Annotated in this window: 52 protein-coding genes and 4 pseudogenes (1 of these 56 only partly in view); 31 read left to right on the top strand and 25 right to left on the bottom strand. The window is 71.6% G+C overall.

The window, feature by feature from the left end:
* Positions 1 to 274: 274 nt before the first annotated feature.
* Positions 275 to 442, top strand: a complete 168-nt coding sequence (locus tag AB0873_RS09935; RefSeq protein ID WP_366599305.1) for a hypothetical protein — start codon at positions 275 to 277, stop codon at positions 440 to 442.
* Positions 429 to 1568 (top strand): helix-turn-helix transcriptional regulator, encoded by a 1140-nt coding sequence (locus tag AB0873_RS09930; RefSeq protein ID WP_366599304.1) that lies wholly within the window; start codon positions 429 to 431, stop codon positions 1566 to 1568. The genes AB0873_RS09935 and AB0873_RS09930 overlap by 14 nt, the downstream gene beginning before the upstream one ends.
* Before the next feature lie 222 nt (positions 1569 to 1790).
* Here AB0873_RS09930 and AB0873_RS09925 read toward each other — a convergent pair whose 3' ends face one another.
* Positions 1791 to 2672, bottom strand: a complete 882-nt coding sequence (locus tag AB0873_RS09925) for an NAD(P)-binding domain-containing protein (protein WP_366599303.1) — start codon at positions 2670 to 2672, stop codon at positions 1791 to 1793.
* 169 nt (positions 2673 to 2841) lie between these two features.
* Here AB0873_RS09925 and AB0873_RS09920 point away from each other — a divergent pair, with 169 nt between their 5' ends.
* A complete protein-coding gene (locus AB0873_RS09920; RefSeq protein ID WP_366599302.1) occupies positions 2842 to 3180 on the top strand; it encodes a helix-turn-helix domain-containing protein in 339 nt (112 codons plus the stop codon).
* Positions 3181 to 3267: 87 nt separating this feature from the next.
* On the opposite strand, the gene AB0873_RS09915 is transcribed toward AB0873_RS09920, so the two are convergent.
* A complete protein-coding gene (locus tag AB0873_RS09915; RefSeq protein ID WP_366599301.1) occupies positions 3268 to 4266 on the bottom strand; it encodes an NADP-dependent oxidoreductase in 999 nt (332 codons plus the stop codon).
* A gap of 87 nt (positions 4267 to 4353) precedes the next feature.
* On the opposite strand from AB0873_RS09915, the gene AB0873_RS09910 reads away from it, so the two are divergent.
* The 4 genes from AB0873_RS09910 (at position 4354) to AB0873_RS09895 (ending at position 6968) form a co-directional block, all read left to right on the top strand.
* Positions 4354 to 4776, top strand: coding sequence for a MarR family transcriptional regulator (locus AB0873_RS09910; protein WP_366599300.1), 423 nt, complete (start codon positions 4354 to 4356; stop codon positions 4774 to 4776).
* Between the two features lie 72 nt (positions 4777 to 4848).
* The gene (locus tag AB0873_RS09905) at positions 4849 to 5421 is read left to right on the top strand and encodes a dihydrofolate reductase family protein (RefSeq protein WP_366599299.1); all 573 of its coding nucleotides are present in this window, start codon (positions 4849 to 4851) and stop codon (positions 5419 to 5421) included.
* 210 nt (positions 5422 to 5631) lie between these two features.
* Entirely contained in the window at positions 5632 to 6546 is a 915-nt protein-coding gene (locus AB0873_RS09900) for an ArsR family transcriptional regulator (RefSeq protein ID WP_366599298.1), read from the top strand.
* Positions 6543 to 6968 (top strand): VOC family protein, encoded by a 426-nt coding sequence (locus tag AB0873_RS09895; RefSeq protein ID WP_155332385.1) that lies wholly within the window; start codon positions 6543 to 6545, stop codon positions 6966 to 6968. Before AB0873_RS09900 ends, AB0873_RS09895 begins: the two co-directional genes overlap by 4 nt.
* Before the next feature lie 36 nt (positions 6969 to 7004).
* Here the strand turns inward: AB0873_RS09895 and AB0873_RS09890 are convergent, their stop codons facing one another.
* A complete protein-coding gene (locus AB0873_RS09890; RefSeq protein WP_366599297.1) occupies positions 7005 to 7544 on the bottom strand; it encodes a GNAT family protein in 540 nt (179 codons plus the stop codon).
* Between the two features lie 256 nt (positions 7545 to 7800).
* On the opposite strand from AB0873_RS09890, the gene AB0873_RS09885 reads away from it, so the two are divergent.
* Together AB0873_RS09885 and AB0873_RS09880 are read left to right on the top strand one after the other, a co-directional pair.
* The gene (locus AB0873_RS09885) at positions 7801 to 8646 is read left to right on the top strand and encodes an RNA polymerase subunit sigma-70 (RefSeq protein ID WP_366599296.1); all 846 of its coding nucleotides are present in this window, start codon (positions 7801 to 7803) and stop codon (positions 8644 to 8646) included.
* Positions 8647 to 8713: 67 nt separating this feature from the next.
* Positions 8714 to 8971 carry a DUF6069 family protein gene (locus AB0873_RS09880; RefSeq protein WP_366599295.1) on the top strand — a complete coding sequence of 86 codons (258 nt, stop codon included), beginning with the start codon at positions 8714 to 8716 and terminating at the stop codon, positions 8969 to 8971.
* A 76-nt stretch (positions 8972 to 9047) separates the two neighbouring features.
* Here AB0873_RS09880 and AB0873_RS09875 read toward each other — a convergent pair whose 3' ends face one another.
* Together AB0873_RS09875 and AB0873_RS09870 are read right to left on the bottom strand one after the other, a co-directional pair.
* On the bottom strand, positions 9048 to 9479 hold the full coding sequence (locus tag AB0873_RS09875; protein ID WP_366599294.1) for a RidA family protein: 432 nt from the start codon (positions 9477 to 9479) through the stop codon (positions 9048 to 9050).
* A gap of 534 nt (positions 9480 to 10013) precedes the next feature.
* Complete coding sequence (locus AB0873_RS09870; protein ID WP_366599293.1) at positions 10014 to 10718, bottom strand: pentapeptide repeat-containing protein; 705 nt, start codon at positions 10716 to 10718, stop codon at positions 10014 to 10016.
* Between the two features lie 24 nt (positions 10719 to 10742).
* Between AB0873_RS09870 and AB0873_RS09865 the strand changes: the two genes are divergently transcribed.
* Positions 10743 to 11039, top strand: coding sequence for a DUF2716 domain-containing protein (locus AB0873_RS09865; protein WP_366599292.1), 297 nt, complete (start codon positions 10743 to 10745; stop codon positions 11037 to 11039).
* On the opposite strand, the gene AB0873_RS09860 is transcribed toward AB0873_RS09865, so the two are convergent.
* Positions 11021 to 11533, bottom strand: coding sequence for an STM3941 family protein (locus tag AB0873_RS09860; RefSeq protein ID WP_366599317.1), 513 nt, complete (start codon positions 11531 to 11533; stop codon positions 11021 to 11023). The two genes, AB0873_RS09865 and AB0873_RS09860, sit on opposite strands and share 19 nt — an antisense overlap.
* Before the next feature lie 42 nt (positions 11534 to 11575).
* Between AB0873_RS09860 and AB0873_RS09855 the strand changes: the two are divergent.
* Positions 11576 to 11799 (top strand): annotated as a pseudogene (locus AB0873_RS09855) (alpha/beta hydrolase); the annotation flags it as partial.
* Between the two features lie 67 nt (positions 11800 to 11866).
* The gene (locus tag AB0873_RS09850; RefSeq protein ID WP_366599291.1) at positions 11867 to 12400 is read left to right on the top strand and encodes a hypothetical protein; all 534 of its coding nucleotides are present in this window, start codon (positions 11867 to 11869) and stop codon (positions 12398 to 12400) included.
* Positions 12401 to 12549: 149 nt separating this feature from the next.
* Here AB0873_RS09850 and AB0873_RS09845 read toward each other — a convergent pair whose 3' ends face one another.
* From AB0873_RS09845 to AB0873_RS09830, 4 genes are all read right to left on the bottom strand, one after another.
* Positions 12550 to 12909, bottom strand: coding sequence for a hypothetical protein (locus AB0873_RS09845; protein WP_155332377.1), 360 nt, complete (start codon positions 12907 to 12909; stop codon positions 12550 to 12552).
* Between the two features lie 88 nt (positions 12910 to 12997).
* Positions 12998 to 13975 carry an NAD(P)-dependent alcohol dehydrogenase gene (locus tag AB0873_RS09840; RefSeq protein ID WP_366599289.1) on the bottom strand — a complete coding sequence of 326 codons (978 nt, stop codon included), beginning with the start codon at positions 13973 to 13975 and terminating at the stop codon, positions 12998 to 13000.
* Entirely contained in the window at positions 13972 to 14199 is a 228-nt protein-coding gene (locus AB0873_RS09835) for a helix-turn-helix transcriptional regulator (RefSeq protein WP_155332375.1), read from the bottom strand. The genes AB0873_RS09840 and AB0873_RS09835 overlap by 4 nt, the downstream gene beginning before the upstream one ends.
* Positions 14193 to 14435 (bottom strand): hypothetical protein, encoded by a 243-nt coding sequence (locus AB0873_RS09830; protein WP_366599287.1) that lies wholly within the window; start codon positions 14433 to 14435, stop codon positions 14193 to 14195. The genes AB0873_RS09835 and AB0873_RS09830 overlap by 7 nt, the downstream gene beginning before the upstream one ends.
* A 145-nt stretch (positions 14436 to 14580) precedes the next feature.
* Here AB0873_RS09830 and AB0873_RS09825 point away from each other — a divergent pair, with 145 nt between their 5' ends.
* Positions 14581 to 15285, top strand: a complete 705-nt coding sequence (locus tag AB0873_RS09825; RefSeq protein ID WP_366599285.1) for a VOC family protein — start codon at positions 14581 to 14583, stop codon at positions 15283 to 15285.
* Between the two features lie 204 nt (positions 15286 to 15489).
* Here AB0873_RS09825 and AB0873_RS09820 read toward each other — a convergent pair whose 3' ends face one another.
* The 3 genes from AB0873_RS09820 to AB0873_RS09810 form a co-directional block, all read right to left on the bottom strand.
* Positions 15490 to 15927 carry a hypothetical protein gene (locus AB0873_RS09820; protein WP_366599283.1) on the bottom strand — a complete coding sequence of 146 codons (438 nt, stop codon included), beginning with the start codon at positions 15925 to 15927 and terminating at the stop codon, positions 15490 to 15492.
* Between the two features lie 125 nt (positions 15928 to 16052).
* The gene (locus tag AB0873_RS09815; protein WP_366599281.1) at positions 16053 to 16583 is read right to left on the bottom strand and encodes an RNA polymerase sigma factor; all 531 of its coding nucleotides are present in this window, start codon (positions 16581 to 16583) and stop codon (positions 16053 to 16055) included.
* A gap of 138 nt (positions 16584 to 16721) precedes the next feature.
* Entirely contained in the window at positions 16722 to 17714 is a 993-nt protein-coding gene (locus AB0873_RS09810; RefSeq protein WP_366599279.1) for a DMT family transporter, read from the bottom strand.
* Positions 17715 to 17795: 81 nt separating this feature from the next.
* Between AB0873_RS09810 and AB0873_RS09805 the strand changes: the two genes are divergently transcribed.
* A complete protein-coding gene (locus AB0873_RS09805; protein ID WP_366599278.1) occupies positions 17796 to 18695 on the top strand; it encodes a LysR family transcriptional regulator in 900 nt (299 codons plus the stop codon).
* A gap of 54 nt (positions 18696 to 18749) precedes the next feature.
* Here the strand turns inward: AB0873_RS09805 and AB0873_RS09800 are convergent, their stop codons facing one another.
* Complete coding sequence (locus AB0873_RS09800; protein ID WP_366599276.1) at positions 18750 to 19631, bottom strand: transglutaminase domain-containing protein; 882 nt, start codon at positions 19629 to 19631, stop codon at positions 18750 to 18752.
* Positions 19632 to 20380: 749 nt separating this feature from the next.
* Between AB0873_RS09800 and AB0873_RS09795 the strand changes: the two genes are divergently transcribed.
* The 3 genes and pseudogenes from AB0873_RS09795 to AB0873_RS09785 form a co-directional block, all read left to right on the top strand.
* A complete protein-coding gene (locus AB0873_RS09795; protein WP_155332368.1) occupies positions 20381 to 21391 on the top strand; it encodes a serine protease in 1011 nt (336 codons plus the stop codon).
* 174 nt (positions 21392 to 21565) lie between these two features.
* Positions 21566 to 21976 (top strand): annotated as a pseudogene (locus tag AB0873_RS09790) (histidine kinase dimerization/phosphoacceptor domain-containing protein); the annotation flags it as partial.
* Positions 21977 to 22041: 65 nt separating this feature from the next.
* Positions 22042 to 22622 (top strand): annotated as a pseudogene (locus AB0873_RS09785) (response regulator transcription factor); the annotation flags it as partial.
* Between the two features lie 4 nt (positions 22623 to 22626).
* On the opposite strand, the gene AB0873_RS09780 reads toward AB0873_RS09785, so the two are convergent.
* From AB0873_RS09780 to AB0873_RS09765, 4 genes are all read right to left on the bottom strand, one after another.
* The gene (locus AB0873_RS09780; RefSeq protein WP_366599316.1) at positions 22627 to 22692 is read right to left on the bottom strand and encodes a hypothetical protein; all 66 of its coding nucleotides are present in this window, start codon (positions 22690 to 22692) and stop codon (positions 22627 to 22629) included.
* Positions 22680 to 22937, bottom strand: coding sequence for a hypothetical protein (locus AB0873_RS09775; RefSeq protein ID WP_366599319.1), 258 nt, complete (start codon positions 22935 to 22937; stop codon positions 22680 to 22682). The genes AB0873_RS09780 and AB0873_RS09775 overlap by 13 nt, the downstream gene beginning before the upstream one ends.
* Positions 22938 to 23109: 172 nt before the next feature.
* A complete protein-coding gene (locus AB0873_RS09770) occupies positions 23110 to 23925 on the bottom strand; it encodes a class F sortase (protein ID WP_366599274.1) in 816 nt (271 codons plus the stop codon).
* On the bottom strand, positions 23909 to 24592 hold the full coding sequence (locus AB0873_RS09765) for a hypothetical protein (protein WP_366599272.1): 684 nt from the start codon (positions 24590 to 24592) through the stop codon (positions 23909 to 23911). Before AB0873_RS09765 ends, AB0873_RS09770 begins: the two co-directional genes overlap by 17 nt.
* Before the next feature lie 207 nt (positions 24593 to 24799).
* Between AB0873_RS09765 and AB0873_RS09760 the strand changes: the two genes are divergently transcribed.
* Positions 24800 to 25618 carry a class I SAM-dependent methyltransferase gene (locus AB0873_RS09760; RefSeq protein ID WP_366599270.1) on the top strand — a complete coding sequence of 273 codons (819 nt, stop codon included), beginning with the start codon at positions 24800 to 24802 and terminating at the stop codon, positions 25616 to 25618.
* Here AB0873_RS09760 and AB0873_RS09755 read toward each other — a convergent pair.
* Positions 25581 to 26219 (bottom strand): GNAT family N-acetyltransferase, encoded by a 639-nt coding sequence (locus AB0873_RS09755; RefSeq protein WP_366599268.1) that lies wholly within the window; start codon positions 26217 to 26219, stop codon positions 25581 to 25583. The genes AB0873_RS09760 and AB0873_RS09755 overlap by 38 nt on opposite strands.
* Positions 26220 to 26358: 139 nt before the next feature.
* On the opposite strand from AB0873_RS09755, the gene AB0873_RS09750 reads away from it, so the two are divergent.
* From AB0873_RS09750 to AB0873_RS09740, 3 genes are read left to right on the top strand one after another with little or no spacing between them, the layout of a single operon-like run.
* The gene (locus AB0873_RS09750; RefSeq protein WP_366599266.1) at positions 26359 to 26814 is read left to right on the top strand and encodes an SRPBCC family protein; all 456 of its coding nucleotides are present in this window, start codon (positions 26359 to 26361) and stop codon (positions 26812 to 26814) included.
* A complete protein-coding gene (locus AB0873_RS09745) occupies positions 26811 to 27173 on the top strand; it encodes a metalloregulator ArsR/SmtB family transcription factor (protein WP_366599264.1) in 363 nt (120 codons plus the stop codon). The genes AB0873_RS09750 and AB0873_RS09745 overlap by 4 nt, the downstream gene beginning before the upstream one ends.
* 14 nt (positions 27174 to 27187) lie before the next feature.
* The gene (locus AB0873_RS09740; RefSeq protein ID WP_366599262.1) at positions 27188 to 27631 is read left to right on the top strand and encodes an SRPBCC domain-containing protein; all 444 of its coding nucleotides are present in this window, start codon (positions 27188 to 27190) and stop codon (positions 27629 to 27631) included.
* Between the two features lie 19 nt (positions 27632 to 27650).
* On the opposite strand, the gene AB0873_RS09735 is transcribed toward AB0873_RS09740, so the two are convergent.
* Positions 27651 to 28088: a VOC family protein gene (locus AB0873_RS09735; protein WP_366599260.1), complete on the bottom strand. Its 438-nt coding sequence runs from the start codon at positions 28086 to 28088 to the stop codon at positions 27651 to 27653.
* A gap of 126 nt (positions 28089 to 28214) precedes the next feature.
* On the opposite strand from AB0873_RS09735, the gene AB0873_RS09730 reads away from it, so the two are divergent.
* The 5 genes and pseudogenes from AB0873_RS09730 to AB0873_RS09710 all read left to right on the top strand — a co-directional run.
* Positions 28215 to 29174, top strand: coding sequence for a YafY family protein (locus AB0873_RS09730; protein WP_366599258.1), 960 nt, complete (start codon positions 28215 to 28217; stop codon positions 29172 to 29174).
* A 227-nt stretch (positions 29175 to 29401) separates the two neighbouring features.
* The gene (locus AB0873_RS09725; protein ID WP_366599256.1) at positions 29402 to 30124 is read left to right on the top strand and encodes a DUF1223 domain-containing protein; all 723 of its coding nucleotides are present in this window, start codon (positions 29402 to 29404) and stop codon (positions 30122 to 30124) included.
* Complete coding sequence (locus AB0873_RS09720) at positions 30121 to 31017, top strand: redoxin (RefSeq protein WP_366599254.1); 897 nt, start codon at positions 30121 to 30123, stop codon at positions 31015 to 31017. The genes AB0873_RS09725 and AB0873_RS09720 overlap by 4 nt, the downstream gene beginning before the upstream one ends.
* A gap of 42 nt (positions 31018 to 31059) precedes the next feature.
* The gene (gene msrA, locus AB0873_RS09715; protein ID WP_155332352.1) at positions 31060 to 31578 is read left to right on the top strand and encodes a peptide-methionine (S)-S-oxide reductase MsrA; all 519 of its coding nucleotides are present in this window, start codon (positions 31060 to 31062) and stop codon (positions 31576 to 31578) included.
* 48 nt (positions 31579 to 31626) lie between these two features.
* A pseudogene (locus tag AB0873_RS09710) lies at positions 31627 to 32041 on the top strand (epoxide hydrolase N-terminal domain-containing protein); the annotation flags it as partial.
* Positions 32042 to 32487: 446 nt separating this feature from the next.
* Here AB0873_RS09710 and AB0873_RS09705 read toward each other — a convergent pair.
* The gene (locus tag AB0873_RS09705) at positions 32488 to 33486 is read right to left on the bottom strand and encodes a hypothetical protein (RefSeq protein ID WP_155332350.1); all 999 of its coding nucleotides are present in this window, start codon (positions 33484 to 33486) and stop codon (positions 32488 to 32490) included.
* Between the two features lie 98 nt (positions 33487 to 33584).
* Positions 33585 to 35063, bottom strand: coding sequence for a glutamate--cysteine ligase (locus AB0873_RS09700; RefSeq protein WP_366599252.1), 1479 nt, complete (start codon positions 35061 to 35063; stop codon positions 33585 to 33587).
* A gap of 184 nt (positions 35064 to 35247) precedes the next feature.
* Between AB0873_RS09700 and AB0873_RS09695 the strand changes: the two genes are divergently transcribed.
* Complete coding sequence (locus tag AB0873_RS09695; protein WP_366599250.1) at positions 35248 to 35586, top strand: DUF3817 domain-containing protein; 339 nt, start codon at positions 35248 to 35250, stop codon at positions 35584 to 35586.
* 160 nt (positions 35587 to 35746) lie between these two features.
* Here the strand turns inward: AB0873_RS09695 and AB0873_RS09690 are convergent, their stop codons facing one another.
* Entirely contained in the window at positions 35747 to 36295 is a 549-nt protein-coding gene (locus AB0873_RS09690) for a hypothetical protein (protein WP_366599315.1), read from the bottom strand.
* Positions 36296 to 36439: 144 nt separating this feature from the next.
* Here AB0873_RS09690 and AB0873_RS09685 point away from each other — a divergent pair, with 144 nt between their 5' ends.
* The 4 genes from AB0873_RS09685 to AB0873_RS09670 all read left to right on the top strand — a co-directional run bounded on the left by AB0873_RS09685 (position 36440) and on the right by AB0873_RS09670 (position 42440).
* Positions 36440 to 37564: a Vms1/Ankzf1 family peptidyl-tRNA hydrolase gene (locus AB0873_RS09685; protein ID WP_366599248.1), complete on the top strand. Its 1125-nt coding sequence runs from the start codon at positions 36440 to 36442 to the stop codon at positions 37562 to 37564.
* Positions 37557 to 39311, top strand: a complete 1755-nt coding sequence (locus tag AB0873_RS09680; protein ID WP_366599246.1) for a thiamine pyrophosphate-binding protein — start codon at positions 37557 to 37559, stop codon at positions 39309 to 39311. The genes AB0873_RS09685 and AB0873_RS09680 overlap by 8 nt, the downstream gene beginning before the upstream one ends.
* A 355-nt stretch (positions 39312 to 39666) precedes the next feature.
* On the top strand, positions 39667 to 41079 hold the full coding sequence (locus AB0873_RS09675) for a hypothetical protein (RefSeq protein WP_366599244.1): 1413 nt from the start codon (positions 39667 to 39669) through the stop codon (positions 41077 to 41079).
* A gap of 224 nt (positions 41080 to 41303) precedes the next feature.
* A complete protein-coding gene (locus tag AB0873_RS09670) occupies positions 41304 to 42440 on the top strand; it encodes a SigB/SigF/SigG family RNA polymerase sigma factor (protein ID WP_366599242.1) in 1137 nt (378 codons plus the stop codon).
* 52 nt (positions 42441 to 42492) lie between these two features.
* Here the strand turns inward: AB0873_RS09670 and ctaD are convergent, their stop codons facing one another.
* On the bottom strand, positions 42493 to 44499 hold the full coding sequence (ctaD, locus tag AB0873_RS09665; RefSeq protein ID WP_366599240.1) for a cytochrome c oxidase subunit I: 2007 nt from the start codon (positions 44497 to 44499) through the stop codon (positions 42493 to 42495).
* 109 nt (positions 44500 to 44608) lie between these two features.
* On the bottom strand, positions 44609 to 44762 hold the end of the coding sequence (locus tag AB0873_RS09660) for an ATP-binding protein (RefSeq protein WP_155332343.1). The gene runs 575 nt beyond the window's last position; only the last 154 of its 729 coding nucleotides appear in the window; its start codon lies off the right edge, out of view; it ends in the stop codon at positions 44609 to 44611.

Here is a 44762-nt window from a genome sequence, read left to right as displayed (position 1 = left end):
GCACATCCTGCACTGGTCGATCTGGCGACGAACATCCCAAGCCCGCGCCCGCCGATCCCACTACCAGCGCAGACAGGCCAAATGACGTTGGAGTACTAAGTCAGCCCTTGACTACCCAACGGTACCTATGGGAGGTTGCCGAGGAGGCCGTTCCCCTCGGTTGGCGCTGTCGGGCCGTCCTCGCCGGCGTGGATGTCCGACGCAGCCCTCGCGATCGGGCATCCACGCCTCTGCTCCGCGAAGGAAAGAGGCAGACGGGCTCGATGGAGGTGGCATGCAGCGCCGGGACGACGAGTCGGTGAACCGAGGCGAGCAGGTCGAAAGGGCTGAACGCGAGGCTGCCAAGCAACGCTTATTGGAGCAGGCCGAGGCGGAGCGCGTACCCGTTGAGGACACCACCCGAGCGGTGCCGGACCGGCGGTGGCGCAGTGACCACCGATGACCTGCCGATCGGTCGTCGGGTGGCGCGCTGGCGGGTACGGCGGCGGATGACCCAGCAGATGCTCGCCGACCGACTCGGCCGGTCGAAGAGCTGGGTGGACAAGGTGGAGCGGGGTGTCCGCACGCTGGACCGGTACCCGCTGATCCAGGAGATCGCCGAGGTGCTGCGCGTCGACCCGATGGCGCTGCTCGGCCAGCACCGCCCGCCGGCACCGGCCACACCGCAGGCGCTGGACGGGGTGGACGGGATCCGGGCCGCGCTCGCCCGCTACGACCACACGCCACCGAAGCCGACGGACGAGGTCCGACGGCACGTCGAGCACGCCTGGTTGACCTACCAGCACGCGCACTACGCGCAGCTCGTGCGGGTGCTGCCGGGGCTGCTCGACGCCACCCGGAGCGCAGAGCCGGGGCTGCTCGTGCCGGCGTACCGGATCACCTCCTCGCTGCTGGTGAAGCTCGGCGAGGCCGACCTCGCCTGGCTGGCCGCCGACCGGGCGATTGCCGCGGCGGGCGGCGATCCGGTCCGGGTCGCGACGGCGGCCGTGTCGATCGGGGCGGCGCTGCGCGCGCTGGGCCGGCACCGGTTGGCCCGCGCCGCGACGCTCGCCGCCGCGAGCCGCCTCGCGCCGACGCAGGCGCAGGCCGTGCACGGGACGCTGCTGCTCCAGGCCGCCCTGGCCGCCGCCGGCTGCGGCGACGCCCGCCGGGCCGAGGAGCTGACCGCGCGCGCCGCCGGGATAGCCGCCCAGGTCCGGGCCGGTGACGATCCCCATCGGACCGGCTTCGGGCCGGCTGCCGTCGAGCTGGCGCGGGTGGTGGTGGCGGTCGAGCTGGGGGACGGCGGGGGAGCGGTGCAGCGGCACGCGACGGTTATGCAGCGGGAGGCGTGGCGGCGGCTGCCGGCCGAGCACCGGGCCGCGTACCTGGTGGACGTCGCACGGGCGTACCTCCAGATTGGTGACCTGCGCGGGGCGGCCCGTGCGCTGGTCGAGGCCGACGCCGTCGCGCCGGCCGAGGTCCGGTGCCGGCCGTCGGCGCGTACGGTGATCGCCGAGGTCGCCCGCGGCCACCCGGCGCCGGCCGGCGTGGCGCGCCTGGCGACGCTGGTCGGCCTGACCCGGTAGACATCGTCGCGGTCGCCCGATGCGGCTGGTTGACCGGTTGGGACGGCGGAACTCATCGCTGACCGGATAACGGCCGCCGCGTCGGACGGGCCGGCCTACTGGCCGAAAGTGGACCGCAGGTTCTCGTTGATCAGAAAGTTGAGGCGCTTGCGCAGGTGCCCGAGCAGCGACGGGTCGGGCAGCCGTTCGGCTACCAGGAGCGTCCAGCGTGACGTGGGATCACTAAGCCGGCTTCCGTAGCTGCTCGATGATTCGGGACCAGCCGTCGCCACCGTGGCCACTGTCGACGGCGGCGGCTGCCAGGTCGCGCATGACCCGCGGGAATCTGCCGTCCAGACCGAGGTCGTCACTCGTGTCGACGATGTGGCCGAGGGCTGCCAGCTCCATGGTGAGGTTGTCCTCGGTTCCCGGGTACGTCCCGGCGTCGACGTCTCGGGCCAGCCCGGCCAAGGACGCCGGCAGGATGTTGATCATGACCTCGGCGAACGGGAGAAAATCAGTAGCCTTGAGCCCTTGACCGGTGACCATGGCCGTCGCATGCAGGAATCCCGTCATGCCGGCGAAGAACACCTCGAGCATGCCGGTGTCGAGCAGCGAGGCCAGCCCGTGGTCGGTGCCGACGTGCCGTGCGTCGCCTCCGAGGACCGCCAGCACGTCGGCATGAGCGTCGAACAGCGCCCGTTCGCCGCTGTAGAGGAACAGCGCGTCCGGCGCTCCCACGAGCGGAGTGGGGACCATGATGGCGCCGCTCAGCCACGACGTCCTGCGCTCGGCCGCCCATTCGGCCATTCGGCGTGCCTCGCCCGGGGTTGACGTGGCGAAATTGACGATGGCGCGTCCCCTGAAGGCGTCTCCGGGGATCGGCTCGAGTACCGCTCGTGTCGCGTTGCCGTCTCTCAGCACGCCGATGACAAGGTCCGCGGCGCGGACGGCGGCCTCTGCGCTCGGCGCTATGCGGGCTCCAGCGGCTGCCTGTGCTTCGGCCCGTTGGCGCGTTCGGTTCCAGACGGTCGTCGGAACCTTCGCCTTGAGCAGGGCGTGCGTCAGTGCGGCTCCCATCGGGCCCTGGCCGAGCACGGCGACGGTCGGATTCGGCTCTGACATTCGTGTCCATCCTCTCCACAACGGTGGATGTTCGATCGGCATCAAGGCGCTGCCGCCTACGAGCGGGACTGCCTGTCGTGGGCGGGAGCGTCCCGTCCAGCCTCACGAACAGCGGTAGTGTCGACAAGTACCTACTTCGAAGTGCGGTACTCACCGAAAGGTAAGTGAGATGGCAGGACGCGGGCCGTACAGTTGCGGTCTGGACGCGGCAGTCGATGTGGTCGGCGGCAAGTGGAAGGCCCTGATCCTGTGGGAGCTGCACGCGGGGCCCCGACGCTTCGCCGAGCTGCGTCGGGGGCTGCCCGGAGTGAGCGAGAAGATGCTCATCCAGCAGCTGCGCGAGCTGCAGGCTGACGAGCTCGTACACCGCGAGGTTTACCGACAGGTGCCACCCAAGGTGGAATACTCGCTCACCGAATTCGGTGCCTCGCTCAACCGGGCACTCGTCCCCCTCGGCGACTGGGGCGAGCGGCACATGGCGCGCATCACCACCAACCGACCGCGTTAGTCGGCCGACGACGAGGCGCGCCACGCCTGGCGGGGCTGGTCGGCCTTACCCGGTGATCCGCCGGAGCTTCGGGCCGTTCGCCGCCTCCTATCCGACCTTGAGGGCGAGCTTCCCGACATAGTGATCATTCAGGGCGCGATGCGCATCCTTGACCCGCTCGAACGGGAAGGTCCGGGCGACGTGGACTTCGAAGGTGCTCGCCTCGATGATCGCGTTCAGCCGATCGGTGGCGGCGCGGCTTCGATCCCCGTCGTAAGAGGACACCGTCGCGCCCGGCGGCGTCACCGGCACCGGCAGGACGCCGTTCGGCCAGGCGATCCGCCCCGAGCTCTTGATCGCGCCAAGGGAACGTTCGGCGGTCTCGCCTCCCACGGTGACCAGCGCGGCGTCGAGCCCGTCCGGCGCGAACTCGGATGCCGCAGCCAACACATCGTCCCTGCGACCGTCGACGGCGTGGTCGGCGCCCAGCCGCCGGGCCAGGGCGACACCGTCGTCCCCGGAGGCCACGGCCAACACCCGGATGCCGCTGTGCCGCGCCAGCTGCACGGCCATGTGCCCGATACCCCCGCTGGCTCCGAAGACCATGAGTGTCTGGCCCGGCCGCAGGGCGAGCAGGTCGAGACCGCTCAGTGCGGTCAGGGCATCCCACGCCATCGGGCCGGCCTGTTCGGTTGGCATCCGGTCGGGCACGCGCGCCACGAACTCCGCCTCGACGACGCCGTACTCGGCGTAGAAGCCGCCACGCGGCAGCGGCATCGACGCCGCGTAGACACGGTCACCCACGTCGAACCGGGTGACGTCGCGCCCGACCGCGGCCACCGTGCCCGCCGCGTCCCAGCCGAGGACGTAGGGGAAGGTCGACGCGATGCCGAAGGCGCCGTCGTAGTGCCCCTCCCGCTCGACCGCGTCCCAGGACCCGACCCCGGCGAACTCCACCCGGATGAGGACGTCGTGGTCCCCGACCTCGGGGAGCGGCATCCGGCGCGACGAGAGTTCGTCGACGCCGCCGAACCGGTCAAGGACGATCGCGTTCATCTGCGGCTCCACGATCGTGCCGCTCGCGGTGCGCTCGGCTCTGCTGTCCATCCGCCCTCCTCAGTTACTTGAGTGAATCAAGGACCATTCGACCACGACTAGTTGAGCGAATCAAGTAACTGTTCTAGGCTGGGAGCCGTGGCACTGTCGAACCGACCCGCAACCACCTCGTCCGAGGCCGAGGCTGCCATGTTCGACCTGGTCGACGTCTACGACCGCGCCTACGAGGCGGCCGCGGCCGAGTTGTCGCTCAGCCCGGCGCAGGCATGTGTGCTGGGGCGACTCGACGAGCGACGCGGCATGGGCGCACTGGCCGAGGAACTCGGCTGCGATGCCTCCAACATCACCCAGATCGTCGCGCGTCTCGAAGCGCTCGGCCTCGTGGCCCGCGAACCGGATCCCCGGGACCGCCGCGCACGACTGGTCGCGCGAACCCCTCGGGGAAACGAGATCAACCAGCGGTTCGCGACGGCCTTCACCTTCGCCCGCACAGCGGTCGGACGACTCTCCCCCGACGAACAGGACCAGTTGACGGCGCTGCTGCGCAAAGCACTGGGCTGACCGCCGGTAGGAGCCGGCCACGCCGTAGCCGAGAGCAATGATGCGCTGCGCGCATCAGGGGAGAGCAACGAGATGAGACCACTTCGATACTCGATCAACGTCACCCTCGACGGCTGCTGCCATCACGAGGCAGGGCTCCCCCCGGACGAGGAGTCGATGCGCTACTGGACCGCTGAGATGGAGCGAGCCGACGCCCTGCTGTTCGGCCGGGTGACCTACGAGATGATGGAGTCGGCGTGGCGGCAGCCGGCCACGGGCACGTGGCCTGACTGGATGGATGAGTGGCAGATCCCGTTCGCCGAGACCATCGACCGGGCGAAGAAGTACGTCGTGTCGAGCACGCTGAGCGGGGTCGATTGGAATGCCGAGCTGGTGCGAGGCGACCTGGGGCAAGCGGTTCAGCGGCTCAAGCAGGAGCCAGGCGAAGGCCTGTTCGTGGGTGGCGTGACGCTGCCTCTGGCGTTGGCAGATCTGGGACTGATCGACGAGTACGCGTTCCTTGTGCAGCCGGTCCTTGCCGGACACGGGCCGACGTTGCTCGCCGGTCTGCGCGAGCGCATCCAGCTCGAGCTCGTGGATCGCCAAGCGTTCCGGTCGGGGGCGGTCGCCCTGCGATACCGGCCCGCGAGTAACGGCTTGACGTGATTAGTCCTGGCACTTGCCGAGGGCCACGCAGTCAGGGCGGGCGCCGATCCCCATCGGACCGGCTTCGAGCCGGCCGCCGTCGAGCTGGCTCGGGTGGTGGTGGCGGTCGAGCTGAGGGACGCCGGAGGAGCGGTGCACACCGGCATGTGAAGGTCACGCAGCGGGAGGCGGTGGCGGCGGCTGCCGGCCGAGTATCGGGCCGCGTACCTGGTGGATGTCGCGCGGGCGTACCTCCAGCTGGGTTACCTGCGCGGGGCGGCCCGCGCGCTGGTCGAAGCGGACGCCGTCGCGCCGGCCGAGGTCCGGTGCCGGCCTCTGGCGCGTACGGTGGTCGCCCAGGGCCACCCGGCGCCGGCCGGCGTGGCGCGACTGGCCGCCCATCCGCTGCGCTGGCGGCTGTTGACCGAGCTCGCGGCCAGCGATTACCGGGTCCGGGAGTTGGTGACGCTGGTGGGCGAGCCGCAGAACCTGGTCTCGTACCACCTGCGGCTGTTGCGCGACGCGGGGCTGGTCACGGCCGCCCGCAGCAGCTTCGACGGCCGCGACAGCTACTACCAACTGGACCTGGACCGCTGCGCGGACGCACTCGCCGCTACCGGGGTGGCCCTGCACCCTGCGCTGCGCCGGGAGCGCGTCGCGCCAGATGTGCCACCGGCGGATCTGTCTCGCTCGCCCCGCATCGGCGTGCTGTTCCTGTGCACCGGCAACAGCGCCCGCTCGCCGATCGCCGAATCCCTGCTACGTCACTACACCGACGGCCAGGTCGAGACGGCAAGCGCCGGTAGCCAGCCCAAGCCCCACCTGCACGCCGACGCCGTACGGGTGCTCCGCGAGGAGTTCGACATCGACATCACCGCCCAGAGCCCCCGGCACTGGGACACCCTGTCCGGTCGACGGTTCGACTACGTCATCAGTCTCTGCGACAAAGCCCGCGAGGCGTGCCCCGACTTCCCGGATCAGCCCCGGCGGGCGCACTGGAGCATTCCCGACCCCGCCGCCACCGGCGGGCACCGATCAGGCCGGCTACCTCGCCTTCCGGCGCACCGCGGCTGTCATCGCGACCCGCGTCCGGCACCTGCTGCCCGTCCTCAGCGCCATCCGATCCTGAAGGAGATCCAGCCGTGACAGCCTCCGAACGGTACGCCAGTGTCCGCTACATCGTCGACGACGTGCAGACGGCCGTCGACTTCTACACCACCCATCTCGGCTTCGTCCTGAACACCAGTGCCGCGCCGGCCTTCGCGGACGTGGTGCGCGGCCCGCTGCGGCTGCTGGTCTCCGGCCCAAAAAGTTCCGGCGCCCGCGCCACGCCCGACGACGCCACCACCGCCGGACGCAACCGCATCCACCTCACTGTCGACGACCTGGACGCCGAGATCGATCGACTACGAGGTGCCGGGTTGTCGTTCCGTAGCGACGTCCTGGCCGGCGTCCCCGGAGTCCTCGCGCTGCTGGCGCCGGTGGCGACCTGTTCCCCTCACTGTCCTTGCCGGGCGACAGAAAGTTGTCCTGCCACCGATATGACCGTCAGGAATATTTATGCCTGACAGTCATACCGCTCGGTCCGGCAGCGTTTGTCGTGGCTACGGCTTCCAGTCGCGCCGGAGCAGGCCGTAGAGCACGAAGTCGGCGAAGCCGTCGCCGTCGTACTCGCGCTCCCGCTGGGTGCCCTCGTGCGTGAAACCGCACGCCTCCGCCGTCCGCCGCATGGCCGTGTTACTGGCCAGCGTCTCCAGTTCCAGCCGGCGCAGGTTGCGGTTGCGGAAGCCGTACCGGCAGAGCAGCCGGATCACCTCGGTCCCGTACCCCTGGCCGCGCGCTTCGGGAACCAGGGCGATGCCGAGATGGGCGTGCCCGTTGAACGCGTTGATTCCCCACAGCACGCCGCGACCCAGGAAGGTGCCGTCGGCCACCGTCTCGGCCAGCAGCAGCATCGGCGACTGGCCGTCGGGCGGCTGGGTGACCTGCTTCTCCAGCCACGCCCGGAGCTGGCCGACGTGGCGCGGCAGGAACGGCTCGCCGTCGGTGATCAGGTGCAGCTCGGGATCGCTCTTCAGGCGGAACAGGTTCGGCGCGTCGTCGGGCGTGGGTGGGCGCAGCCGGACCCGTTCGGTGGCGAACACGGCACGACGCTAACAGCCGACCGGGACGACCATCGACCGGTTAATGCCGGGCAGGCGGTGATGAGTTGTCGGGCCCGTGGCCGTCATACGTAGGACGGGACACCACGAGGCGGAAGGATGACGGGATGGCTGCAGAGCTGCGGGAGCTGGGCGAGGTCGACGAGCGGGCGTTCTCGGGGCTGGCGGAGCGGCACCGGCGGGAGCTGCACGTGCACTGCTACCGGATGCTCGGGTCGTTCGAGGACGCCGAGACACCGTGCAGGAGACGTTCCTGCGCGCCTGGCGGCGGCGGGAGACCTTCGCGGGGCGGTCGACGTTCCGGGCCTGGCTGTACCGGATCGCCACCAACGCCTGCCTGGACCTGCTGGCCAAGGTCCGCCCGGAGCCGGCGACCGGCGGTGAGGTGCGGTGGTTGCAGCCCTACCCGGACCGGCTGCTCGACGAGTTGCCCGCGGGCGACGCGGACGAGCCGGAGGCCGTCGCCGTAGCGCGGGAGACGATCGAGCTGGCGTACCTCATCGCGGTGCAGCACCTCGCGCCGCGCCCGCGGGCCGTGCTGATCCTGCGGGACGTGCTCGGCTGGCCGGCGAAGGACGTCGCGGAACTCCTCGGCGACTCGGTCAACTCCGTGAACAGCGCGCTGCAGCGGGCCCGCGCCGGCATGCGGGAGCACCTGCCCGCCGAGCGGCAGGACTGGACCGGCGGCGAGGAGGACACCGGCACCCGCGAGCTGGTACGCCGCTACACCGAGGCCAGCGTGGCCACGGACGTGCCGACGCTCGCCGCGATGCTGCGCGACGACGTACGCAGCTCGATGCCGCCCACGCCGGGCGTGTACGTCGGCCGCGACGCGGTGGTGAACGACTGGGTCGAGGGCGGCTTCGAGGGCATGACGGGCCTGCGCGGCATTCCCACCTTCGTGAACCGGCAGCCCGCCGTCGCCTTCTACCATTGGCGGGAGCGGGAGGGCGCGTACCTGCCGCTGGCGATCGACGTCCTGCGCGTCACCGGCGGGAAGATCACCGAGATCGTCACGTTCCACGACGACCGGTTCCCGCGGCTCGGGCTGCCGGAGCGCCTGCCGGCGGACGGCACGGCATGAACAGCATGGATGACACCAGGCTGTCGGCGTCGGCTTCGCGGTCACCAACAGCAGCCAGACGATCCCGGTGCCCGGGATCGCCGTGGTGACCGGCTTCTTCTCGGTCGTGGGCATCGTCATCGCGGTCGCTCTTCGTCGGTGGAGCGCTCGCCCCGCCGAGCGGTTCGTGTGGGCGGCGGTGTCGCTGACGGCGATCTCGCTGGTCCCGCCCATCCTCTTCGGGGCTGACGCCGTCACCGTCACCGCCCTGATCGGGCTGCACCTCGTCGCTGCGGCGGTGATGATCCCCGCCCTGGCGCGGAGCCTCCGCGCCCGGACCGATTGACGGTTCCGCTACCGGACGACGCGCGCGCCGTCAGGCGTGCTGGAGTGACCTCCGACGTAGAGTCGGCGGCGGTTCCTCACCGCGGCACGACAGCGATGACGTCGATCTCCACCAGCATGCCGGGCAGCGCCAGCGCCGGCACCGGGATCAGGGTCCAGGCCGGCTTGCGGTCACCCCACACGCGACCGAACTCCTGTTTCACCACCCCGAACTTCTCCTCGTCGTGGTCGACGATGAGGAGATTGAACTTCGCCACGTCCGAGATGCTGGCGCCGGCGGCGGCGAGCACGGTCTCCGTGTTCGACAGCGCCTGCCGGACCTGCGTCCCGAAGTCCTCCGACAGGACGCCGTCCTCGGTCTCGCCGCCCTGCCCCGCCGGAAGGATCATCCGCCAGCCGGCCGGGAAGACCGCCAGATGCGAGTACGCGTTCGGCCGAGGATCGTAGAGCCCCTTCGGGTTGATGAACGTCAGCTCGTCGATCTCCCCCGCACGAATGTCACCGGCCATGTCGCTCTCGCCCCTCTGCATCTGCTGTGGCGTCCACTGTCAACGACCGACCTTAGTTGCCCACGGTGCTTGGAACATGACTAATCGTCATTGCGACGCTGACCCGCGAGGTGCTGCCGGGCTGGCCGGAGGATGCGTTCATCACGAACTGGCCGATGCCGGAGCACTCGGCCGAGGACGTTCCGAGGGGTTGGACGGGCGGTGCGAATTTGATGCAGGGCGGGATCGGCGTTCACACGGAGTGCTCCACGGTTTTGGGCAGCAGTCGACCGCGCTCTATGTTGGCTGGTGGGGGAGTTCGCGCGGGTCGCGGCGGCAAGGAGCAGCTGGATGCCTTTGCCTTGCAAGTGAAGCAGATTGGGCGCAGGTTGGCGAAGTGGTCACCGCGCCCGAAGTGCTCACCGAGTTTGGGCAGGGCAGAGGGCTCTGGCCTGCGGTGATGCAGTCGAGCGGTGTGGCGTGACCTCCCGGAGAAGACCGAAGTTGTCAAGTTGGACCCGCGAGTGAGCGGCCCCGGCACCTGCGGCCGACGGCCTATTCGCTGGCGGCGTCCTCGATGTGGATCCCGAGCGCGCCCGCCAGCGTGTAGGACAACGCCGCGAGGTCTTGGTGGGCGATGGCTGCTCCTGCCATGCTGGTCACTCCGCCGATCCCGGAGAGCAGGCAGTTGGCGAAGCGGGTGCCGTTCATCGTCGCTTGGGAGAACTGGGCGCCGGTCAGGTCGCAGTGGGTGAAGCGCACGCCGGTCAGGTCCGCGTTCTGGAAGTCCGCCCGGGTCAGGTTGCAGTCGTCAAAGGTGACGTCGGTGAAGTTGGTGAACCGGAACGACGACAGGTCCAGCCGGCACTCGGACACCGTCACGTCGCGCAACGCCCCGTTGATCCAGTGCACGCCCGTCATCCGAAGCGTCGATAGTCGACTCCGGATCATGGACGACTTCTCCGCCCGCAGGTTCGCCAGGTTCGTACTCTCGAACAGGCAGTCGGTGATGGTTGCCCCGTCGAGCTGGACACCGCTGAGGTCCGCGCCCTTGAATCGGCACTGCGCGAGTTCCACTCCGTCGGCCGCCTGCCCGGACAGGTCGAGATCGACGAATGCCAGCCGTCGGAACGTCGATTCGGGCTCAAACCTGTGCTCTTCGGCTGTAGCACGTTGCAGCGAGGCCGGCGGTCTCGGCTTCGCCGGCACCCGATAGCGGGCGACACCCGAACCACTACCACGAGACGTCCGCGCAGCCATCCGCGCACTCTAGCCGCGGGCGTCGTGTCCACCGCCTGGCACACGCCGCACCACCCGCGCTGCCGTATCCTGGAGCTTCTTGACCCGCCAGGGCGGCCAGGCTGGCCGTTGTCGCCGTATCCCGACGGGGACTATCACATCCACCTGTCGGAGGACTTCCGGTTCGGCTCCTTCGGACATCCGTGGGAGTCGTCGCTGTGCATCTTCGGTGCTGAGCTGCTCGACGCGATCGCCGCCGTTCGCCGATCGCTACCGGGCTCGTGGTGGGAGGTCTGTACGTTGCCTGCGTCGCGGTGGCGTGGTCAATGGGTGGACGCCTGAAGCTCGGGGTTATGCCGGCGCATCTCGTCGATGAGCGCCTCCAGCGAGTACGGCAGGGCGGACTCTGGCACGTTGACCGGCGGGAAGCCGGATGCATAGTTCATCCGCAGGAGGGCGCGGCGGACGAACCCGGCTCGGGCAATCACCGCATTCGGGTCATGCGGCAGGACCGCCAGCATTCGTTGCCTCCCGACGGAGTGGATCTTCACGAGGCCGATCTCGCGCCAACCGAGCCGGCCAGCCGAGGCCAATGACGCCCGGTCGGTGATGCCCTCCGCGTCGACCTGCAGGGTCGGTCGCCGATAGGCCAGTTCGAGGAGGAAATAGACGCCGGCCAGGCCGAAGAACGCAATGCCGACCACCGCGACGACAATGCCGACGAATCCACCGAGCGAGGCATCAATGATCCACAGACTCGCTAACACGAAGGCGGCGGAGGCGAGCAACAGAAGCAGCAGCGTCGATCGGGAAGCGTAAACGCGGACCGTTTCCACGACGAGAGCGTACTGCCGTCCAACCATGACGCCGTCACGTGCGGACTTCGCGCCGCCCACGACGGCACGCCTCCCACGTCACCGTCCTCGGGCACAGTCACGGCTCGACCGTCCTGGTAGAGGCGGCCAGCACCGGTGACGGCCTCGCCGCAGACGACATGATCGCCGTCGGCAGCCCCGGCATGCGCGTCGACGACGCCAGCGAGACACAGGTGTGGGCCGGAGCCGCAGCCGACGACACCTTGGTCGCCCGGCCCGAGGAGCACGCCACCTGGCTCACCGGCCTGCCTATCGTTGGCCCGTTCTGGCCGTACTCGACCACGGGGAAACGCCATGACCCTCCACCACCGGGCGGCTTGGCGGCATGCTGCCGCCCTCACAGCCGTACTGATGATCCTCACCGCCTGCACCAGTGGCGGCATCTCGCGCGGAAAGGACGACCCCTTGCAGACCAGAGCCACCGCCGAGGTGAAAGGCCTGGCCGAGGCTCGTGCTCAGGCCGTCGCCACCACCGTCGGCATCCCGCTGAATGACTGGCGGACCAACACCTCGCCCTGCGTAGGCCAGCGAGGCGAGATCGCCGACGACGGCCGCTGGACGTTGAGCGGCTTCGCCGGGATACCCGTCGCCCCAGCCGACCAGATCACCACGCTGCACCGGATCCGAGACATGTGGCGGCGGCAAGGCTACGAAGTGACCGAAGACCGCATCTTCGCCGACGGCACCCGAGGCGCAGTCTCCATGCGGGACCCCGGAACAGGGATCACGGTCAGCCTCACCACCACGAGGAGCCGAGACAGCATCGCCTTGATCCTGGCCAGCGACTGCTACCTGCCCGCAGCCGGAGAGGACCCTGCCAACGCCTGAGCCAGCCGCCACTCAGCGAGAACCATCACCCGTCGGGGAGCTGACCCCGGTGCGACCCCAACGGACCGCAACTGCGCCGGCGGGCGTGGCGCGCCTGGCGACGGTGGTCGGCCTGACCCGGTGGGCGTGCCGTGTCGGGGATGGTTGGCCTACTGGCCGAACGTGGAACGCAGGTTCTCGTTGATCAGGAAGTTGAGGCGCTTGCGCAGGTGACCGAGGAGCGACGGGTCCGGTAGCGGCTCGACGACCAGGAGCGTCCAGCGCAGCTGGGTTCCGTAGATTCCGTCGAACGCCAGGTGGAAATGCACCTCGGCGTCTGGCCGCCGTGGCCACAGCGACGACCAGACGACCAGGTGCGGGTGCTCGGCGCGTAGGACCCGGGGTGCCTGTTCGTCGTCGAGCAGCCGCAGCCAGGGACGCCGTGGATCGCGGTCGGGCGTGGTGAGTGCCTCGAAGACGGCGGCCGGTGGGGGCGGCTGGTTACGCATGCGGCTACCGGCCTCGAGCATGCCTCAGCGTAGCGGCGCGTCGGGCAGCGCTGATCAGCGCGGCGGTGTGGGGCTTCCGGGCCGCACCAGGCCGGCGACGACCAGCAGGTCAGATGGTGACGACGACCTTCCCGGCCGGGTGCCCCTCCCTGAGGTGCCGGATGGCGTGCGCTGCCTCGGCGAGGGGATAGGTGCGGTCGACCGCCGGGGTCAGTGCACCGGCTTCGATGAGCTCCCGCAGCGTGTCCAGGTCCTCGGTCCGCTCCATGGCGCTCACGCTGCGCAGCCGCTGGCCGACGAAGAGGGACAGCAGCGGCGCGCGGACCATCTGCCGGTCGTAGCCACTGAGCAGCGGGCCCTTGGTGTACGCGCCGCCGACCAGCGCCAGCGTCCCGCGCGGGGTGAGGGCACGGCGCAGGAGTGAGAATGGCCGGTCACCGCCGGTGTCGATGACCACGTCGTAGACCGGGCCGTCACGGTCGATCTCCTCGCGCGTGTAGTCGAGGACGTCGTCGGCGCCGAGGGAGCGTACGACGTCGGCCCTGGCCGGGGCGCAGACGCCGGTCACTGTCGCGCCGTACGCCTTGGCGATCTGCACGGCGTGGGACCCGACGCCGCCCGACGCGCCGATCACCAGCACCCGGTGCCCCGGGCGCACCTCGCCGCTGTCGCGGACCGCGCGCAGCGCCGTCATCCCGGAGACGGGCACCGCGGCGGCCTGCGCGAACGACAGGTTGGCCGGCTTGCGGGCCAGCCGCCGCTCCGGCGTGCTGGTGAACTCGGCGTACGAGCCGCGCAGGGAGGTGCCGTACACCTCGTCGCCCGGCCGGAACCGGGTCACCCGGGCGCCGACCGCGGTCACCACCCCGGCCAGGTCCCGGCCGCGCACCGGCACCCGGGGCCGGCGCAACCCGCTGGCCAGCCGCGCCAGGTAGGGGCGGCCGGTCATGAAGATCCACACCCCGGGGTCGACCCCGGCCGCGCGGACCTGGACGAGGACGTCCCCGTCGCCGATGGTCGGCCGGTCGACGTCGCGGAGTCGGAGCACGTCCGCCGGGCCGTAGGTGTCCTGGACGATGGCCTTCACGGTGCCGCCTCCTCGGGGTACTGGAACACGTCGTCGAGCCGCACGTCGAACACGTGGGCGATCCGGAACGCCATCTCCAGCGAGGGCGAGTAGCGGCCCTGCTCGATGGCGATGACGGTCTGCCGGGTCACGCCGATCCGCTCGGCGAGCTCGGCCTGGGTCATCTCGTCGTGCGCGAAGCGCAGTGCGCGGATGCTGTTCGTGACGCGGGTCGGCTTCACCACTGCGGGACGCGCACGTCCTTGGCGCGGGACGCCCGGGGGTTCACCACGCCCATCCCGATCTCGGCCACGATGTTCGCGACGATGGCGCCGCCGACCGTCCACAGCAGAACGCCGGCGTTGGGGGTGGCGGCGAGCGGCCCGCCGTCGACCCGGCTCAGGACGACGGCCACGTAGACGGCGTACCCGACTGCGCTGACGACCAGCATGGTCCAGGCGCGTTTCTCGTCGTGCGTCATGACCGACTCCCATGTAAAGCATCCTTGACATGGTCAGAGTAAAGCGTCTTTGACGCCGTGTCTAGAAACTTTTACATGCGCGGGGAGCCCCGGTGACCGGCGTTATTGGCTTGTTGCCCTGCTGGCCCGTGCCTACCGTGAGGCGATGACCTCGAGGCTGCTGTCGGTGACCTTCGATGCCCGCGACCCGGCTCGCCTGGCGGAGTTCTGGGCCGGCATGCTCGGCCGGGAGGTCGTCGAGGACGCCGATGGTGCGCTCCTGCCCGGCGACGACACCCAGCTCAGCCTCCGGTTCGCGTCGAGCCGCGCGGAGCTGGTGCGGCCGAACCGCATGCACCTGCACCTGACCAGCGACAGCCCCGCCGACCAGCAGCACCGGGTGGCGACGGCGCTGCGGCTCGGTGGCGGTCACCTCGACGTCGGGCAGCGCCCCGATGAGGGGCACGTCGTCCTGGCCGACCCCGAAGGCTACGAGTTCTGCGTGATCGCACCCGGCAACAACTTCCTCGCCGGGTGCGGCCCGCTCGGCGAACTCGCCTGCGACGGCACCCGGGAGGTCGGCCTCTTCTGGCGCGACGCGCTGGGCTGGCCGCTGGTGTGGGACCAGGACCAGGAGACCGCGATCCAGTCACCGCACGGTGGCACGAAGGTCGCCTGGGGTGGTCCGCCGGTGGCTCCGAAGAAGGGGAGGAACCGGCAGCGATTCGACCTCGCCGTGGCCGGTGGCGACCAGCGGGCGGAGGTCGAGCGGCTGGTCTCCCTCGGGGCCACTCGGCTGGAGGTCGATGAGGACGGCGCCGTCGTGCTGGCCGACCCCGACGGCAACGAGTTCTGCCTGAGAGACAACTGATCGCCCGGGTCAACCGGAACGCCTCAGTGGTCGACCACGTCGCTGAACATGACCGCCGCAGCTCCTATCGCATCCCAGAATCCCCGTGCCCACTCTACGTAGCGTTTGATTGCACTCATCAGGAAGCCCAACTGGCCCTGATCCGTGTGCGTGTAGATAAATGCGTGACGGGGGAGGAGATGCTGTCTCCCCCGTCACGCATTTTCACCGGCGCGCAGGTGCCACGAACATGCCGACCGAGCCGCACGTCTGCGCCGCGTCCTTGAACTGGTCTCCGTCAACCACGTAGACCACCGCACCCCACGCCGGGGTGGTCGAGGGCTCCGTCCCAGGCGTCGGGCCTGCCGTTGCCCGCTTCACACACCCGTACAGGTGCGTCGGCGCATCACCCCCGAACACCTTCTCCCACCCTCGTCGGCAGGCGTCGACGGGCGTTTCGCCCGCCCGAGCCGGCACCTCACCCATGCCGCGCAGGCCGGCGGTCGCGCAGAGGAAGGCGTCGGCGTTGGCGGGCAGTGCCTCCGACGGCGCTGTCGGTGCGCCATAGCCGCCGATCGCAGCCGTCGCCCCGCCGGCAAGAAGCGTGCCGAGCACCACCGCCGCGCCTACCGTCACCGCCCGCCGCTTGGATCGCTGCTCCACCGCAGGTCGGGGTGTCTCCAGGAGGCGAGCCAGCAATGCCGAACCAGGTGCGGTACGAACAAAGTCGGGCCGGACGTCAGGACGAGCTCCCGCGATGCGGGCACCGGTTGACTTGCGGTCCAGCTTCACACCTGCCCCCTCGCGTAGATGGTGAACGTCTTGTCCAGCGCTGGTTGCTGATCCTGTTGTTCGCCGGCCTCGTACACGCGCTCGAACCTGCGGCGGGCGCGGTGCAGACGCACCGCCAAGGTGGCGGTTGTGCAGCCGAGCACCTTGGCCGCTTCCTTGCTGTTCAGGTCGTACCAGTAACGCAACAGGAGCACCTCTCGGTCCGGCTCTGGCAGCTCCTGCAGCGCAGCGGCAACGCGGGTCCGTTCGTCGACGACGGCCTCCATGCCGGCGACGCGCGGCTCACCGATCCCCTCAAGCCTGGTCTGCAGGGCAGCGTGCGTGGCGCTGAGCCGGCGATGCTCAAGCATCAGACGACGCGCGACGCCGAACAGCCAGGGACGCTCCTCGCCGGGCCTGACCGCCGGCAGTCGACGCCAGGCTACGAGGAAGACGTCGGCGACAAGGTCGTGCGCGTCATCCGTGCCGAGGCGATCGCAGACGTAGGCGTAGATGTCGTTGCCATGACGGTGGAACAGCTCGGTCAAGCGTTGTCGTTCCGCCGCTGACCGCTCAGCATCTGGCACCGGTCCTCCAAGTGGTGATCTGACACTAGTACTTGTCGGCACGGGCGTGTTTGCTTACCGCTTCGCGCAAGATTCAGCGGCTTCTCTTCAGGCCTGGCGTCAGCGGCGCGTCGCGAGCACCACGCCGGTCAGGCAGAGCGCGCCGCCCAGCAGGGCGAGTGGCGCCGGCACCTCGTCCAGCAGCAGCCACGACAGCAGGACGGTCACCGGCGGTGCCAGGTAGGTGGCGGCGGTGGTGCGCCCCGCGGTCCAGCGGGACAGGACGTAGCCCCAGGCGAGGAAGCCGACCGCGGTCGGGAAGACGCCCAGGTAGAGCATGCCGAGGGTGGCCGCCGGCGGGGCGGTGGCGAGCTGTCCGAGGAACGTGGGGGCGAACGGCAGCAGCGCCGCGGTCCCGGCCAGCGCGCCGAGCCAGGTCATCGTCACGGCGTCCACCCGCGCCAGCAGGCGCTTCTGGAGCAGGACGCCGAAGGCGTACAGCAGGGCGGCGAGCACGGCGAGGGCGACGCCGACCTTGTCGGCGTGCCCGGTGAAGCCGCTGGCCGCGATCAGGGCGACGCCGGCGAAGGCGATCGCCACGCCGGCGCCGAGCCGGCCGGTGAGCCGCTCGCCCAGGACGAGGACCGCGGCCACCGCGACGAGGATCGGCGCGAACGCCACCAGCAGTGCCGCCGTCCCGGCGTCGACCAGCCGTTCGGCGGCGTTGAGCGCCACGTTGTACCCGCCGAACCAGGCCACGCCCCACAGCGCGATGAGCCCCAGGGTGCCGCCACGGGGCAGAGCGGCCCGGCGGGGCGCCGGGCCGTGCGGCTCCGGCGCGGCGTGCGGAGGACGGGCGCGTCGCAGCCCGGCGGTGAAGGCCACGAACGCGCTCAGCGCGACGGAGGCCGCCGCCATGCGGCCCAGCGCCAGGGCGCCGGGGGAGTAGTCGTGCCCGACGAAGCGGATTCCGACGAACGCCGACGCCCACAGGAACACCGTCGTCCCGGCGGCGACGAGGGTGGGCCAGGACCGGGGGTACGCCGCGCGGGCGCGGTCGCCCTCGGTGGCGTCCGGCCGGAGCGGGGCGGCGGTGAGCTGCGCAGGCGTCATGGGGCGATTCTCGTGCGCCCGAATGTTCAGCACCAGCGACTGTTTCTTCACAACTGTTTAGCAAGGCTTTATCGTCGTGCTGTGCTCGACGTCCACCGCCTCCGTGTCTTCCGCTCCGTCGTCGCGTCCGGCTCCGTCCAGGCGGCCGCCGCCAACCTGGGCTACACCCCGTCCGCCGTCAGCCAGCACCTCACCGCCCTCCAGCGCGAGACCGGCCTCACCCTCCTCGCCCGAGCGGGGCGGGGCCTGCGGCCCACCGCCGCCGGGCACGCCCTCGCCGCCGAGGCGGACCGGGTGCTCCTCCGCCTCGGGGCGGCCGAGTCGCTGATCGCGGACCTGCGCGCCGGCCGCACCGGCGCACTGTCCATCGCGTACTTCGCGTCGGTGGGCGCGGCGTGGATGCCGCTCGTGGTGCGGCGTGTCCTCACCGACCTTCCCGGTGTCCGGCTCGACCTGGAACTGCGCGAACACATTCCGGACAGCCGGGAGGAACGCGCCGACGTGCAGGTGGTCGTGGCGGCCGCCGGGTTCGACCCCGGGTCCGGCTTCACCGCCCACCACCTCCTCGACGACCCGTACGTGGCCGTGCTGCCCGCCGGGCACCGCCTCGCCGGGCAGGGGGAGGTGGACCTGGCCGACCTCGCCGACGAGCGCTGGGTCGACAACGACTTCGCCCGCGGCTGGTGCCGCGCCAACCTCATCGAGGCCTGCACCGCCGCCGGCTTCAACCCGGTTTTCCGGGTCGAGGCGCACGACTACCCGACGGCGCTCGCCTTCGTCGCGGCCGGCATCGGCCTCACGGTGCTCCCCGCGCTCGGCGCGGCTCACCTGCCCGACGGCGTGAGCTGCGTCCGGCTGGTCCGTCCGACGCCGATCCGGTCGATCCACGTGGTGGTCCACGACGCGGTCGAGCACAGACCGGCGGTGCGGACGGCGGTCGCCGCGCTGCGGGAGGCCGCCACCTCCGGGTACGCGACGTAGACCGCTCTCCCCGGATGAGCCGCCACGGGAGTGGGCCGGCGCCGGTCGGCCGATCTACCCTCGGCGCAGGTCCACTGTGGTGAAGACGCCGGTGACGGGGGAGACGCTGCGGATCTCGGGTTCGGGGCGTAGGCGGGCATCGGCCGCGTACCGGTCGGTGAGCGCCTTCTCCGCGGCCTCGTCGCCGTCGTCCGCGGCCAGCAGCAGCGCGGCGATCTCGTCGGCGAGCGCGAGATCAGCGGCCGCGATGTCGCCGGTCATCGCGCCGAAGTCGTCCCACAGCAGCAACTCGTCCTTCTGCCGGTGCGCGAGTTCGTGCAGGACGTAGTTGTAGATGAACCAGGCGCCGCGGAGCGTCGGCAGCCCTCTGTCCACGCCGTAGGCGTCGGGATCGATCGTCCCGGCCCGGTACGCCGACCACACCCGCGCCGCCGAGTCGAACAGCCCGGCCCCCGGGTCGATGTCGTAGCCGTTGAACTGCCACTCACCGGCCGGGTCGAGTTCCGGGTCGGCCCAGACCCAGCGCTCGCCGTCCCAGAACTCCAGAAGCACGTGGTCGTGATGCCAGCCGGGTGTGAAGTAGGAGGCGAAGCCGACCCGGCTGCGGGCGGGGATGCCGTGCTGGCGCAGCACGGCGATCGAGAAGAGCGTGTGGTCCCGGCAGCAGCCCGCGACGCGGTCGGCGGCCGGCCGCGCGGCGGTGAGCGGCAGTGGACAGCGGGACTGGTCGGTGTCGAGGATGCGGTCCACCCAGCGGCGGTTCACCTCGTCCATCCGATCTGCGGGCAGATCCACGCCACCGACACGGTAGTGGACGATCACGTTGCGGGCGGTCGCCGCGACGTCGGCGATGTCTGCGGGCACGGCGTCGAGGAGGCGATGGTGCTGCCGGGGGGCGCTGTAGGGGGAGTGCGTCCGGTAGTCGTCGATGTCCATGCGGTGAGCCTCCCCCATCACATCGTGTGAGAGTCAAGACGGCGGGCCGACCGTCATGGGGCGGCAGGGATTCGCGCAGCGGCAGGCCGACCACGGCGAAGGCGATCGTCGACAGGGCCGCCAGTGCCAGGGCGACGAAGGCCAGGATGCCGCGCGCCGGCGTCGACGGACGGGCACCGGTCGGGCGCGGGGGTCGGGGCTGATCGGATGCGGTCGTCGGGATCCTGACTCCCCAATTGCCCGCATTGTGACTGTGGCTGGCGAAATCCCTGTCCTGCTTGCCTCGGGCTACGAATGCCGGGGCCATTCAGTACGCGAGGAAGCGCGCCTTCGCGGTGCCTCTGTGCGTCGCGTCACGTGGCTGCGGAGTGGGCGGAAGATCGTCCACCGGGATTAGGGTCCGCAGTGACAATGGGATTGTCGCCGGTTGTTCATTCGGATTCGCATGCTGCCCTTGACTTCCGGGTTGCGATCACCGCCAAGCGCCCATATTGCCTGGCCACAACCCTCGCAACAGCGAGGGGACTTGCGTCGACATCAACCTGCCGGCATCGCAACTCCCACCCGCCGACAGTGAAGGACGTTCTCCGGCGGAGGCCGCGGAATTGCGGCGCTGGGATTTGCGCACCGTTTTCGATCGCCCGGTGACGGTGTCAATTATCTGCCATTGGATCACGTTGCGCCGAATGCAATTCAGTCGATACGTTGCGGTGGCCCAATCGGGGGCACGAGGAAAATAGGAGGGGCACTTGAAATCAACCCTGCGATGGTCCGCAACGGCCAGCCTGGCACTCGCGCTGGTCGTGACCGGACCGACGGCCGCCGAGGCCAAGCCGACCACGACCGACAAGAACGGCAACACCACCACGGTCGCCCGCACCAGCGACGGTCGCGCGATCACCAACGCGAAGATCGCCAAGGAGGTGACCGCGTTCTGGACGCCGGAGCGCATGGCCAACGCCGTCGACCTGGACATCGCGAAGCGCCCCGGCGCCACCGAGTCCTCCGACCGGGTGGCGAAGCCCGTCGGGCCGGCGGGCGCGGTCGCGCCGGTGAAGCCGAGCGTCGCCAGCACCGGCGACATCAGCATCCAGCTCAACGAGTCGGCGGTCGTCGGCAAGGTCTACTTCACCACCCCGTCCGGCGGTACCGCCTCCTGCTCGGCGAGCGCCGTCGCCAGCGGCAAGCGCCGACTCGTCATGACCGCGGGTCACTGCGTGCACCAGGGCCGCGGCGGGCAGTGGTACCGCAACTGGCAGTTCGTTCCGCGCTACCGCCACGGCGCGCGGCCGTTCGGCACGTTCGTGGCCTACCAGCTCACGACCCGCACCGCGTGGATCAACAACAACAGCTACGACGAGGACATGGGCATCGCCATCATGCACAACGGCGGTAACTGGGGCCTCAAGGTCGTCGACACGGTCGGCGGCCACGGTCTGCGCTGGAACTGGGGCTACAACATTCCCCTGATCACCGCCCTCGGCTACCCGTCGAACCTCGGCGGCGGCGAGGTCCAGTGGTACTGCCAGAGCGGCACCTGGCACGCGGGCGGCCAGCAGATCCGGATGTGGTGCAACATGACCTACGGCTCCAGCGGCGGACCCTGGCTGCAGGAGTACAACGACCAGAACGGCCTCGGGTACATCAACAGCGTCGTGAGCCACGGCGACAACCCGGGCAACGGGCAGTTCGACGGCCCGTACTTCGACAACGACATCAAGAGCCTCTACGACTTCGCGGAGGGTCTGTCCCCGGCGTGACCCACGTGCACACCGGAGCCCCGGCCCCACGGCCGGGGCTCCTCACGTGCGCGGAGGCGTCGTCGGCGCGGGTCCACAGTGGTGGAGACGCGGCCAGGTGCAGGCCACCGGGGGCCTGGCGGCCCGGCGGTTTCGGCGTTCTTCCCGGCGTCGCAGGACGTTGGGCTTCGGCGCATGGTGACGTGGCGCCGCGATGGCCGGGTGGCGAACACCGCGCTGGTGGTCGTGGTCGGCCTGGTCGCGTTCATCGGCCTGGTGGTGCAGTCGCGTGGCATCGACACCGCCACCGAATGGCTGGCGCTGCTGGCTGTGCTGGCCGTCGCCTTCGCCGTCGCGGACAGCTACACCAGGACCGCCGACAGCGCGACGCTGCTGCACGCCGGCTGGCTCGTCGCGGTCATCGTCGGCGTGACCCGCAACCGCCGGGCGTACCTCGCCGAGGTGCAGGCCCGGGTGCTCGCGGCGGAGCAGAGCAAGGAGGCGGAGGCCCGGCGCCGGGCGACCGACGAGCGGTTGCGCATCGCCCGCGAGCTGCACGACGTGCTCGGCCACCACCTCTCGCTGATCAACGTGCAGGCCAGTGCCGCGCTGCACCGCCCGGACCCCACCGTGGTGGTCCGCGCCCGGCCCGACCGCGACGACGTGTTGGTGAGGTGGTCGGCGAGGCCGCCGACGGTGCCGAGGCGGTGCGGCTCGCCCGACACCTGGGGCCGGACGTCGTCCTCATGGACATCCGCATGCCCGGACTGGACGGCCTGGCCGCCACCCGGGAGATCACCGCGACCTCCGAGGTCCGCGTGATCATCCTGACCACGTTCGACCTGGCGACTACGTCTACGGCGCGCTACGGGCGGGCGCGAGCGGCTTCCTGGTCAAGGACACCGAGCCGACGGAGCTGATCCACGGGGTGCGGGTGGTGGCGCGCGGTGACGCGCTGATCGCGCCGTCGATCACCCGCCGGCTGATCTCCGAGTTCACCGCCCGGGTCACGCATCCGGACCCGGGGCCGCGGCTGAGCGCGCTCACCGAGCGGGAGCGTGAGGTGATGGCGCTGGTCGCCGCCGGCCTGTCCAACGACGAGATAGCGGCGCGCCTGGTGCTCAGCCCGGCCACCGCGAAGACGCACGTCAGCCGGATCATGACCAAGACCCAGGTCCGCGGCCGGGCCCAGTTGGTGATTCTCGCGTACGAGTCCGGCCTGACCGTTCCCGGTTGGCTCGCCCGCTCCTGACAACTCAACCGGCGCGGCGGGAACGCACCAGGGCCAGCCCACCGAGGGCCATGCCGGTCAGCCCCGCCACCAGGGCCACGGTGGCTCCGAACCGCCCGGAGCCGGTGCCGATCCGACTGGCGGGTCCAGCCCTCCGATGACCAGGCCGGCCAGCCCCAGCACGGCGGCGACGCTGGCACCGAGCCGCCCGGCGCTCATGCTGTCGACGCTGGCGGCGAACGGTTGGGTGGAGACGTGCGCGGCCGCCGGTGCGGCGGACCCGAACCCCCCGAGCAGGGCGGCTGCGGCGGCGACAAGCAGGTGACGGACGTTCATCGGAGACCCCCTCGCTCGCGTGACGACTACCGGCGGCAGCGTATGGGCGGGTGTGCTCACCAGTCGTCATGCCGGAGTTGCCGATGGGCGTACCACCTGGGTTGCGCGCGCTCCGCGCGTCGTACCACCGGGGTTGTCCTCCTGCGGCCGTCGTCCGGCGCGAGTCAGCGCCTCAGGTGGCGCGGCCGGTGGTCAGGGTCGCGAACACCACGATGTTGTCCCGGTACGACTTCGTCGCCTTGTCGTAGGCGCCACCACAGGTGATCAACCGGAGCTGCGCCTTGCCGGTGTGGCCGTAGACCTGGCTCAGCGGGAGCTTGGCCTTCGGGTAGCGGGCCACCCCGTCGACGACGAAGGTGGCCTTCTTGCCGTCCTGGCGGAGCACCTCGATGGTGTCCTTCGGTTTCAGCGCGCCCAGGCGGAAGAAGACGGCTCGTCCGCTGACCCGGGAGTCGACGTGGCCCACCACCACGGCGGTCCCCACCTCGCCGGGAGTCGGCCCCAGCTTGTACCACCCGGTTGTCCTGGGTTGGTTCAGCGGCGGGACCGCGATCTGCTGGTTCCGGTCGAGCCCGAGCGGAACCGTCGGCGCGTCGACGCCGATGCGCGGGATCTTGATGCGGGTCGGCTGGGAGCGCACCATCCCGACCACCGTCGGCGCGGGAGACGGACGGGTCGCGGCGGACCCGCGGGCACGGCGCGGCGCGCCGGGCGTCGCCCCGGTGCTCGGCGACGCGCTGGTTCCGCTCGGCGTCGGTGCTGCTGCTGCCGTGGTGGGTTGGTCCGACGGCGGTGACAGCAGGAACTCCGGTGCGGCGGCGGGATCGGGCTGCGGCGGCGGCCCGACCGGATCGGGAGCCGTGGCGGCGAGCCCGACCAGTCCTGCTCCGGTGAGGATGACAAGGACGACCAGGGAGAAGCCAGCGGCACGCCACGGGAAACCGTGGCGGCCGCTGGCGCTCCTCGCCGCCTCAGGCGGCAGTGTCATTGGCGGACCGCCGACGCAGCAGGGCGATGCCACCGAGCACGCCAACGCCCATCATGCCGGCACCGGCCGCCGTGAGGGCACCGGTGTCGGTGTCGGAGAGTGCGCCACCGTCACCGGCCGCGACCCCGGCCGTCCTCGGCAGCACCCAGGCTCCTTCCGGACCCGCGTACGCGCCGCCGGGAGCGGCGGCGGTGGCGGCGCGCTGGCCCGCCGGCGAAGCGGCCTCGACCATCCGGAGGAGGTCGCCGAGGAGGTCGACCTCCACGTCCAGCTCGACGTCGAGGTCGCGGATGCAGACGACGATGATCTTTCCGGCCTGGTTGTTGTTCGCCGCCGCCTGCGTCGCGGACAGGTCGAAGGTGACGATGCTGTCCGTGATGGTGTTGTCCTTGATGATCTGGTTGACGTTCTGCTCGTTGATCTGCTTGGTGGTCGCGCAGATGACCCCGTTGCCCTGCTTGTCCTTCAGGTCGAACGTCTTCGGCTTGTCGTCCGACTTCCGGCCGGACTTCCCGTCCGACTTCCCGTCCCACTTCTGTCCCTGGTCCGACGTCTTGCGGTCCTTGGATCCGTCGTCGTACGCGGCGAGCGCGGTGGCGGGCGTGGCGAGTAGCAGGGCGGCGCTGCCCAGCACCACGCCGCCGGCGAGCTTGGTCAGAAAACTCATCGAACTGTTCCTCACTCTCTCGTGGTGGCTCTGGAGGACGAGCCACGTCGAACGTTAAGCGGATTCATCCGAAAGCAGAGGAACTTCCAGGTTTCGTAACATCTAAGGGGTGAGAGGCAATAAGTAGTTAATTCGTGTTGTTTGGGGGATACCCGCCCTCTCTGTCCCGTCTGGGCGGTGGCGCGCCGCCATCGGTAGGGTCCACCCATGACGGCGCCACGGGAGCAGCGGCGGGTGTTCGGCGAGGTCGCCGACGCCTACGACGACGTCCGGCCGGGCTACCCGGCGGAGATCCTGGACCTGATCACCGCGTACGCGGGCCGGGCGCCGAGGACCGTGGCGGAGTCGGGCGCGGGGACGGGCAAGGGCACTGCGCTGCTGCGTGGCCTCGGCGTACCGCTGACCTGCGTCGAACCCGACCCGGCGATGGCCGCGCTGCTGACCCGCCGCTTCGACGGCGACGACCTGGTGTCGGTGGTGGTCAGCCGGTTCGAGGACTGGACCCCGCCGCCGGGCGTAGTCGACCTGCTGGCCAGCGCGCAGGCCTGGCACTGGGTCGACCGAACCCGGCGCAGCCGCCTGGCCGCCGAGGCGCTGGCGCCGGGCGGGGTGCTCGCGGTCTTCGGGCACGACTTCGGCTTCGTCGACGCACGACTGCGGGCGGAGCTGGACGCGGTGTACCTGCAGCACGCGCCGGAGATCGCCGACCAGCCCGGACGGCCGGTCAACACCCGCCACCCGGGCGTGTTCCACCCGGACGAACTGCGTGGTTCGCCGTGGTTCACCGACGTCGAGGAGCAGCGGGTCGTGACGGTGGTGCCGTACGACACCGCCCGCTACCTCACCCTACTGTCCACCTTCTCCCCGCACCGGATGCTGCCCGAGCAGCAGCGGTCCCGCCTGCACCGCGCCCTGGCCGACCTCGTCGACGCGCGCGGCGGCGTCGTCGAGCAGAGGTTGACCACCGGGCTGTGCCTGGCGCGCCGGGTCAGCCGATGTCCGCCCGCTCGCGGTCTCCGGGGTTGAGGGCCTGCCACATCTCGCGGGTCATCTCGTACTCGACCTCACCCAGCTCGCTCCCCGGCAGCGGGTCGTCCCAGGACGGGAAGTACGTGCGCACGTACCGCATGCCGACGGCCTCCAGCACGCCCCGGGAGCCGGCGTTCACGGCCATGGTCTGCGCGATCACCCGGCGCTGCCCGACGGTGTCGAAGGCGTGCCGCAGGAGCGTGCGGGACGCCTCGCTGGCCAGGCCCCGCCGCCAGCAGCGGCGGAGGATGCGGTAACCCAGGTCGCTGACCGTGGGGTCGTCCGGCTGGTCGGGGCCGTGCGCCGGCGGGAGCATCATCAGCCCGACGAAGTCGCCCTCGTCCTCGCTGGCCGGCGGCGTCGAGCCGCGCGCCCCGCCGTCGGTGCCGAACGCCGTCCAGTAGCCCAGGCCGTCCACCGTGTCGGCGAGGGCCATCCGCTGCGCGTGTGACGCGACCACCTCGTCCCGGGACCGCGCCCGGCCGTAGAGGTAGCGCAGCACCTCCGGGTCGGAGTCGAGCTGGACCTCCAGCTCCAGGTGCCGGTCGGCGAGGGGGACGAGCAGCAGGCGGTCGGTGCGCAAGATCGGCTGAGGCACCCGGCAACGATCGCACGACGCGTCGGGTGCGGCGATCCGATTAGGCGGTGGCCGATGCTCACCGAGCAACCATCGGTTGCGTTAGGTCGGCGGATCGGCTAGCGTGATGCGCAACCAAACGTTGCGAAAGGTGGCCGGTATGGAGTACGGAACGATCGAGCGGGAGATCCACATCGACGCCTCACCCGAGGTCGTCTTCGACGTGGTGAGCAGTCCCGAGCACCTGCGCGAGTGGTGGCCGGACGAGGCCGAGTACCCGGCCGTGCCCGGCGGAGCGGGGCGGATCTGCTTCGGGGACCCCGCGCAGGGCGGCACCTGGGTGCAGTTCACCGTCGTCGACGCCGTGCCGCCGCGGCTCTTCTCCTTCCGGTGGACCCACGCGGAGGGGGAGACCGCCGCCCAGGGCAACTCGTTCCTGGTCGTCTTCGAGCTCGAACCCCACGGCGACGGGACGCTCCTGCGGATGACCGAGAGCGGCTTCCGCGAGCGCGGCTGGGACGAGGCCAAGGTCGCCGCCGAGTACGCCGACCACGTCAGCGGCTGGGACCACTTCCTGTCGCGGCTGCCGGCGTACGCCGCGAAGGTCGCGGCATGAGCGTGCTGGTGGACGACGACCTCTGGTCGGCGGTCGGCGACCCGACCCGCCGCCGGATGCTCGACCTGCTGCTGAGCGAGGGCAGCGGGACGGCGACCAGCCTGAGCGAGCACCTGCCGGTGACCCGGCAGGCGGTGGCGAAGCACCTCGCCGTCCTCGACCGCGTCGGCCTGGTGCGCGCCACAGCCGCCGGCCGCGAGAGGCAGTTCCGGGTCGACCAGGCCCAGCTCACCCGCGCCGTCGCCCAGCTCACCGACGTCGGCGCCGCCTGGGACCGCCGCCTGCGGCGCATCAAGCGCATCGCCGAGACGATCCAGCGTGACACGGAAAAGACCGACGAGACCGGGAAGAACGAGTAGACAGGATCACGGAGATGGCAGACATCCTTCACCGCATCGGCGTCGAACGCTCCTCACCGGAGCAGGTGTACGCCGCGCTCACCACCCTGGACGGCCTGTCCGGCTGGTGGACCGAGAAGACGTCGGGACAGCCGGACCTCGGCGGTGTGATCGAGTTCCGGTTCCGGCCGGGCGGGTTCGACATGAAGGTCGCCCAGCTCGATCCGGGCCGCCTCGTCCGCTGGAACGTCGTGGACGGCCCGGAGGAGTGGATCGGCACCAGCATCCAGTGGGACCTCCGCCAGGACGGCGAGTACACGATCGTGCTGTTCCGGCACGAGGGCTGGCGTGAGCCGGTCGAGTTCATGAACCACTGCAGCACCAAGTGGGGCACCTACCTGATGAGCCTCAAGCAGCTCCTCGAGACCGGGGAAGGCGCCCCCGACCCGCGCGACGTGCGGATCAGCGACTGGCACTGACCCGCCGCCGCGCGTCGGGTCAGTCGAGGCAGAACTCGTTGCCCTCGGGATCGGCCATCACGATGTGGCCGGTCCCGAGCGGGGGAGCGGGCTCGTGGCGCTCGAGCCGGGTGGCGCCGTGAGAGACCAGCCGCGCGGCCTCCGCCTCCAGGGCCGCCATCCGCGCGTCGCCCGCGAGCCCGGGCGCGGCCCGCACGTCGAGGTGTACGCGGTTCTTGGCCTGCTTGCCCTCCGGCACGCGCTGGAAGAACAGCCGTGGCCGGGCGCCCTCGGGGTCGACCAACGCCGAGGCGTCGTTGCGCCGCTCCGGCGGCACGCCCATCGCCTCCAGTGCCTGGTCCCACGACTCGAAGCCGTCGGGAGCGCGCTGCACCTGGTAGCCGAGGGCCTCGGCCCAGAACGCGGCCAAGCCGGCCGGGTCGGCGCAGTCGAAAGTGATCTGGACGTCGCGGGCCATCTCAGCTCGCCTCCTGTCAGGTCTGTCGGTCAGTGTGCAGGTAAAGGTCGCGGAGCAGGTACACCAGCCCCAGCCTGCCCGCCATAGCGGACAGGATCATTCCTAGATCGGTGCAACGATGGACCGGTGACCGTCGAGCGGACGACCGAGCGGGTGCTGCGACTGCTGGCGCTGCTGCAGCGGCGGCCGTCGTGGACCGCCTCCGCGCTCGCCGCACAGCTGGGGGTCACCGACCGCTCGGTGCGCCGCGACGTGGAGCGGCTGCGGGCGCTCGGCTACCCGGTGCACGCGACGGCGGGCGTCGGCGGCGGCTACCGGCTCGGCGCGGGCACCCGGCTGCCGCCGCTGCTCCTCGACGACGAGGAGGCAATCGCGACGGCGGTCTCCCTGCGGCTGGCGTCCGGAGGCACGGTCGCCGGGGCGGGCGAGGCGGCGCTGCGCGCGCTCGCGAAGCTCGACCAGGTGATGCCGTCCCGCCTGCGCGCCGAGGTGCGGGCGGTGCACGGGGCCACCGACACCCTGGTCGGCCCCGGGGTCGAGATCGACGCGGAGCTGCTGGTGACACTCGCGCGGGCCTGCCGCGACACCGTGCGGGTGCGGTTCCGGTACGCCGGACGCGACGGCGGGGAGCGCGAGCGCACCGTCGAACCGGTGCGGATGGTCACCACCGGCCGCCGCTGGTACCTGATGGCCCGGGACGTCGACCACGACGACTGGCGCACCTTCCGGCTGGACCGGATGCGCGAGGTGGCGGCGACGACCTGGCGCTTCCGGCCGCGGGAGCATCCGGACCCGGTCGCGTACGTGCACCGGTCCGTGACCGAGGCGCCGTACCGGTATCTCGGCCGGGTCCGGGTGCACGCCCCGCCTGACCGCGTACGGGAGTTCGTGCCGCCCCAGGTGGGGCGCGTCGAGGACGACCGCGACGGGTGGTGCGTGCTCGTCCTCGGTGGGGACGACCTGGACTGGCTCGCCGTGCACGTGGCCCGGCTGGGCTTCGACGCGGAGGTGCTGGAGCCGCCCGAACTGCGCGAGGCCGCCGGCCGGCTCGCCCGCCGCCTCTCGGCGATGGCCGAAACCGGCTGACGACCGTCGCCGGCGCCCCGAGCTGCGTGAGCAGCCGGGCGGCGAGCTCGTCGGTGACGGCGGCGGGGCGTAGGACTTCAGGTCCTGGTCGCACTCCTTCCACCTGGCCGCCTTCCGGCCGGAGCCGAACTGTGACAGCGACCGCGGTCCGCCGGCGCGGGCGCATGGTCCCGGGTGGAAGGGGAAGGCCAAGGTCGTCAGGAGGAGGGACCTGAGGAGGTTGCGCCATGACGGACACATCGCGCAGCGGGGCGGGTAGCGCCCAGGCCGGCTTCGCCGTGGTGGAGTTGTTCACCTCCCAGGGCTGCAACAGCTGTCCTCCGGCCGAGTCGGCGCTGTCCGAGATCGACCGCGACGCCCGGGAACGGGGGCGACCCGTGTACGCCCTCGGCTTCCACGTCGACTACTGGGACCACCTGGGCTGGCCCGACCCCTTCGGCGCCGCCGCGTACACCCGCCGGCAGGAGGACTACGCGCGGGCCTTCGGCTCGGGCGGGCTGTACACGCCGCAGATGATCGTCAACGGCACCACCGAGTTCGTCGGCTCCGACCGCCGGCAGGCCTCGGACGCCATCGCGTACGCCCTGAAGACGCCGGCCGTCACGCCGGTCACGCTGTCGGTGGCGGCCGCCGACGGGGGCGGCGGGCGCCGGGTGACGGTCGACTACCAGGTCGACCGGCCGCCGCAGCGAGGGATGGTGAACGTCGCCGTCGTCGAACGGGGCCTGGAGAACGACGTCCCCCGGGGTGAGAACGCCGGGCGGAGGCTGCGGCAGGACGCCGTGGTGCGCGCCTTCACGGCGGCGAGACTGGACACCGGGGGCGGACGGGTCGAACTCGACGTGCCGGCGGATCTCGACCCGGGACGCGCCATGGTGGTCGGCTACGTGCAGAACGACGGTGACCGGGCCATCGTCGGCGCAACGGCCGTCGACCTGGCAGCCGGATGAGGCAGATGGCCCTGCAACTTCCTCCCATCACCGTCGAGCGGTGGGTCAACTCGCCGCCGCTGACCCCCGACGACCTGCGCGGCCGGGTGGTCCTGGTCGACATCTGGGAGTACACCTGCGTCAACTGGATCCGCACCGCGCCCTACGTCAAGGCGTGGCACCGCGACTACGCGGACCTGGGCCTGACCGTCATCGGTGTGCACGCCCCCGAGTTCGAGTTCGGCCGGGACGCCGCGAACATCGACCGGGCGGTCCGGGACCACGGCCTCACCTATCCCGTCGCCCTCGACAACGACTTCACGTTCTGGCGGATCCTCCGCAACGACGCCTGGCCGGCGAAGTACCTCTTCGACGCCGAGGGACGGCTCGTCGACCGGTGGGTCGGCGAGGGGGCGTACGAGCGGGTGGAGTCGGAGATCCGGCGGCTGCTGGAGGTCCGGGCGCCGCGTACCGGGCTGCCGCCGGTCAGCCCGGAGGCGGCGGCCTTCGCCGAGGTGGGGGAGCCCTCCTACGTCGGGATCACGCCCGAGACGTACGTCGGCGCCGACCGGGGGGTGCCGGGCACCTTCACCGTGACCGGCGACTGGCTCAGCGGCGGCGAGTACGTCGAACTCGTCAGCGGCACCGGTGAACTCGCCCTGCCCTTCAACGCCGGCGAGGTGAACCTCGTCGTCGACCCGGGACCCACCGGCCGGGCGGAGGTCCGGGTGCTGCTCGACGGCGAGCCGATCGGCGGCGAGCGCGGCGCCGACGTCGACGCGGACGGCGTCGCGCACCTCGACCGGGCGGCCATGGTCCGGCTCGTCGACGGCGCGTCCCGGGACGACCACCTGCTGGGCCTCGTCACCGGCCAATCCGGCTTCCGCGCGTACGTCTTCACGTTCGGCCCGTAGGGCCGGTCCTGACGTGGTAAGCAACGGACGGGGAGGGGAGCGATGACCGACACGACGGAGAAGGCGATCCTGGCCGGTGGCTGCTTCTGGGGGATGCAGGATCTCATCCGGAAACGCCCCGGCGTGGTCGACACCAGGGTCGGCTACACCGGCGGGGACGTCCCGAACGCTACGTACTACAACCACGGTTCCCACGCCGAGGCGATCGAGATCGTCTACGACCCGGACAAGTTGACCTACCGGGACCTGCTCGAGTTCTTCTTCCAGGTGCACGACCCGACGACGAGGAACCGCCAGGGCAACGACGTGGGGGCGAGCTACCGGTCGGCCATCTTCTACACCGACGACCAGCAGCGGGAGATCGCCGAGGACACCATCGCCGACGTCGACGCCTCCGGCCTGTGGCCGGGCAAGGTGGTCACCGAGGTCGGCCCCGCCGGCCCCTTCTGGGAGGCCGAGCCGGAGCACCAGGACTACCTGGAGAAGCATCCCGGGGGCTACACCTGCCACTTCGTCCGGCCGGACTGGAAGCTGCCCCGGCGAGGCGAGAACCGCGGTTAGCGCCGAGCCAGGCCGTCCGCAATCAACTCGACCGAGAAGGAGAGCCACGTGGCCGTCAAGACCGAGACGCGGGCACGCGCCACCACCGACATCCGGCCGTTCACCGTAGAGGTCGCCGAGGCGGAGCCCGACGCGCTGCGCCGGCGCATCGCGGCGACGCGCTGGCCCGAGAAGCAGCCGGTCGACGACCAGTCGCAGGGGGTGCCACTGGAGACGGCCAGGCGCTCGCGCGCTACTGGGAGAAGGAGTACGACTGGCGCAAGGTCGAGGCCCGGCTGAACGCCCTGCCGAACTTCGTCACCGAGATCGACGGGCTGGACATCCATTTCATCCACGTCCGTTCGAAGCACGAGGACGCGATGCCGCTCATCGTCACGATGGGTGGCCCGGCTCGATCATCGAGCAGTTGAAGCTCGTCGGTCCGCTGACCGATCCCACGGCGCACGGCGCCGCCGCGTCGGAGGGATACCAGAGCAGCGGCAGCTCGAACATCACGCTGGGCGGTGGCGGTGGCGGTGGCGGCGGCGGTGGTGGCGGCGGTGGTGGCTGCACCGCGACGCTCTCCGCCGGCCAGCAGTGGAGCGACCGCTACAACCTCAACGTGTCGGTGTCCGGCTCCACCGCCTGGACCGTGACGATGAACGTCCCGTCGCCCGCCCGGATCATCGCGACGTGGAACATCAGCGCGAGCTATCCCAGCGCCCAGGTGCTGACCGCCCGGCCGAACGGCAACGGCAACAACTGGGGCGTGACCATCCACACAACGGCAACTGGACCTGGCCGACGGTCTCCTGCGGCACCGGCTGACCGCGCCGACCGGTGGCGCGGCGGCCGCAGCCGCCGCGCCACACCGGGGTGCGGTGGTCGGAAGCCGCCGCGCCACCCGTCGGAGGTCCCGCCCGTCGCCCGTCACGTCCAGGGTGCGGTCGGGTACCAGGGGATGATCTCGCGGCGGGCGAGCAGGCGGACGTCCCAGTACAGGAACGTGAAGGCGCCCGCGACGAGGAACGCGGCGCCGGTGATCGCCGCCAGCCGGGCCGGACGGGCCGCGAACCAGGCCTGGAGCCGGCTCCCGGCGAACCAGGCGAGCAGCAGGAACAGCACCGCCATGATGACGATGTTGCCGATCGACTGGAGGGTGAACGCCGCCGCGCCGTAGAGGGGGTTCCCGCTCTCCGCCGCGTCCCGGAACATCTGCCGGAACAGCGGGTACGGCCGTCCGATGAGGAACCCGGCGACCAGCGCGCCCATGAAGACCAGCGGGGCGTTGGGGCGGCGGCGGGAGATCCGTGCGAACGGGTCCGGCACCACCTTCAGGGCGGCCAGGCCGAGGTAGACCATGGTCAGCCCGATCAGGCCGAAGACCACCATGGACTGGATGCTGCGCGGCGACAGGGACCCGGGCGTGTTCTGCGCGGTGGAGAACTGCGGCATCGACGTCCCGACGAGACCGACGACCGCGCCGTACGCCGCGGACACGGCGACCATGCCGACGGCCAGCCAGCCCAGCGGGCGCAGCGGCGCCAGGAAGCGGCCCAGCCGGCCGCCGGGTGAGCCGGCCAGGGGAGCGATGGCGCCGAACGCGGCGATGTTGCACGCGGTGAAGGTGCCCGCGATGCCGGAGACGAACGCGAACAGCACCCCGGACACGATCCCGGTCAACGGCGTCTCGGTGGGATCGTGGCCCAGCAGCGTGTCGGCGACGTTGTGGCCGATGGTCTGATCGACGAACTCCGCCGACCAGACCACGGTCAGCAGGAAGCCGCCCAACACGCTGAGCAGGATGAGCAGCCCGCGCCGGCGCGGGACGTGGCCGTTGACGAACAGGGACGTGGCGTGGGGTGAGGCCGACAGCCGGATCGGATCGGTGGCGTCGCGGGGGCCGCTGAGCCGGTCGGTCTGGGTCACGGAAGGCTCCTCAGGCATCACGGACGGTGAGCCTTCATGATGGGGCGGGCCGGGCCGGCGATGGTCTTCCGGATTGCTTGACTGTGGGCGGGAAACGGTCAGGGCAGCGGCCACTCGTGGACGGGCCGGTTGCTGTGCATGAGGTCCACGTAGTGGCGGACCACCTCGCGCAGCGCCGCGGGCCGGTCCAGGTGGTCGGCGGACTCCAGCCGGTGCAGCGTCTCCACCTGCCAGCTCGCGCCGTTGCGGCCGGTGAGACAGCGCTTCTCGATGATGCCGAGCAGCCGGTCCCGCTCCTCCGGGGCCACACCCCAGCGGTCCAGTCCGTGGTGGGCGAGCGGCAGCAGCCGGCGCAGCACCAGCTCGGTGACCGGCAGGTACCCCAGGCCCGGCCAGAAGACCTGCGCGTCGATGCCGTACCGGGCGCAGGAGGTGAAGTTCTCCTCGGCGGCGCTGAACGACATCTGCGACCACAGCGGCCGGTCACTCTCGGCCAGGGCCCGGACCAGCCCGAAATAGAAGGCGCCGTTGGCGATCGTGTCGACGACCGTGGGCCCGGCCGGCAGCACCCGGTTCTCCACCCGCAGGTGCGGCCGGCCCTTCAGCACGTCGTACACCGGGCGGTTCCACCGGTAGATGGTGCCGTTGTGCAGCCGCAGTTCGGCGAGGGCCGGCACGCCGCCGGCCGCGAGCGTCCCGGCCGGGTCCTCCGGCTCGCAGATCGGCAGCAGCGCCGGGAAGTAGCGGACGTTCTCCTCGAACAGGTCGAAGACCGTCGTGATCCAGCGTTCGCCGAACCACACCCGGGGACGGACGCCCTGCGCCTTGATTTCCTCGGCGCGGGTGTCGGTGGCCTGCTCGAACAGCGGGACCCGGGTCTCCCGCCACAGTTCGCGGCCGAAGAGCAGCGGCGCGTTCGCGCCGAGCGCGACCTGGACACCGGCGATCGCCTGCGCCGAGTTCCAGTAGTCGGCGAACTGGGCGGGGCTGACCTGGAGGTGGAACTGGGTGCTGGTGCAGGCGGCCTCCGGAGTGATCGTGTCCGCCGTGACCGCCAGCCGCTCGACCCCGTTGATCGCGATCCGCAGGTCCTCGCCGCGGGCCGCGAAGATCTGCTCGTTGAGCAGCCGGTAGCGGGGGTTGGCCGACAGCGTCGCCGCGGTCAGGTGCTCCGGACGCAGCGTCGGCAGGATCCCGATCATGACCATGTGGGCGCCGACCGTCCGCGCCTTGGCCTCGGCGGCGTTGAGGCTGGCGCGTACCTGCTCCTCGAACTCGGCGGTGCCGGTCCCGGCGAGCCGCCGGGGCGCCACGTTGATCTCGACGTTGAACTGGCCCAGCTCGGTCTGGAAGTCCGGGTCGGCGACGGCGGCGAGGACGTCGGCGTTGCGCATGGCCGGCATCGACCTGTCGTCGACGAGGTTGAGCTCGATCTCCAGCCCGGTCATCGGCCGGTCGACGTCGAACCGCGACTCCCGCAGCATCTCGGCGAAGACGTCGAGGCAGCGGCGCACCTTGTCGCGGTACCGGGCCCGATCCTCACGGCTGAAGGTCTGCGCACCGACATCCTCGCCCATGGTCACCACCCTGTCACCGCTGGTTCCCCCTAAGTTCGCATGCCGGTACCGGTGGGGGAAGACCCATCGGTCCTCTTCTACCCACCCTGGGGCTCCGTGATCCCCGTCGCGCGCCGCCCCTTCGCGCCCGGCGGGCACAGTCGGCGCGGCTAGCATGGCCGGCGGAAGGGGTGGGATTGTGACGATGCGGGAACGGGTGACCCGGCTGTTCGTCGTGGCGGCGATCGCCGAGGCGATCTCCTGGGCGGGGCTGCTGGCCGGCATGGCGGTGAAGTACGGGCCGCCGGCCAACGAACTGGGCGTGCAGGTCTTCGGTCCGATCCACGGCGCGCTCTTCGTCGCGTACGGCGTTCTGGTGCTCGCGGTTGCCCGGCTGCGCCGGTGGCGCCTGCTCACGGCCGGGGTGGCACTGGTCTGCGCCGTGCCGCCCTTCGCCACCCTGGTCTTCGAGCGGTGGGCCCGCCGCCGGGGCCTGCTCGCCGACGCCCCCGCTCCGGCCCGGGACGCCGCCCCCGTCGGCTGACCCCCCGGCGCGGTCACCCCGCCAGGACCGCCGCCGGGGCCCCGTGGCGAGCTGCTCCGGCGCCTTCTCGGCCATGTGGTGCCCGGCCGGCGGGCCGAAACGCCCGCGGTTAGGAAGGGACCCTTATACAACGCCAGGCGTTAACAAGGGGCCCTTCCTTTCACGTCAGCGCGGAGCAGGCGGCGACGGCGGCGAGCAGGAGCGCGCCGAGTGCGGCCTGGAGCAGCAGCGGCGGCCCGAGATGCGACCAGAGCGTCGCCGTACGCGGGGTGAGCAGCTGCCCGGTGGTCAGGTTGACGATCCGCTCGATCTTCGGCGGCAGGTCGGGGTCGCGCTGGCGGCGCAGCGTGACCTGCACGTGGTCCGCCGGGTGCAGGGCGCTCTGCGGCAGGTGCCCGTGCAGCTCCACCTCGCAGAGCCGCCCCGCGGTGTCGCGCAGGCGGACCGGGGTGACCAGGTACTCCGGGCCCTTCTTCAGGTCCTTGAAGCGGCGGCGCGCGCCCCCGGAGCCGGCGGACAGGACGGTGCGGACGAGGGCCACCAGCAACCCCGCGACGCCGGCCGCGGCCAGCACCACCACCAGCACCGGCTGACCCACCCGCACCTCACGGGGGTAGCCCTCGAGCAGTCGGACGACCCGGCCGGTGACGATCCGCGCCGTCGGGTGGACGATCCGCGGGGTTTGCAGGTCGCTGTCCATCGCCACCACCCAGAGTCCGGTTCTGTTCACCGATCGTATCGGCCCGGCCAGTTGAACGACGTGAATGAACGCAGGTCACGCCCCACCGAGCGGTTCAGGTGACAAGCCGGACGGCATGGGTAAGCGCAGGGCCGAGCTGGAAAGGGGTCGAGCATGCAGCTGTCCTTCCTGCGCCCGCTCTACGACCGGCCGGGCCCGTGGTGCTCGGTCTACCTGGACGCGTCCGCCGACACCGAGGACGCCCACCCGGCGCTGGACCTGCGCTGGCGCGCCCTGCGGGACCGGCTTCAGCAGCAACGGGCCGACCTGGCGTCGATCGAGGCGATCGAACGGGTCGTACGGGGCCACGACCCGATGCCGGGCGACTACGGCATCGCGGTGTTCGCCAGTCACGGCCGGGTGGCGCTGTCGGAGTACCTGTCCGCCCCGCCGCTGCGCGACCTCGCCGCGTTCGCGCCGCTGCCGCACGTGATGCCGCTGCTCGCCCAGCGCGGCGAGCAGGTGGCCTGGGTGCGGGTCCTGGCCAACCGGGAGGGCGCCGACGCCATGGCGGTCAGCGCCGGCGGCGTTCCCCGGCGTGCCGCGGTCACCGGCCGCGAGGACTTCCAACTGCGGCGGGTCAACCCGGGAGGGTGGTCGCAGTCGCGGTACCAGCGAGCCGCGATGGAGGCGTGGCACCACAACGCCGGCGACGTCGCCGCCGCGACGGTGCAGCTCGCCGAGAAGGTGGGCGCCGACGTGGTCGTGGTGGCCGGCGACGTCCGGGCCACCGGCGTGATCGCCGCCCAGATGCCCGACCGCTGGCAGGACGTCCTCGTCCGCACCGACGCCGGCTCCCGGGCCAGGGGCGCCGACGACACCCTCCTGGACGACCTGACGGTGCAGACCATCGCCGAGGTCGCCGACCAGCGCATCAGCGCCACCCTGGACCGGTTCGGCATGCAGGAGGACGTGGGTGCCGGGCTGGACGCGGTGGTGTCGGCGTTGCAGCGCAACCAGGTGGAGAACATGCTCATCGTCGACGACCCGTCGGCGAACGGGGAGCTGTGGATCGGACCCGAGCCCACCGAGATCGCCACCGACCCGCAGCAGCTGGCCGCGATGTCGGTACGCGACCCGGCGAAGGTCCGCGCCGACGCCGCCCTGGTGCGGGCACTGGTCGGGACCGACGCCGAGCTGACCGTGCTCGGCCCGGACGAGGCGCCGGAGCTGACCGACGGGGTGGGCGCCGTGCTGCGCTACGTCGACGCCGGCACCCCCGGCCGGGGCGATGGTTGAGCGTACGGCGGCCGACCTGGTGGTCGAACGGCTCCGGGCCTGGCGGGTCCCGCGCGCGTTCGGCTACCCCGGGGCGGCCATCGCCCCGGTGGTCGAGGCGCTCGACGCCTCGGGCGGGGACCCCGCCTTCGTGCCCGCCCGCCACGAGGAGACCGCCTCGTTCATGGCCACCGGGCACGCCAAGTTCACCGGCGGAATCGGGGTCTGCCTCGCCACCCACGGTCCCAGCGCGGTCCAACTGCTCAACGGGCTCTACGACGCGAAGCTCGACAGCAAGCCGGTCGTGGCGATCGTCGGCGAGGACGTCCGGGGGCCCCTCGGGCGCGCGCACGAGCAGATCGGCCTGAGCCGGCTCTTCGGTGACGTGTGCAACCAGTTCGTCCGGTACGCGCGCGCCCCGGCGCAGGTGCCGGGCCTCCTCGACGAGGCGTTCCGCACCGCCGCGGCCACCCGGAGCCCGGTCTGCGTCGTGCTGCCCCGTGACGTCCAGGAGGCCGCGGTGCCGGACCTGCTGCCCGAGTCGGTCGTCGTCACCACGACGCCCGGCGAGCCGCTGGCCCGGGTGTTGCCCCGCGACCCGGACCTGGCGGCCGCGGCGCACCTGCTCGGCGGCTCCCGGCGCACCGCGATCCTGGTCGGGCAGGGCGGCCGGGGCGCCGCCGAGGAGATCGTGGCCCTCGCCGACCGGCTCGGCGCCGGCGTGGCCACCTCGCTGCTCGGCAAGCCGGTGCTCGACGAGCGGCTGCCCTTCCACACCGGGGTCCTGGGCGAGGTCGGCACACCGGCCGCGGCCGAGCTGATGGGTGGCTGCGACGCGCTGCTGATGATCGGCACGAACGACCCCTGGACCGACTACTTCCCGATGCCCGGGCAGGCCCGCACCGTCCAGATCGACATCGACGGCCGCCGAATCGGCTCCCGCTACCCGGTGGACGTGCCGCTGGTCGGCGACGCCGCCGAGACGCTGCGCGCGCTGCTCGCCCGGGTGCCCGACCGGCCGAACGCGACCTGGCGGGACACCGTCGAGGACTCCGTCGACCGGTGGCGAAACGAGGCCGCCGCGCGCGCCGCCGCGCCGGCCGAGCCGGTCAACCCGCAGCTGGTGCTGCACGAGTTGGCCGCCCGGGTGCCGCGTACCGGCGCGATCGCCGTGGACGTCGGGTCGGTCCTCCACTGGTACGCCCGACACGTGGAACTGCCCCCGGGCGTCGACGCGCAGCTGTGCGGCACCCTCGGGTCGATGGGCTGCGCCCTGCCGTACGCGGTCGCCGCCAAGCTCGCCGCCCCAGACCAGCCGGTGCTCGCCCTGATGGGCGACGGCGCCATGCAGCTCAACGGTCTCGCCGAGCTGGTCACGATCTCCCAGCACTGGCGGGAGTGGCCCGATCCGCGCCTGGTGGTGCTCGTCCTCAACAACCGCGACCACTCCGGCATGGGCGGCGGTTGGGGGCCGACGGCCGACCTGTCCCGGCGCCGCCCCGACGTGCCGTACGCGGGCTGGGCCCGCCTGCTCGGGCTGCACGGCGTCCGGGTGGACCGGCCCGATCTGGTCGGCGCGGCGTGGGAGGAGGCGTTCGCCGCCGACCGGCCGTGCGTGGTGGAGGCCGTCGTCGACCCGGCCGTGTCGCCCGCCCCGCCGGAGCCGGCGTTCGCCGACCTGCGCGCCGTGTTCGCCGGGGGGGACGCCGCCCGTCGGGTCCGTGACCGGGTGCTCGGCGCCGGGCTGGCCGTGGAGGACCTCGTCTGACCTCCGGGCACCATCGGCGGGCGGCGGGCACGGCTTCTCACCGGCACGGGTCGGGCTGGCCGGTCGAGCCACCCGATCTGTGCGACCAGCACCGGCCTGACCCGTCGGGCGGCTCGACGGCATCCGTGCCGCCCGTCCCGATGCGGTGTCGCCGTGTCGTCTGGCGGCATCGGCACGGAAGCGGCCCGGGTGGGAGAGCCGGCACCTGCCGGGTACGGCAGCCGGTAGCCGACCCGGACCGGCGATCCGCCGGAGATCGCGGGATTACGACCGAGCGGTCTGGGATGCCCCGTTTGAACCGCATCGGGACGGGAAGCCGGGCCGCGTGGTGAGCGAACGAGGCAAGGTAGGGCCGGTGCACAAGGTGCGCGCGGGGCTCACGGCTGAGGGCGCCGGCCTGGCCGGCGACCGCGTCGTGGCGGCCGGCAGCGCGGCCCGGATCCTGGTCGGGGCGACGGCCCGGGCGTTGCGCGGCGCCGACTGCGCGGACCTGGGCCACCCCGGCCCGCTGTCCCGCTTCACCGGCGCCCCCGAGGCGGTACGGCGGGCCGCGGTGACCCGGGCCGCCGGCCGGGTCGCGCTGACCGTGGGCCAGACGGCGGAGGTGGACGCCGACCGGGTCGCCCGCTGGTTCGTCGACCAGTACCCGTGCCGCCGGTACCCGGGGCTGCTGCTCGGCTCCCCGCACGGCGCAACGGCCCACCTCGCGGTGGCGCTCGGCGTGCCGTGGCTGCCCGCGAGCTTCGAGATGAGCGTGCACTGGGCGCAGGGCGCGGTGGACCGCCCGGAGGCCGCCCTCGACCATGGCGCCGCGCTCACCGCGCGGCTGCTGGCCGGCAACCCCGACCTGCACGTACGCCAGGTGCACTGCCCGGCCAGCCGGGGCGCCCTCGCCGGTGCCACGGTCTCGCTCGCCGCGCGGTGGCGGCGGCTGCCCGCCGCGTACGTCCGGTTCCTGGCCGACCGCCTGGAGCCCGGCGCGCCGGTGCTGCTGTTCCGCGACGCCCGCACCTGGCCGGTGCTCGACTCCGCACCCGGGCACAGCTTCCAGGTCGGCTGCCCCGGCAGCGGGCTGGACCCGGTGGACTTCCACCCGGACAGTCACGCGCTGCGCCAGGTGCTCCGCTCGGCCGGCGGCGACGGCACGCGCTGGACGCCGCCGGAGGTCGTCGAGCCGCCACGCCCCGCCGAGCACGGCGTGGAGTCCGGTTTCGACCAGGCCGTACGGGAGTGGGCCGACGCGCACCGGCACCCGCTGCACCGGGTGCTCGTCCCGGAACCGGCGGCGCTGAGCGCGGCGACCGCCGACCTGTACCGGCGCTGGCTGCGCGCCGCCGGCAAGACCGGCAACCGCCTGGTCGTCGAGTGCGGCCGGCTGCTCGACCCGTGGCAGGTGGTCCGCGCGGGAATGGTGCCCTACTGGTGCGAGAACGCCACCCGGCGCAGCGTGGAGGGGGTGGAGTGGTGGCTCGCCGGCAGCGAGCCGTTCAGTTCGGTGGACGTCCTGCCCGAGCCGCCGGGACTGCGGTCACCGGCCCTCGCGGGGCTGCCGCAGTGGCTGGCCGTGGCCGCCTTCGGCCGCCGCCGGCGCGCCCTGGACCGTACGGCGGCCCGGGGGTACCCGGTCACCTCGGTGCCCACCCGCCGGGCGACCGAGGTGCTGCGGGCGCAGCCGTACGACCTGCCCACACCGCCGGCGATGAGCGTCGGCGCGGCCCTGGAAGCGCTCCGCGACAGCGGCTCCCACCAGGGCCTTCTGGTCTGTTGAGACCGGCACACCGAAACATCCTCGCGAACCCGGGGTCCCGTGATTGAGTACCTACGGAGCGGGAACACCGCTGGCTGCGACGGCCTGATCACGCCGTGCAGTGCGGCGCCGTCGCCCGCTGGCGTCCCAGTCACGTAACCCACTTCCGGCCCGGTGCGTGGTGCCACCACGCGCACGACCGGTTTCCCAAATCCGGGCGGGGGACCTTCCTGAGGGAGGCGCGGATGTTCGGACAGACCACCACAAGTACGCCGCCACCTACCGACCGGGGCCTCGAAGACCTCGACGCGGCGGCTCTGGCGTACGCGGCACGGATCGAGGGACTGCCGCCCGAACGGCGGCAGGAGGCACGCGACGACCTGGTCCGCTTCGCGCTGCCGTTCGCCGGGCGACTGGCGCGCCGGTACCGGGGGCGTGGTGAACCGCTGGAGGACCTGGAGCAGGTGGCCCGGCTGGGGCTGGTCAACGCGGTGGACCGGTACGACCCGGAACGGGGTTCGTTCACCGCGTATGCGGCGATCACGATCGTCGGTGAGATCAAACGCCATTTCCGCGACCGCACGTGGGGCGTGCACGTCCCCCGGCGGCTGCGTGACCTGATCCTCGAGGTGGGACAGGCGACGGCGGCGCTGACCAGCGAGCTGTCCCGCGCCCCCACCGTGGCGGAACTGGCCGAGCGGCTGGAGACGCCCGAGGAGGAGATCCTCGCCGCGCTGGAGTCGGCGGCCGGGTACAGCCCGGCGTCGCTGAACGCCCCGGTGGGCGGGGAGAGCTCGGCCGAGTTCGGTGACCTGGTGGGGGAGTCCGACAACGCCCTGGAGTCGGTGGACGACCGGGTGACCGTCAGCGGCCTGCTGCACCGGCTGCCCTGGCGCGAGCGGCGGATCCTCGCCATGCGCTTCTACGGCAACCAGACCCAGGCCGAGATCGCGGCCCGGTTCGGCATCTCGCAGATGCACGTCTCCCGGCTGCTGTCCCGGGCGCTGACCTGGCTGCGGCAGGCGATGCTCGCCGACGCGCCGCCGCCGTGGCAGAACGGCGCCGGCGAGGCCGACCCGGTGAAGACGAGGATCTCGGTGAAGCAGAACGGCGACCGGGTGGTGGTCGAGGTCGGCGGGGACGTCGACCGTGAGAGCGCCGCCCAGTTGCGCCGGGCGATGCTGGAGGCGATGACCGGCCAACCCACCGAGGTGGTGGTCGACCTGGTCGGCGCGGCCGGCTTCGACGCCGGCGGGATCGCCGCGCTGATGGCCGGTCAGGAGGCCGCCGCCCGCACCGGCGTACCGCTGCGGCTGACCCGGGTGCAGCCCGCGGTCCGCCGCTCGCTCGCCGCCGCCGGCCTCCCCCCGACCCACGACTGACCGCACGAGGGGGCCGACGCGACAGCGCCGGCCCCCCTCCTCGTGCGGTCGGTTACTTCTCCGTGGTGTCGTCGGGGTGGCCGCCGGGGCGGCGCCACCGTTCGTTCTCCTGCGGTGCCCGCCGGGCGCCCAGGATGGGCTCCTCCGCCTCTTCGGTCTCCTCGAAGCTGGGCCGGCGGACCTCCTCCGGCTCGGGGACCTCGATCGGCCGGGCGCCGGACTGCGGGGCCGGGTGATGCGCCATCGCCTCGCGCGGACCAGCCACCGCACCGTCGGCGCTCGGCGATTCGGGCACGTGCCTCTCCATGTGCAACTCCTCACGGAACTCCTGGGGTGGCCGGGTGGCGCGCTGCGGCAGGTCGCGGCCGAGGTCGGCGACGAGCTGGCCGTACTTGGCGTCGAACGCGGGCCGCTCGGAGCGGATCCGGGGCATCCGGTCGAAGTTGCGCAGCGGCGGCGGGCAGGTGGTCGCCCATTCGAGGGAGTTGCCGAAGCCCCAGGGGTCGTCCACGTTGACCATCGCCCCGTATCGCCAGGACTTCCAGGCGTTCCAGATGAAGAACAGCGTGGACGCGCCAAGGACGAATGCGGAGATGCTGGAGATCGTGTTCTCCGTGGTGAACCCGTCGGTGGGCAGGTAGTCGGCGTACCGCCGGGGCATGCCCTCGTTGCCCAGCCAGTGGTGCACGAGGAAGGTGCCGTGGAAGCCGAGGAACATCGTCCAGAAGTGGGCCTTGCCGAGTCGCTCGTCGAGCAGCCGGCCGGTCATCTTCGGCCACCAGAAGTAGAACCCGCCGAACAGCGCGAACACCACCGTGCCGAAGACGACGTAGTGGAAGTGCGCGACGACGAAGTACGTGTCGGTGGTGTGGAAGTCGGCCGGCGGGCTGGCCAGCAGCACCCCGGTGAGGCCGCCGAGCAGGAAGGTGACGAGGAAGCCGATGGCGAACAGCATCGGTGTCTCGAAGGTGATCTGCCCCTTCCACATGGTGCCGATCCAGTTGAAGAACTTCACCCCGGTGGGGACGGCGATCAGGTAGCTCAGGATGCTGAAGAACGGCAGCAGCACCTGGCCCGTGCCGAACATGTGGTGTGCCCAGACCGTCATCGACAGCACGGTGATCGCGATGGTGGCGAGCACCAGACCGGTGTAGCCGAAGATCGGCTTCCGGGCGAAGACCGGGACGATCTCGGTGATGATGCCGAAGAACGGCAGCGCGATGATGTAGACCTCGGGATGGCCGAAGAACCAGAACAGGTGCTGCCACAGCATCGGCCCGCCGGTGGCCGGGTCGTACACGTGGGCGTTGAGCAGCCGGTCCGCCGACAGTGCCAGCAGCGCCGCGGCGAGCAGTGGGAAGACCAGGATCACCAGCACGCTGGTGAAGAGCATGTTCCAGGTGAAGATCGGCATCCGGAACATGGTCATGCCCGGGGCCCGCAGGGTCAGGATCGTGGCGATCAGGTTGACCGAGCCGAGGATGGTACCGAGCCCGGAGATGACGAGGCCCATGATCCACATGTTGCTGCCGACGCCGGGGGAGTGTTCCGCGCTGCTCAACGGTGTGTACGCGGTCCAGCCGAAGTCCGCGGAACCGTTGGCGGTGAAGAAGCCGCCGATGACCATCAGCCCGCCGAAGAGATAGAGCCAGTAGGCGAGGGCGTTCAGCCGTGGGAAGGAGACGTCGGCGGCGCCGACCTGGATCGGCACGATGTAGTTGGCGAATCCGAAGGCCGCCGGGGTCGCGAACAGCAGCAGCATCACCGCGCCGTGCGAGGTGAACAGCTGGTTGTACTGCTCGGAGGAGAGGAACTGCAGGCCGGGCCGGGCCAGTTCGGCCCGCATCAGCATCGCCTGTAGCCCGGCGACGACGAAGAACCCGAACGAGGTCAGGAGGTAGAGCAGGCCGATCTGCTTGTGGTCGGTGGTGCGCAGCCACCGGGTCAACTTGCTGCCGGGCAGCGCCGGCCGCAGCTGGCCCGGGTAGCCGCCGAAGCGCGCCGGCGCCAGGATCGCCGGACCCCGGTCGCGTGGTTCCGTGGTGACCCGCTTGGGCATTGGAAGCATCACCCCGCCGTGACGACAGTTGGACCGGGCGCGCCTACCCGCGCCTCTGCCCATGAAACCAGGCGAGAGCGACCATTAAGGCTATAGCGGTAATTTGGGGTTAATTGGCGGCCACGGTCGCCCAGACGGCCTTACCCGCACCGGCCGGCACGCAGCCCCAGCGCTCGGCCAGCTCCCGGACCAGCAGCAGGCCCCGCCCGCCCTCGGCCCGGAGGTCCGGCCGCCCGGCACGGGCCGGGCTACGGCTGCCGTCC

Source organism: Micromonospora sp. NPDC047707 (assembly GCF_040704235.1).
Classification (GTDB): domain Bacteria; phylum Actinomycetota; class Actinomycetes; order Mycobacteriales; family Micromonosporaceae; genus Micromonospora.
This window is presented reverse-complemented; position numbering and strand designations above follow the sequence as displayed.

What these genes read in the sequence shown, in the direction of transcription:
- AB0873_RS09825 (WP_366599285.1), top strand. Translation starts at nt 14,581, where the DNA reads ATGACCTCGAGGCTGCTGTCGGTGACCTTCGATGCCCGCGACCCGGCT.
- AB0873_RS09765 (WP_366599272.1), bottom strand. Translation starts at nt 24,592, where the DNA reads ATGAGTTTTCTGACCAAGCTCGCCGGCGGCGTGGTGCTGGGCAGCGCC.
- AB0873_RS09670 (WP_366599242.1), top strand. Translation starts at nt 41,304, where the DNA reads ATGTTCGGACAGACCACCACAAGTACGCCGCCACCTACCGACCGGGGC.
- AB0873_RS09700 (WP_366599252.1), bottom strand. Translation starts at nt 35,063, where the DNA reads ATGGGCGAGGATGTCGGTGCGCAGACCTTCAGCCGTGAGGATCGGGCC.
- AB0873_RS09770 (WP_366599274.1), bottom strand. Translation starts at nt 23,925, where the DNA reads ATGACACTGCCGCCTGAGGCGGCGAGGAGCGCCAGCGGCCGCCACGGT.
- AB0873_RS09810 (WP_366599279.1), bottom strand. Translation starts at nt 17,714, where the DNA reads ATGACGCCTGCGCAGCTCACCGCCGCCCCGCTCCGGCCGGACGCCACC.
- AB0873_RS09905 (WP_366599299.1), top strand. Translation starts at nt 4,849, where the DNA reads ATGAGACCACTTCGATACTCGATCAACGTCACCCTCGACGGCTGCTGC.
- AB0873_RS09750 (WP_366599266.1), top strand. Translation starts at nt 26,359, where the DNA reads ATGGAGTACGGAACGATCGAGCGGGAGATCCACATCGACGCCTCACCC.
- AB0873_RS09760 (WP_366599270.1), top strand. Translation starts at nt 24,800, where the DNA reads ATGACGGCGCCACGGGAGCAGCGGCGGGTGTTCGGCGAGGTCGCCGAC.
- AB0873_RS09920 (WP_366599302.1), top strand. Translation starts at nt 2,842, where the DNA reads ATGGCAGGACGCGGGCCGTACAGTTGCGGTCTGGACGCGGCAGTCGAT.
- AB0873_RS09775 (WP_366599319.1), bottom strand. Translation starts at nt 22,937, where the DNA reads ATGAACGTCCGTCACCTGCTTGTCGCCGCCGCAGCCGCCCTGCTCGGG.
- AB0873_RS09875 (WP_366599294.1), bottom strand. Translation starts at nt 9,479, where the DNA reads ATGGCCGGTGACATTCGTGCGGGGGAGATCGACGAGCTGACGTTCATC.
- AB0873_RS09740 (WP_366599262.1), top strand. Translation starts at nt 27,188, where the DNA reads ATGGCAGACATCCTTCACCGCATCGGCGTCGAACGCTCCTCACCGGAG.
- AB0873_RS09745 (WP_366599264.1), top strand. Translation starts at nt 26,811, where the DNA reads ATGAGCGTGCTGGTGGACGACGACCTCTGGTCGGCGGTCGGCGACCCG.
- AB0873_RS09735 (WP_366599260.1), bottom strand. Translation starts at nt 28,088, where the DNA reads ATGGCCCGCGACGTCCAGATCACTTTCGACTGCGCCGACCCGGCCGGC.
- AB0873_RS09935 (WP_366599305.1), top strand. Translation starts at nt 275, where the DNA reads ATGCAGCGCCGGGACGACGAGTCGGTGAACCGAGGCGAGCAGGTCGAA.
- AB0873_RS09680 (WP_366599246.1), top strand. Translation starts at nt 37,557, where the DNA reads ATGGTTGAGCGTACGGCGGCCGACCTGGTGGTCGAACGGCTCCGGGCC.
- AB0873_RS09830 (WP_366599287.1), bottom strand. Translation starts at nt 14,435, where the DNA reads ATGACGCACGACGAGAAACGCGCCTGGACCATGCTGGTCGTCAGCGCA.
- msrA (WP_155332352.1), top strand. Translation starts at nt 31,060, where the DNA reads ATGACCGACACGACGGAGAAGGCGATCCTGGCCGGTGGCTGCTTCTGG.
- AB0873_RS09695 (WP_366599250.1), top strand. Translation starts at nt 35,248, where the DNA reads ATGCGGGAACGGGTGACCCGGCTGTTCGTCGTGGCGGCGATCGCCGAG.
- AB0873_RS09720 (WP_366599254.1), top strand. Translation starts at nt 30,121, where the DNA reads ATGAGGCAGATGGCCCTGCAACTTCCTCCCATCACCGTCGAGCGGTGG.
- AB0873_RS09915 (WP_366599301.1), bottom strand. Translation starts at nt 4,266, where the DNA reads ATGGACAGCAGAGCCGAGCGCACCGCGAGCGGCACGATCGTGGAGCCG.
- AB0873_RS09850 (WP_366599291.1), top strand. Translation starts at nt 11,867, where the DNA reads ATGACCCTCCACCACCGGGCGGCTTGGCGGCATGCTGCCGCCCTCACA.
- AB0873_RS09685 (WP_366599248.1), top strand. Translation starts at nt 36,440, where the DNA reads ATGCAGCTGTCCTTCCTGCGCCCGCTCTACGACCGGCCGGGCCCGTGG.
- AB0873_RS09725 (WP_366599256.1), top strand. Translation starts at nt 29,402, where the DNA reads ATGACGGACACATCGCGCAGCGGGGCGGGTAGCGCCCAGGCCGGCTTC.
- AB0873_RS09870 (WP_366599293.1), bottom strand. Translation starts at nt 10,718, where the DNA reads ATGGCTGCGCGGACGTCTCGTGGTAGTGGTTCGGGTGTCGCCCGCTAT.
- AB0873_RS09800 (WP_366599276.1), bottom strand. Translation starts at nt 19,631, where the DNA reads ATGGACATCGACGACTACCGGACGCACTCCCCCTACAGCGCCCCCCGG.
- ctaD (WP_366599240.1), bottom strand. Translation starts at nt 44,499, where the DNA reads ATGCCCAAGCGGGTCACCACGGAACCACGCGACCGGGGTCCGGCGATC.
- AB0873_RS09925 (WP_366599303.1), bottom strand. Translation starts at nt 2,672, where the DNA reads ATGTCAGAGCCGAATCCGACCGTCGCCGTGCTCGGCCAGGGCCCGATG.
- AB0873_RS09845 (WP_155332377.1), bottom strand. Translation starts at nt 12,909, where the DNA reads ATGCTCGAGGCCGGTAGCCGCATGCGTAACCAGCCGCCCCCACCGGCC.